The sequence below is a fragment of the Pseudomonas sp. PGPPP1 genome, assembly GCF_002255865.1.
Lineage (GTDB): Bacteria > Pseudomonadota > Gammaproteobacteria > Pseudomonadales > Pseudomonadaceae > Aquipseudomonas > Aquipseudomonas cremoris.
On record NZ_NKIG01000034.1, the window covers coordinates 1 to 57671 of the forward strand.

Here is a 57671-nt window from a genome sequence, read left to right on the forward strand (position 1 = left end):
CTCCACAAGCACCCACACGAATTGCTTGATTCAGTTGTTAAAGAGCGGTTGGTTAAGATCTTTCGTCTCAACCGAGGCGCGCATTCTACAGCAGCCTCATTTGCTGTCAAGTGATTATTTTCAGAAGTTTTCGAAGATTTCTTCAACAACTTCAACCACTTGCGCTTCCGATCACTCGTTAGCGGGAGGCGAATTCTACAGCGTTACACGCTGCTGTCAACACCTCTTTTTCAACTTCCTGCGAGCTTCGATGAACTGAAGCAACTGACTGCCAAAACCTACATAACTCATTGTTTACCAAGGAGTTTTCCGTTTCGACTGCGCCGGAAGTGGGGCGAATTATAGGCCTCCAGAATCTGCCGTCAACCTGTTTCTTCACATTTCTGTCATATAGGTCAGAAAAACCCCAAAAACACAAAAGCCGGCCCCAAGGGGCCGGCTTTCAGCTCAAGTTACAAGCTAGGGAACGCGAACTGCGAGGCTTCATGGCTGGCCCGCTGCGGCCAACGCTGAGTGATCGCCTTGCGACGGGTATAGAAACGCACGCCATCCGGCCCATAAGCGTGCAAGTCGCCAAACAGCGAGCGCTTCCAGCCGCCAAAGCTGTGATAGGCCACCGGAACCGGCAGTGGAACGTTCACGCCCACCATGCCCACTTCAATCTCGTCACAGAACAGACGCGCCGCTTCACCATCACGGGTAAAGATGCAGGTACCGTTGCCGTATTCATGATCGTTGATCAGCTGCATCGCCGCTTCCAGGCTATTCACCCGCACCACGCACAGCACTGGCCCGAAGATCTCTTCTTTATAGATGCGCATCTCAGGCGTTACGCGATCAAACAGGCTGCCACCCAGGAAGAAACCCTCTTCATGCCCGGCAATGCTCAAACCACGCCCATCAACCACTAACTCAGCACCCGCCGCCACACCGTCTTCGATATAGCCACTGACCTTGTCCCGCGCCTGCCCCGTCACCAACGGCCCCATATCCAGGCCGCAAGACGTTCCGGCGCCGATCTTCAGCGCCTTGACCTGCGGCACCAGCTTGGCGATCAACGCATCCGCTACCTGGTCGCCCACGCAGACGGCCACCGAGATCGCCATGCAACGCTCTCCGCACGAACCATAGGCTGCGCCCATCAAGGCACTGACCGCGTTATCGAGGTCTGCATCCGGCATCAACACCGCATGGTTCTTCGCACCGCCCAGGGCTTGCACGCGTTTGCCGCGCTTGGTGGCTTCGGAATAGATGTACTCGGCAATCGGTGTCGAGCCCACAAAACTCAGCGCCTTCACCTCCGGCGCTTCGATCAGCGCATCCACCGCGCCTTTGTCACCGTGCACCACGCTCAGCACACCCTTAGGCAGACCGGCTTCCTGCAACAGTTGTGCAATCAGCAGCGTCGAACTTGGATCGCGCTCCGAAGGTTTCAAGATGAAACAGTTACCGCAAACGATCGCCAGCGGGTACATCCACAGCGGCACCATCGCTGGGAAGTTGAACGGCGTAATACCGGCCACCACGCCCAGCGGCTGGAAATCCGACCACGCATCAATGTTCGGTCCTACGTTACGGCTGTATTCACCCTTCAGAATCTCCGGCGCCGAACACGCGTACTCAACGTTCTCGATCCCGCGCTTCAATTCACCCGCCGCGTCCTCCAGCGTCTTGCCGTGCTCTTCGCTGATCAACTGCGAGATACGCGCTTCGTTTTGCTCCAGCAATTGCTTGAAACGAAACATCACCTGGGCACGCTTGGCCGGCGGGGTATTACGCCACGCCGGAAACGCAGCCTTGGCCGAGTCGATAGCCTGCTGAATAGTTTCGCGACTGGCCAACGGCACCTGGTGAATCACTTGGCCGGTGGACGGGTTGTACACATCAGCACTACGGCCGCTGTCATTGACCAACTCACCGTTGATCAAATGCTGGATAAGGCTCATGCAGGGCTCCTGAAAAGTTGTTCTATATAGAAGGAGAAATCAGTCGATCTTGTTCAGCACTTCGCCGACCGCGTCGAACAGACGATCCAGGTCCTGCGGCTTGCTGTTGAAGGTTGGCCCAAACTGCAGCGTGTCGCCGCCAAAGCGCACGTAGAACCCGGCCTTCCACAAAGCCATGCCAGCCTCGAATGGACGCACGATGGCATCGCCGTCACGCGGGGCAATCTGGATCGCACCGGCCAGGCCATAGTTGCGAATGTCGATTACGTTCTTGCTGCCCTTCAAACCATGCAGCGCATTCTCAAAGTGCGGCGCGACTTCGGCTACGCTCTGCACCAGGTTTTCCTTCTGCAACAGGTCCAATGCCGCCAGGCCAGCCGCGCACGCTACCGGGTGCGCCGAGTAGGTGTAGCCGTGTGGGAATTCCACCGCGTACTCAGGCGTGGCTTGGTTCATGAAGGTCTGATAGATCTCGCTGCTGGCAATGACCGCGCCCATCGGGATTGCACCGTTGGTGACTTGCTTGGCGATGCACATCAGGTCTGGGGTTACACCAAAGCTGTCAGCACCGAACATCGAGCCGGTACGGCCGAAACCGGTGATCACCTCATCGAACACCAGCAAAATGTTGTGCTGGTCGCAGATCTCGCGCAGACGCTTGAGGTAACCCTGTGGCGGCACCAGCACGCCAGCGGAACCCGCCATCGGTTCGACAAACACCGCAGCAATATTCGAAGCGTCGTGCAACTCAATCAGCTTGAGCAATTCATCGGCCAAGGCAATACCACCCTGCTCCGGCATGCCACGAGAGAACGCATTGCTCGCCAGCAGGGTGTGGGGCAGATGGTCAACATCCATCATTGCCTGGCCAAAAATCTTACGGTTGCCGTTCACACCACCCAGGCTGGTACCGGCGATGTTTACACCGTGGTAGCCACGGGCGCGGCCGATCATCTTGGTCTTGGTGGCCTGGCCTTTTAGGCGCCAGTAGGCACGCACCATTTTCACCGCGGTATCAGCGCACTCGGAACCAGAGTCAGTGAAGAACACGTGATTCAGGTTGCCCGGGGTCAGGTCGGTAATCTTTTCTGCCAGTTGGAAGGACAGCGGATGACCGTATTGGAAGCCCGGCGAGTAATCCAGGGTGCCCAGTTGCTTGGCCACCGCCTCCTGGATTTCCTTACGGGTATGCCCGGCGCCGCAGGTCCAAAGGCCCGACAACGAGTCGTAGACCTTGCGCCCCTTATCATCCGTCAACCAGCTGCCTTCGGCGGCCACGATCAGGCGCGGGTCACGCTGGAAGTTACGGTTGGCGGTGTACGGCATCCAGTGCGCGTCCAACTTCAGTTGGCTGGCCAGGGACGATGGGGCGTTTTCGGGCATGTTCATCAGCAAAACCTCGCAAGGCAAAAGGCAGCGTCGGGATTGAAAAGCGTTGTTGCAGCTAAATTGCCACGGCGATAAAGTCGGTGAAATTCAACTCTTCTAACCTTCAGTCAGGCCTTCACTAAACTATGAGCAGCCGTCGACCCGATCCACTGGCCCAAGTCAGCGACTTCGACATACGCCTGTTGCGCATCTTTCGCAGCGTGGTGGAGTGCGGTGGTTTCTCGGCGGCAGAAACCGTGCTTGGCATCGGTCGTTCGGCGATCAGCCAGCAAATGAGTGATCTTGAGCAACGCCTCGGCTTAAGACTCTGCCAACGCGGGCGCGCTGGGTTTTCCCTGACCGAAGAAGGCCGCGAGGTCTACCAATCCGCCCTGCAGCTATTAAGCGCCCTGGAAAGTTTCCGCACCGAGGTCAACGGCCTGCACCAGCATTTGCGCGGCGAGTTGATCATCGGCCTCACGGACAACCTCGTCACCCTGCCCCACATGCGCATCACCCACGCGTTGGCACAGTTGAAGGAGCGCGGCCCGGACGTGCAAATCCAGATCCGCATGATCGCCCCCAACGAAGTGGAACAAGGTGTGCTCGACGGTCGACTGCACGTCGGCGTGGTGCCGCAAGCCAGCGCCCTGTCAGGATTGGAATATCAACCGCTGTACAGCGAACGCTCATTGCTCTACTGCGCGGTCGGCCACCCTCTGTTTTATGCCGACAACAAACAACTGGACGACACGCGTATCGACAGCCAGGACGCCATCGCCCCCACCTTCCGCTTGCCAGCCGACATCCAGGCGCACTACCAGGCCCTCAACTGCACCGCCAGTGCATCTGACCGCGAAGGCATGGCGTTCCTGATCCTCACTGGCCGCTACATCGGCTACCTGCCCGATCACTACGCCAGCCTATGGGTGCAACAAGGCCGACTGCGTGCGCTGAAACCGGCTACACGTTTTTACGATTTAAGCCTCGCATCGGTCACGCGCAAGGGCCGCCGCCCCCATTTGGTGCTGGAAAGTTTCCTGGAAAGCCTCGCGGCAACCCGCTAACGCGGCGTCGCGGCAAAAAGCTGAGCAGTTGGACAGTTTTTTGCAAGAGCACAAGGACATCGACCTTGAGCTTGCCCGCCATGCCACCAGAATCGTCCAGCAACAGCGACCTGATCTACGGACTCAACGACCGACCAAAACCCGCGCCTGCCTTATTGGCCGCACTGCAACATGTGCTGGCCGCTTTCGTGGGCATCATTACTCCGCCATTGATCATCGGCTCCACCTTGGGCCTGACCGCCCACTTGCCCTACTTGATCAGCATGGCGCTGATGGTCTCCGGCGTCGGCACCTTCATCCAGGCGCGTAGGCCGTTTGGCATCGGCGCCGGGATGATCTGCCTGCAAGGCACCAGCTTCGCGTTCCTCGGCGCAGTATTGTCGGCGGGCTTCCTGGTGAAGCAACGTGGCGGCAGCCCGGAAGACATCATGGCGATGATCTTCGGCGTGTGCTTTTTCGGCGCTTTGGTGCAGATCGTGTTGAGCCGCTTCATCGGCCAACTGCGCCGGGTGATCACACCGTTGGTGACCGGGATTGTGATTACCCTCATCGGCATCAGCCTGATCAAAGTGGGCATCACTGACCTGGGCGGCGGTTTCAACGCGCCCGACTTTGGCGCGCCCACCAACCTGGCATTGGGCGTGTTCGTGGTGTTGACGATCATCCTGCTCAACCGCTCCAACACCCCCTGGGTACGGCTCTCGGCGATCATCATCGGCCTGGCCCTTGGCAGCCTGGCGGCTTGGTTCAGCGGCAAGCTCGTACCCCAAGCCCTGCCCGACCTGCCGCTGGTCAGCCTGCCAATCCCCTTTCGCTTCGGATTCAACTTCGACTGGAGCGCTTTCCTACCGATCGCACTGATTTACCTGATCAGCAGTATCGAAACCGTCGGCGACCTCACCGCCAATTGCATGATCGCCCGCCAGCCCATCAGCGGCCCCTCTTATATAAGCCGGCTCAAGGGTGGCGTATTGGGTGATGGCGTCAGTTGCATGATCGCCGCCACATTCAGCGCCTTCCCAAACACCACATTTGCCCAGAACAACGGCGTGATCCAACTCACCGGCGTGGCCAGCCGTTACGTCGGCTTATACATCGGCGTGGTGCTGTTTTGCCTCGGCTTGTTTCCGTTGATTGGCGCAGTGCTGCAGCAAATCCCCAAGCCCGTTCTGGGCGGCGCAACCCTGGTGATGTTCGGCAGTGTGGCCGCTGCCGGTGTGCGTATCCTGGCCCAGGCGCCGTTGGACCGTCGCAGCATGTTGATCATCGCCACTTCCTTTGGCGTCGGCCTGGGCATCGCCGCCCAACCGAACCTGCTGCACCTGATGCCAACCCTGGTGCAGAACCTGTTCGATTCGGCCATCACCAGCGGCGGCCTGACGGCCATTGTGCTGTGCCTGTTATTACCGGAGGCCAAGGCCAGCCCCATTGCCGCAAACCACACACCGGAAAGCGACACACTCGAACCGCTTTGACGGTTTTATTGCATCGGGACTTGTCTGAGGCTTGAGGGTGGGTTATCTGTGCACACGTCGTCTCTATCGATCAGCACGGAAACCTCCATGAGCCTCGAAGTTCCTGCCCACAGCAACCCCACCGGAAAACCCGCCAGCCGTATTCGGCAAAAGAACGAACAAGCGATCCTCCAGGCTGCTGAAGACGAATTCGCGCGCCATGGCTACAAAGGCACCAGCATGAACACCATTGCTGCCAGTGCCGGGCTGCCAAAAGCCAACTTGCATTACTACTTCACCAATAAGTTGGGGCTGTATATCGCGGTGCTCAGCAATATCCTCGAACTGTGGGACAGCACCTTCAACGCGCTGACCGCCGAGGACGATCCCGCCATCGCCTTGAGTCGCTATATCCGCACCAAGATGGAGTTTTCGCGACGTCATCCCCAAGCCTCGCGGATCTTCGCCATGGAGATCATCAGCGGCGGCGAATGCCTGACCGAATATTTCAGCCAGGACTATCGTGCCTGGTTCAGCGGCCGTGCCGCGGTGTTCCAAGCCTGGATAGAAGCCGGCAAGATGGACCCCGTCGACCCGGTGCACCTGATCTTCCTGTTGTGGGGCAGCACCCAGCATTACGCCGACTTCGCCACCCAAATCTGCCGCGTCACTGGCCGTACCAAGCTGACCAAGCAGGATATGGAAGACGCCGGCAACAACCTGATCCACATCATTCTCAAAGGCTGTGGCGTCAAGCCGGCCCTATAAACGAAGCGCCTTATGTCTTTCACGCTGACCGGCCTTTGCGAATTTCGTGAAGAAATACGCAAAAGCCGCTTTATCACCCTTGCCGCCCCGATCACTAGCCCGCAAGACGCCCAGGCGTTTTTCGAGCAGCACAGTGACCCGAACGCCACGCACAACTGCTGGGCTTGGAAACTCGCGGACCAATACCGCAGCAATGACGATGGAGAGCCCGGTGGCACGGCGGGTCGACCAATCCTGGCGGCCATCGAGGCGCAAGGTTTTGACCAGGTCGCGGTACTGGTCATTCGCTGGTACGGCGGCATCCAACTCGGCACCGGTGGCCTGGCCCGCGCCTACGGGGGTGGCGCGAACAAATGCCTGCAAAACGCCGAACGTATCGAACTGATCAGCCGGGTGCCGTTGAGCTGCGCCTGCAGTTTCTCCGAATTGAATCTGGTAAAACTGCGTGTCGCCGAACTGGGTGGGCTGGTGGTGGAGGAAACCTTTACCGCCAATGGCGTCGAGCTGCAGCTTGCCTTGGGTGAAGCACAGATCGACACCTTGCAAACTCAACTCGCCGACCTCAGCCGTGGGCGTATCCTGTTACAACGCTGAAACTGCTTACATTGAACTCCCTGAACCGCGACTCCAAAGGAAGCTTTTCATGTCTACGCCAAAAACCGCACTGATCATCGGCGCCTCGCGCGGGCTGGGCCTTGGCCTGGTCAAGCAATTGCTCCAGGACGGCTGGGACGTGACCGCCACCGTACGAGACCCGAGTAAAGCCGATGCCCTGAAAGCCGTCGGGCCAGTGAAGATCGAGAAACTCGACATGGACGATCAGCAAGCCGTGATCGCCCTGAGCCAGCGCCTCAAGGACCGCACCTTCGACCTGTTGTTCGTCAACGCCGGCGTCAAAGGCCCCGCGAATCAGGAACCTGGCCACGCCACCCTGGCGGAAGTCGGCCAACTGTTTTTCACCAACGCAGTGGCACCGATCAACCTGGCCCAGCGTTTCGTCGGGCAGATCCGCAAAGACAGCGGCGTGCTGGCGTTCATGAGTTCGGTACTGGGCAGCGTGACCATCCCCGATGGCTCGGACTTGGCGCTGTATAAGGCCAGCAAGGCCGCACTCAACTCCATGACCAACAGTTTCATTACCCAATTGGGTGATCAAAAATTGACCGTATTGTCGCTGCATCCGGGCTGGGTGAAAACTGACATGGGCGGCGAAAACGCGCATATCGACGTGGACACCAGCGTGCGTGGCCTAGTAGATCAAGTGAATGCCTACACCGGTAAAGGCGGCCACCACTTCGTGGACTACAAGGGCGACACCATCGCCTGGTAACCACCTCCCACACTGATCTCGTCCATCCTCCTACAGATGGACGAGATCTCGAACTACACGTAATCTACTCCCTCGCCTTAACCGGCGACCCTGGATCAGCAGACAGGGCAACACTGAGCTGGCAAACCTGAACCCATCATTCAGAGGAGCCGGCCAATGCCTGCGACCCGTATCTGGTTAAAAAACCCCCTCGCGATTTTCACTGCCAATGGTCTCGATGCCCGTGGTGGATTGGTGCTGCAAGACGGTGTGATCACTGAAGTGCTCGGCTGGGGACAAGAACCCTCGGTGCCTTGCGGGCAAATTTTCGACGCCCGCGAACATGTGATCCTGCCGGGCCTGATCAACACCCACCACCACTTCTACCAAACCCTGACCCGCGCCTGGGCGCCGGTGGTCAATCAGCCGCTGTTCCCCTGGCTGAAAACCCTGTACCCGGTGTGGGCGCGCCTCACCCCGGAAAAACTCGCCCTCGCCACCAAAGTCGCGCTGGCTGAACTGCTGCTTTCGGGCTGCACCACGGCCGCCGACCACCATTACTTGTTTCCCGATGGTTTGGAAAATGCGATCGATGTTCAGGTGCAAAGCGTGCGTGAACTGGGCATGCGCGCCATGCTTACCCGCGGCTCCATGAGCCTGGGCGAAGCCGATGGTGGCCTGCCGCCGCAGCAAACCGTGCAGCAAGGCCAGGTGATCCTCGACGACAGCCAGCGCCTGATCCACGAATACCATCAACGTGGCAACGGCGCGCAAATCCAAATCGCGCTGGCGCCCTGCTCACCGTTTTCCGTCACCCCGGAAATCATGCGCGCCAGTGCCGAACTGGCCGAAAAACTCGATGTGCGCCTGCATACGCACCTGGCGGAAACCCTGGACGAAGAAGACTTCTGCCTGCAACGCTTCGGCCTGCGCACCGTCGACTACCTTGACAGCGTCGGCTGGCTCGGCCCACGCACTTGGCTGGCCCATGGCATTCACTTCAACCCGGACGAAATTGCGCGCCTGGGCGATGCCGGCACCGGTATCTGCCATTGCCCAAGTTCGAACATGCGCCTGGCCTCTGGCATCTGCCCGACCCTGGACCTGCTCGCCGCCGGTGCGCCTATCGGTCTGGGCGTGGACGGCTCAGCCTCCAACGATGCGTCGAACATGATCCTCGAAGCACGCCAGGCCCTGTATATCCAGCGCTTGCGCTACGGCGCAGAAAAGATCACCCCCGAAGGCGTGCTGGGCTGGGCGACGAAGGGCTCAGCGCAGTTACTGGGCCGTACGGACATCGGTGAGTTGGCTGTAGGAAAGCAAGCCGACTTGGCGCTGTTCAAGCTGGATGAGCTGCGCTTCTCGGGTAGCCATGATCCGATTTCCGCGCTGCTGCTGTGCGGTGCAGACCGGGCGGACCGGGTGATGGTGGCGGGTAAATGGCGGGTGATTGACGGCCAAGTCGAAGGACTGGACCTCAAAGGTTTGATTGCTGATCACACCCAAGCGGCAAGAGCCTTGATCGCAGGAACTTGAGCCTGACGCAGCTCTAAATGTGGGAGCAGTCTTTTGTGGAGGCCGGGCTTGCCCGCGATGCAGACACCTCGGTTTTTCAGCTAATCCCAGGTGATGCTATCGCAGGCAAGCCAGCTCCCACACAAGCCCTCCCACATTAAGATCTACGGCGTTTAGAGCCCCAGCAACGACAACATGATAAAGGTGGCAAACAACACAAAATGCGTCATCCCTTCGATGGCATTGGTCTCGCCATCATTGAGGTTGATCGCACTGACAATCAGCGTGATAAACACCATCACCGTCTGCACCGGCGTCATCGCCATCTGGAACGGCTGGCCGGTATAGAGCGCCATGGCCTCCATCACGGGCACCGTCAGAATTACCGTCGACAGCGACGCGCCCAAGGCAATATTCACCACCGACTGCATACGGTTGGCCAACGCCGCCCGCAATGCCGTCAGAATTTCCGGCGCCGCCGAAATGGCTGCCACCACAATCGCCGTGATCACCGGCGGCGCGCCCGTGCCTTCCAGGCCCAGGTCCAGGGTCTTGGACATCACCTCGGCCAGTGCACCAATCACAATCACGCCAAACACCAACGTGCCGATGGAAAACGCCAGGTTCACCGGCGGCGACTCCTCTTCCTCCGGCTGCTTCTTGCGACGCTTCTCCGGGTAGCTGTAGCTGAAGAAATAACTGTGGGGCCCCACCTGCATCCGCAGGAACAAGGTGTACAGCACCACCATCGCGCCGATGGTGAAGGCCGAGTAAATTTTCCAGTCGGCCTCGGGTATAAACTCCGGCACCACCATGGACACGCCCATGGCGGTGAGAATCATCACGCTGTAGCTGCGCGCCGAATCATCGTTGTAGGACTGTTCGCCATGCTTGATGCCGCCCATCAGCGCGGCCAGGCCGAGAATGCCGTTGATATCGAGCATCACCGCCGAGTAGATCGTGTCGCGCACCAACGTAGGCGACGGCTCGTTGCTCATCATGATCGCAAGGATCACCACTTCCACCAGCACGGCGGCCAAGGTGAGGATCATGGTGCCGTAGGGGTCGCCGACCTTTTCGGCCAATTGCTCGGCATGATGGGCGACACGCATCGACGCCACCACGATAAACGCGATCAGCACCACGCCACCGAGCAGCGCCACGCCCTGTCCGCTGTTGAGCATCCAGTGTTCCAGCGGGTACGCGGCAATGGCGGCAATCAGCGCCAGCAGCATGAATTTTTCTTGCTTGAGGGATGTGAGCATTCCGGGCCTTATCGAACAGCAAATCAGTCATTGATGGGGTACAGACTACGGCACGCTGCTAACGTTTCGTTACACCTTAGTTCACGCGGCCCTTGTGCGAACGCAACAAAAACGATCCTGCTGGTCAGGTTTTGCCAATTATTTCAGCCATGGCCTGTAGAATGCCGCCATTGCATCTGATGAGAACTTAGAAATGTACGATTGGCTCAACGCCCTGCCCAAGGCGGAACTGCACCTGCACCTGGAAGGCTCGCTGGAGCCTGAGTTGCTGTTCGCCCTGGCTGAGCGCAACAAAATTGCGCTGCCGTGGAACGACGTCGAAACCCTGCGCAAGGCTTACGCCTTCAACAATCTGCAAGAGTTTCTCGACCTGTACTACAAGGGTGCCGATGTGCTGCGCACCTCCCAGGACTTCTACGACCTGACCTGGGCCTACCTGCTGCGCTGCAAAGAACAGAACGTGATCCACACCGAACCGTTCTTCGACCCGCAGACCCACACCGACCGTGGCATCCCCTTCGAAGTGGTGCTCAATGGCATCGCCGCTGCGCTCAAAGATGGCGAGCAGCAACTGGGCATCACCAGTGGTTTGATCTTGAGCTTCCTGCGTCACTTGAGCGAAGCCGAAGCCGAGAAAACCCTCGACCAGGCGCTGCCGTTCCGTGATGCGTTCGTGGCCGTGGGCCTGGACAGTTCCGAAATGGGTCACCCGCCGAGCAAGTTCCAGCGCGTGTTCGACCGTGCCCGTCACGAAGGCTTCCTGACCGTGGCCCACGCCGGCGAAGAAGGCCCACCCGAGTACATCTGGGAGGCCATCGACCTGCTGAAAATCCAGCGAATCGACCATGGCGTACGCGCCATTGAAGACGAGCGTTTGATGCAGCGCATCATCGACGAGCAAATCCCGTTGACCGTGTGCCCACTGTCCAACACCAAGCTCTGCGTGTTCGACGACATGGCCCAGCACAACATTCTCGACATGCTTGAGCGTGGCGTGAAAGTCACGGTCAACTCGGACGACCCGGCGTACTTCGGCGGTTATGTCACCGAGAACTTCCACGCGCTGCACACTGCACTGGGCATGACCCAGGACCAGGCCAAACGCCTGGCGCAGAACAGTCTGGATGCGCGGTTGGTAAAGCCGTAACGGGATAAACACGGTCTAAAAATGTGGGAGCTGGCTTGCCTGCGATGACGATGCATCAGCCAGCCCTCTACTGCCTGACACACCGCCATCGCGGGCAAGCCCGGCTCCCACTTTGACCTCATTTGCTTCAAGCCTGGGTGAGCTCTTCCAACGTCTTGCCCTTCGTCTCCATCCCAAACACCCACACCACCAGCGCCGCGACCGCAAAACACAGCGCGCCCAGGGCAAACACGCCACCCTGCCCGGTAATCGGAAACACCAGCCCGGTCACCAACGGCCCAAGCAACGAACCGACCCGGCCAATCGCCGAGGCAAACCCGGACCCCGTCGCCCGCGCCGAGGTGGGATATAGCTCCGGCGTGTAGGTGTAGAGCACCGCCCACATGCCAAACAGAAAGAACTGCATCAACAGGCCTGACGTGATCAGAAGGCCCACGTTGCCGCCAAATACCGCACTCTGCCCGTACAAAAACGCCATCACCCCGCCACCCAGCAACGTTACGACGCACACCGGCTTACGCCCCCACCGCTCCACCAGCCAAGCCGCCATCAAGAAACCGGGAATCCCGCCCAGGGAAATGATCACCGTGTAATACACCGACTGGGTGACCGCGAAACCCGACTGCTGCAACAGCGCGCTCAACCAAGACGTCAGCCCGTAAAAACCCAGCAAGGCAAAAAACCACACACTCCAGATCATCATCGTGCGTTGCCGATACTGCGCCGACCACAGCTGCTGGAATGCCGAGAAGAATGTCCCGGGCGTACTCTCCACCCGCGGCAGGCGGATGGGCTCTGGTAGGTCGTGGCGACCTATCGAATCGCGGACTTTTTGCTCGATGCCCTGCAGTACCTTGTCTGCAGCCTCATGCCGCCCAGCCTGTTCCAGCCAGCGCGGCGACTCGGGGATAAAAAACCGGATCGCCAGTACAAACACCGCCGGCACCGCCAACACCAGGAAGATGTCGCGCCAGCCAATCACCGGCAGCAAAAAGTAAGACAGCACCCCCGCCGCCACAAAACCCAACGGCCAGAAGCCGTCCATCAGCGCGATATAGCGCCCACGCCCCTTGGCCGGAATCAGCTCGGACAGCATTGACTGCGCAATCGGAAACTCCATGCCCATGCCAATCCCCAGCAGGATGCGAAACAGCGTCAGCGTCTCCACCGTCTGCGCCGTGGAGCACAGGTAACTGGCGATGCCCCACAACACAATGCTCCACTGGAACACGGGTTTGCGGCCAAAGCGATCGGCGAGCATCCCGGACAACGATGCCCCTACCACCATGCCAAAAAAACTCGAACTGGCCAACAACCCAGCCTGGGCTGTGCTCAGCCCGAACTCGGTTTTGATCGACCCCAACAGGAAGGTCATCATCGCCAGGTCCATGGAGTCGAAGAAAAACGCCAGGGCGATGATGATGAAAATGATTCGGTGGTAGCCGCTGATGGGCAACCGTTCCAGCCGTTCCGCTGCGCTATAGCCTTGCATACCCATGCCGCACCCCCTGTGTGAAGAATCCCCTCGGCGAGTGTGCGGCATGGTTTTTCCGGGTTATTGCTGGATGCGACCTGATTGAAACTCTGAACGACGCGACCGCTACTACGACTGCTCCGGCGCTGCCAATCGCGCGATTTCCGTCAGGCCGATGTCACTTACCGTCAACGCTTGGGAGTCGTGGGCCACGCTGATCCAGTTCGACTGCAAGAAAAGTTGCAGCAACCCGGCGCCCAACGCACCTCCCAGGTGCGGATGCTGTTGACTCCAATCGCAGCAGTCACACACCAATGGCGTTGCCAGCGCTTGGGTGAAAATACCCAGGTGCGCCAAGTGCCGCGCTCCCTTTAGTGTGACCTCAGTCCGATGTTCATAGCGCTCGATCCATCGCCCCGCCAACATCTGTTGGTACAACTGCGCCGCCAACTCGCCACCGAGGTGGCCACGGCATAACCGGGCACGTCGCAGCGACAACGGCGCCGCCAATGCAGGCAGTGCAACCTCTGGCGCGTTGCGTGCCGCGCTGGCCACTGTTGTGCAGGCCAAGGCATCGATAGCGGCGCTGACGTCTGGCGCCGCCATGCGAAACAGGCGCTTGCCGCGCCCAACCTCGACCCGCAGCAACCCGCTACCGATCAACCGACCCAGATGGGCGTTGGCCGATGCCGCTGTCAGCCCGACAGACCTCGCCAGCTCCGAGGAGGATTTGGCCGAACCGTCCATCAAGGCCCAGAGCATCGCGGCACGTTTGGGATCGGCGAGCAAGCTGGCGATATGACTGATACAAGGTGATTCTTCCATCGGTTCACTCCCTGTTAAATCGTTTGACTGCTGCGGTTGGCGTCAAAGTATAGGGGCGCAAACGCACGGTTCCGCCGCGTCCTACAGCGCAGATAGGGACAGCACTTGAGTGAAATGTCTGGAGAACTCGAAGGCTACTGGCCGGTGATCAATCGCTCCGGCAACTGCGCGCTTAATGTCGCACAGCGAGACACAAGCATTTCCCGCAGCAAGTTGATGGGTTTGCTCAACTGGGCGCGATGTGCGCACAACAAATTGAGCGGCGTTCGTTCACCACGCAACTCCGGCAGGATCAAACGCAAGCGCCCAGCCAGCACATCGGTGCTGACATCCAACCAGGATTTATAAGCAATGCCCACACCGGCTACCGCCCAGCGGCGCACCACATCTGCATCGTCGCTGAAACGATCACCGCTGACCGTCAGACTGACTTCGCGCCTGCCATCGTGAAAGGTCCAATGATCGTGGACTCGGCTGCCGAGCATATAGAGCAGGCAATTGTGCTGAGCCAGTTGTTCCAAATGTGTCGGCTCACCATGGCGCGCAAGGTAACTGGGCGCAGCGCACAACACCCGCACATTTTCTGCTGCGACCGGGAGTGCGATGAGACTCGAATCCTCCGGTTCGCCGTAGCGCAGGGCGATGTCCACCGGTTGGCGAAACAAGTCGGCAATGCGATCCCCCAACAGCAGGCGTACGGTCAGTTGCGGGTACTCGCGCTGGAACTCATCCAGCCACGGCAGCAGTTGGTTGCGGCCGAAGTCCGAAGGCGCCGACAGCTGCAGCACGCCGCTGACATGGTCTTGGCCACTGGCCAATAGACGTCGCCCTTCGTCCAAAGAACTCAACGCGGCGCGGGCATATTCCAGGAAACCTTCACCTTCGGCAGTCAGGCGCAAGCTGCGGGTAGAGCGGGCCAGCAAGCGCGCGCCCAGTTGCTGTTCGATACGCTTGAGCGCCGCACTGGCCACAGCAGGCGACAAATCCATCACCCGCGCCGCCGCCGACAAACTGCCCAAGTCGGCGGCGCGCACAAACAACTGCAAATCATCAAAACGCAGCATGTATTTCCGCTCATTATCAATATTTTGTTGAAACAGACCTTTGTTTTAGCCGCTTTTATCTTCGTGGGAAATAGCCAATCATCTGTGCATCCCGTTTATCACGTGTCTGGAGTCGAATATGTCCACAGCCTTTAACGTCATCGCCACGCTGATCGCCAAACCCGGCCAACAGGCCGTCCTGGAACCCCTGCTACGCGGCCTGCTGGAACCTACCCGTCTTGAAGCCGGGTGCGAGCAGTACGACCTGCACCAGGACCTGCAACATCCAGAGACCTTCTACATGCTTGAACGCTGGAGCGACGAGGCCGCGCTGGCTGACCACGACCAAAGTGCCCACATTCAGAATTTCCGCGCCAAGGCTGCCGATGTGATTGAACACTTCGAACTCAAGCGCCTGAAGTTTCTTGCCTGATCACCGCCCATTTCCCGGAGCTCCCATGAAAGCCATTGCCTACTACACATCCCTGCCAATCAACGACCCAAACGCCCTGCAAGACATCGAATTGCCCGCGCCTGTTGCCGGCCCCCGTGACCTGCTGGTGGAAGTCAAAGCCATCTCCGTGAACCCGGTAGACACCAAGGTGCGCCAGAACGTCGCCCCGGAAAACGGCGCCGCCAAGGTGCTGGGCTGGGACGTGGCCGGTGTGGTCAAGGCTGTCGGCAGCGAAGTCACGCTGTTCAAGGCTGGTGACAAGGTGTTCTACGCAGGCTCCCTGGTACGCCCGGGCGGCAACAGCGAACTGCACACCGTGGACGAGCGTATCGTTGGCCACATGCCGAAAAGCCTCGGCTTCGCAGAGGCCGCCGCACTGCCGCTCACGGCTATCACCGCCTGGGAACTGCTGTTTGAGCGCCTGCAAGTACATGAAGGGAAACAGGATGAAGGCCAGAGCCTGCTCATCGTCGGCGCAGCCGGTGGTGTGGGTTCGATCCTCACCCAACTCGCCAGCCAACTCACCGCGTTGAAAGTGATCGGTACCGCCTCGCGCCCGGAAACCCAGGAATGGGCCAAGGCCTTGGGCGCCGACCTGGTGATCGACCACAGCCAACCGCTGAGCGAAGCGCTGAAAAATGCCGGCCAGGCACACGTTACCCACGTCGCCAGCCTGACCCAGACCGACCATCACTTGGACCAGCTTGTTGAAGCCCTGCAACCCCAAGGCAAGCTGGCGCTGATCGACGACCCAAAAGCGCTGGACGTGAGCAAGCTCAAGCGCAAGAGCCTGTCGCTGCATTGGGAGTTCATGTACACACGCTCGATGTTCGAGACACCGGACATGATCGAGCAGCACAACCTGCTCAATCGCGTGGCCGAGCTGATCGACGCCGGCACCTTGAAAACCACGGTGGGCGAGCACTTCGGCGTGATCAACGCGGCCAACCTGCGCCGTGCCCACACATTGCTGGAAAGCGGCAAGGCCAAGGGCAAGATTGTGTTGGAAGGGTTCTGAAAGGAGCGCTTGGGTGACGTCCGTTATTCACCAAGGTGATGGACGTCACCATTAGTCCGAAGGTTGACCTTTGTCATATTTGTGAGCGTATTCGGGTTTATATTGGCCGCCTTTGCCGCGTTTCTTTTACGTAAGGAGGTCAGCAATGAAGATCCTGATAAAAGCGTTAGCAAAATCCCCAGGCAACAAATGGCAGGTTCGTCTCGACGGCGACGCCTTCACTTTCCGCACCGAGGCCGAGGCCCGCGCCTTTGCCGACACCCTGCAAGCCCGTATCCAGGCGCCTCACCGCTTCCCACCCAGCCAGCAACGCTCCGCCGCTGGCTGATCGGTTTCCTAGACCTGCGCCTGCGCGGCCCTTGCCTGTTGCAGGCGCTGGGTCGACACCGCAATCGTCACGGCCAATACACCGCACAGGCTGATGACCATTGCCATCGGCATCGCGCTGCCATCGTGCAGGATCCCCACCAACGACGCCGCTCCCGCCGCTACGCCAAACTGAATGCACCCCAGCAGCGCCGATGCGCTACCGGCACGTGCACCCTGCCCGCTCATGGCACACGCTGAGGTGTTGGGCAAAATGCAGCCCAGGCTGGCGATGCAGAGAAACAACGGCACCAGCAATGGCCACAAAGCATCGGTGCGCAATGCCGCAACACCGAGCAACGTTACCGCCGCCAACAGATAGACCCACACGCTGCGTGACAGCAAAAACGCTGGGCCGCGCTTGGAAAGCAACCGCGCATTGAGCTGCGCCACCAGGATAAAGCCCGCTGCGTTGGAGCCGAACAGCCAGCCGTAATGCTCGGCGGGCACGCCGTAGAGTTGGATAAAGACGAAGGGGGAGCCGGCGATATAGGCAAACATCCCGGCAATCGAAATACCGCCGGTGAGGGCGTAGCCGAGGTAGACCCGGTCGGACAACAGCGCGCCGTAGCGACGCAGCGAGCCAGACAGCGGCTGGCGTGGCTGATGGGCTGGAAAGGTTTCCGGCAAACCCACCGCCACAGCGATGGCGGCCATCACGCTGAACACGGTCAGCGCGAGGAAGATCGACTGCCAGCCCCACAACCCGACCATCACCCCGCCCGCCAGCGGCGCCAGGATCGGCGCGAGGCCGGTCACCAGCATCAGTTGGGAAAACACCTTGGCCGAACCCACTGCGTCACATTTGTCGCTGACCACCGCACGGGAAATCACCATACCCGCGCAACCGCCAAGGGCCTGCACAAAACGCGCGCCCGTCAGCCATTCCAGGGACGGCGCATAGGCACAGGCAAAAGAAGCCAAGGTGAACAAGGTGACGCCACTGAGCAGCGGCACGCGCCGGCCAAAGCGGTCGGCCAATGGGCCATAGATCAATTGGCCGATCGCCAGGCCCGCGAAGTACACCGCCAGCGTTCGCTGGATATGTTTTTCGTCGGTGGCAAACGCGGCGGCCATCGCCGGGAAGCCCGGCAGGTAAAAATCGATCGCCAACGGCGCAAAGGCGCTCAAGGCACCCAGGATCAAAATTATGCGGAGGTTCATCAGGCACCCAAGTAGGACAGCAGCCCGACAGTCTAGCCGTGCTTGGGTGCCTTGAACATTACGATAGCTCGCTAACTATTAAAAATCAGGCGACGGTGTAGCCTTCTTCGCGGATCAAGCCGGCGATCACTTCCGGGCTCAGCTGGCTTTGCACGCTGACTTGCTTGGCCGCGAGGTCCACCTTCACTTCAGCGGCCGGGTCCTGGCTCTGCACCGCCTGGGTCACGGCCCGAACGCAATGGCCGCAGGTCATTCCTTCAACGTTGAATACTTGCATGACATGACTCCTTTGATGAGGTTGGGTGTACTGTCGACCTTGCCATCGTGGCAAGGTCAAGTTCTGTAATGTTCGGCCGGGCTGGTATTCGCAGGCGTGGTCGGCCAAGCTTCACCCATCTTGGATATGAACCATGGAGCATTCGCCATGCGCTGGTCGTTTTTTGCCCTTGCGGGCCTGATGAGTTTGTCTGCCGCTGCGCCCCTGGCCTATGCCGCAGAAGACTACGCGGTGCTGATCATTTCCCGCGAACGCCTGGAAGTGCCGACCAACTGCGAGATCGGCTTGTACCTCAATGACCAGTTGGCAGGCCGGCTGTTCCAGGAGCAAGCCACCTCGTTCAACTTGCCGGCGGGCAACCTGTCATTGCGCTTGAAACTGCTGCCGGGCCAATCCCCGGGCTGCCTGCCGGGCCTGTTAGCGCCGCCTGCACAGAACATCACGCTCAAGGCCGGTGACGTGCGCAAGTTGCGCATCGCCCAGGGCCCGGACGGTATGTACCTCAAAGCCGCCTCACTGGAATATTAAACGCGCTTGACCTTACCCATAGGTCAAGGTTGATGCTAGGGGCAACTTCTTCTGGAGGACTGCCCCATGAATGGATCGACCACGTTTGACCTCCCCATCAGCGGCATGACCTGTGCCAGCTGTGCCGGCCGTGTCGAACGCGCGCTGGGCAAGGTGCCGGGGGTGCAAAGCGTCACCGTCAACTTGGCCAATGAACGCGCCCACGTTGAAGTGCAGGGCCAGATGGACCCCGCCGTGTTGATCGCCGCCGTCGACAAGGCCGGCTATACCGCCAGCCTGCCCCAAAGTGAAACCACCACAGACGCAAACCAGGCACAACGCCTGCACCGCGAGCGCTGGTCGCTACTGCTGGCCATTGCGCTCGCGCTGCCGTTGGTGTTGCCGATGTTGGTAGAGCCCTTCGGCCTGCATTGGATGCTACCGGCCTGGGTGCAGTTCGCACTGGCCACGCCCGTGCAATTCATCTTTGGTGCGCGCTTCTATATAGCGGCCTGGAAAGCCGTGCGGGCCGGTGCAGGCAATATGGACCTGCTGGTGGCCATCGGCACCAGCGCCGGGTATGGCCTGAGTATCTATGAATGGCTTACCGCGCCAGCAGGCAGCATGCCGCACCTTTACTTCGAAGCCTCGGCGGTGGTGATCGCCTTGGTGCTGCTGGGCAAATACCTGGAAAGCCGCGCCAAACGCCAGACTGCCAGCGCCATTCGCGCCCTTGAAGCGCTGCGCCCGGAGCGGGCGATTCGGGTCATTGAAGGCCGCGAAGAAGAAGTGGCCATCAATGCGCTGAAATTGGGCGACCTGGTCTTGGTCAAGCCCGGCGAGCGTTTCCCGGTGGACGGCGAAGTGGTCGAGGGTCAGAGCCACGCCGACGAAGCCTTGATCAGCGGTGAAAGCCTGCCAGTACCGAAACAACCGGGGGACAAGGTTACCGGCGGCGCCATCAACGGCGAAGGCCGCTTGCTGGTGCGCACCCAGGCCTTGGGCGCGGAAAGCGTGCTGGCGCGAATCATCCGCCTGGTGGAAGACGCACAAGCCGCCAAGGCACCGATCCAGAAGTTGGTGGATAAAGTCAGTCAGGTCTTCGTTCCAGCAGTGTTGGTGCTGGCGCTGATCACCCTGGTGGGCTGGTGGCTGTACGGCGCGTCGATGGAGACCGCGATCATCAACGCCGTCGCCGTGCTGGTGATCGCCTGCCCTTGCGCCCTGGGCCTGGCCACACCCACCGCGATCATGGCCGGTACTGGCGTCGCCGCACGCTACGGCATCCTGATTAAAGACGCTGAGGCCCTGGAACGCGCCCATGAAGTAAGCGCCGTGGTGTTCGACAAGACCGGCACCCTTACCTCTGGCGCGCCGAAGATCGCCCATCTTGTGGCGGTGGATGGCAACGAAGCCCTGCTGTTGCAACAAGCCGGCGCATTGCAGCGCGGCAGTGAACACCCGTTGGCCAAGGCGGTGCTGGATGCCTGCAGCGAACAAGGGTTGAACGTGGCCGATGTAAGCGCCAGTCAATCCCTTACCGGTCGCGGCATTGCCGGCACACTCGACGGTCGGCCACTGGCCTTGGGCAATCGCCGGCTGTTGGAAGAAAACGGTTTGAGCACGGGCGACCTGGCCGAGTCGGCCAAGGCTTGGGAAGCCGAGGGACGCACGTTGTCCTGGCTGATTGAGCAAGGTGCACATCCGCGTGCGCTGGGCTTGTTCGCGTTTGGCGACACGCTCAAGCCCGGCGCACTGGAAGCGGTGGAGCAACTCAAGGCCCGGCACATCACCAGCCATTTGCTCACCGGCGACAATCGCGGCAGCGCCCGCGTGGTCGCCGAGGCGTTGGGCATCGATGATGTACACGCCGAAGTGCTGCCCGCCGACAAAGCGGCCACTGTCGCCGAGCTGAAAAAAACCGGCGTGGTGGCCATGGTCGGCGATGGCATCAACGACGCCCCGGCGCTGGCTGCCGCTGATATCGGCATCGCCATGGGCGGCGGCACCGACGTGGCCATGCACGCCGCCGGCATCACCTTGATGCGCGGCGACCCACGGCTGGTCCCGGCCGCCCTGGAGATCAGTCGCAAGACCTATGCGAAAATCCGCCAGAACCTATTCTGGGCGTTTGTGTATAACTTGATCGGCATTCCCCTGGCGGCATTCGGCCTGCTCAACCCGGTTTTGGCCGGTGCAGCGATGGCCTTGTCCAGCGTCAGCGTGGTGAGCAATGCGTTACTGTTGAAGACTTGGAAACCCAAGGACCTGGAGGATCAGCGCCCATGAACATCGGCCAAGCCGCCCGCCAGAGCGGGTTGAGCGCCAAGATGATTCGCTACTACGAATCCATCGGCCTGCTCAAAGCCGCCCACCGCACCGACAGCGGCTATCGGATCTATGGCGCGGACGATTTGCACACCCTGGCGTTTATCAAACGCTCGCGAGACTTGGGATTTTCATTGGAAGAGGTCGGCAAGCTGCTGACCCTGTGGCAGGACCGGCAGCGCGCCAGTGCCGATGTGAAAGCGTTGGCGCGCCAGCATATCGAAGCGTTGAACCAGAAGATCCTGGAGCTGGGGCAATTGCGCGATACGCTGCAGGACCTGGTGGAGCACTGCCAGGGCGATGATCGGCCGGATTGTCCGATACTCAAGGAACTGGCGTCGGGGAGTTGCTGCACCTGAAAGGGCATACACAAAACAACTGTGGGAGCTGGCTTGCCTGCGATGCAGACACCTCGGTGTGTCAGCCACACTGAGGTGATGCAACCGCAGGCAAGCCAGCTCCCACAGGGAACCGCGCCAGCCTCGGGTTAACGAATCATTGCATCCAAGGCGGTGGCGGTTCTTCCGCCGTCTTGCTCGGTGGCGCATCATCCGCCGCCCGAATCGCCTGCTTGCGCTCTTCATCCAGCCGCGCCGCTTCGATTTCGCGAATCACGCCGCCCACGTCCGCCAGTTCTTCCGGTTCGTCGAACTCGCCGGTCAATACACTGGCCGGGTGCAAGGTGCCGGCTTCGTACAATGCCCACATTTCCTTGGCGTACTTGGTCTTCTTCAACTCCGGGGCAAAGCGCCCGAAGTAGGAAGCCATGTTGCCAACATCCCGTTCGAGCATGCTGAACGCGTGGTTGTTGCCCGCCGCATCCACCGCCTGAGGCAGGTCGATGATCACCGGGCCGGTCGGCGTGAGCAGTACGTTGAACTCGGACAAGTCACCGTGCACCAGGCCGGTACACAGCATCAGCACAATCTGGGAGATCAGGAAAGCGTGGTATTCACGTGCCTGGTCCGGCTCCAGTACCACGTCGTTCAGACGCGGCGCCGCATCGCCGTACTCGTCAGCCACCAGTTCCATCAGCAGCACGCCTTCGAGGAAGTCGAACGGCTGGGGCACGCGAACGCCCGCGCCGGCCAGGCGGAACAACGCCGCCACTTCGGCGTTTTGCCAGGCATCTTCGGTTTCTTTCTTGCCGAACTTGGAGCCCTTGGCCATGGCCCGGGCCTGGCGGCTGTTGCGGACCTTACGGCCTTCCTGGTATTCGGACGCCTGACGAAAACTTCGTTTGTTCGCCTCCTTGTAAACCTTGGCGCAACGCAATTCATTGCCGCAGCGCACCACATAAACAGCTGCTTCTTTACCACTCATGAGTGGGCGCAGCACTTCGTCGACCAGACCGTCTTCGATCAGGGGTTCAATGCGTTTAGGAGTCTTCATCAGCTTTTATTGTGGGTCCTTTATTACCAAATACGCGTATGGCACTCGTTATACGGCAATCGGCTCGCCGGTGGGAGGGGCTACCGACCGTTGATCACTTAAGAATGCATCCAATATGCCAGTTTCAACGCTCAATGATCGCTGTAACCCCTTGCCCACCCGCCGCGCAGATGGAAATCAGACCACGCCCCTTACCTGCCGCATCCAGCAATTTGGCCAAGTTGGCGACGATACGCCCGCCGGTGGCGGCGAACGGGTGCCCGGCAGCCAGGGAGCTGCCCTTCACATTCAGGCGGCTGCGGTCGATAGACCCCAACGGCGCCTCCAGCCCCAGGCGCGTCTTGCAGTAGTCCGCATCCTCCCAGGCCTTGAGCGTGCACAACACCTGGGCGGCGAACGCCTCGTGAATCTCGTAGTAATCGAAGTCCTGCAGCGTCAGACCATTCCTCGCCAACAAACGCGGCACCGCGTACACCGGCGCCATCAACAGGCCTTCGGCACCGTTGACGAAATCCACCGCTGCCGCTTCGCCATCACGCAGGTAGGCAAGGATCGGCAGGCCACGCGCCTTGGCCCATTCTTCACTGCCCAGCAATACCAGCGATGCACCATCGGTGAGCGGCGTCGAATTGCCGGCGGTCAGCGTGCCCTTTTCGCTGCGTTCAAAGGCGGGTTTGAGGGCGGCAAGTTTTTCCAGGGTCAGGTCGGGGCGCAGGTTGTTGTCGCGGGTCAGGCCCAGGAAGGGCGTGAGCAAATCGTTGTGCCAGCCTTCGGCGTAGGCAGCGGCCATTTTCTGATGGCTTTCGAGGGCCAACTGGTCCTGCTCGGCGCGGGGGATCTGCCAGGTTTGCGCCATCAACTCGCAATGCTGGCCCATGGACAACCCCGTGCGCGGTTCGCCATTGCGTGGCAGCTCCGGCTTGAGGTGATGAGGGCGAAGTTGTAACAAGACTTTTAACTTATCCGCCATGGATTTGCTGCGGTTGGCTTGCAGCAGGATCTTGCGCAGCCCTTCATTCACGCCAATCGGCGCGTCCGAGGTCGTGTCCACCCCGCCGGCAATACCGCATTCGATCTGGCCGAGCGCAATCTTGTTGGCCACCAACAACGCCGCCTCCAGCCCGGTGCCGCATGCCTGTTGAATGTCATAAGCCGGGGTTTGCGGCGAGAGGCGCGAGCCCAGCACACATTCGCGGGTCAGGTTGAAGTCACGGGAATGCTTGAGCACCGCCCCCGCAGCCACCTCGCCAATGCGCAGGCCATGCAGGTTGTAGCGCTCGATCAGGCCTTCCAGCGCCGCCGTCAGCATCGCCTGGTTGCTTGCCGTGGCGTACGGGCCATTGGAGCGGGCGAAGGGAATGCGGTTACCGCCGATGATCGCTACGCGGCGCAATTGAGTCATGGAAAGCTTCCTTTCTGGTGTGGGCTTAATCTCTGAGCCTAGCCTAGGCTGATCGAACGACTACCGCCCCGGGGTGGTCAACCCTTTGAACCCCAGCCTTCGGAGAGCGTTCCATGTCTGACCGTTATATCGACTTCGCCAACTCAAGCCTCGGCCATCGCCTGGTCGCCGCCATTGGCCTGCCGTCACCGGTACGCCTGGAACGCTGGCAAGCTGGGCGCCTGCGACCGGTGGAAGGTGCACTGTTGTTGGGCGGGGGCGCGCTGGCGAGAGAGGTGCAAGCGTTCGCCCACAAACTCACCGACGCAACTTATACCTACGGCAACGAGGCCTCGACCTGGATTCCCGGCCACGGCCCCAAACTCAAGGCCGTGGTATTCGACGCCAGTGAGCTGCAACACACCGATCAGCTCAAGCAACTGCGCGAATTCTTCCAACCGCTGCTGAAAAACCTGGATAACAGCGCGCACCTGGTGATCCTCGGCCGTGCCCCGGAAAGTCTCGGCGACCCGTTCGCCGCCAGCGCTCAACGTGCGCTAGAGGGGTTCAGCCGTTCGCTGGCCAAGGAGTTGCGCAACGGCGGCGTGTTGCAATTGCTCTATGTGGGCGACGGCGCGGAGGATCAGTTGGAAGGCGCGTTGCGCTTTTTCCTCTCTCCGAAAAGTGCCTACATCAGCGGCCAGGTCATTCGCCTGCAAGCCTGCGCTACACCGGTCGAGGATTGGACACGCCCACTGGCCGGTCGCAAGGCGCTGGTCACCGGTGCCGCCCGAGGTATCGGAGCGTCCATTGCCGAAACCCTGGCCCGCGACGGCGCTGACGTCATCCTGCTGGATGTGCCCCAAGCCAAGGCTGATCTCGAAGCCCTCGCCGCACGCTTGGGTGCGCGCACCGTGGTGTTGGATATCTGCGCCGAAGACGCCGCCGGCCAATTGGTCGAACACCTGCCCGATGGGCTCGACATTCTGGTGCACAACGCCGGCATCACCCGCGATAAAACCCTGGCCAACATGACGCCGGAATATTGGGACGCAGTGCTGGCGGTGAACCTGAATGCACCCCAGGTGCTGACCAAGGCCCTGCTGGACAGCGGCACCCTGCACGACAACGCACGCGTGGTGCTGCTGGCTTCCATCAGCGGTATTGCCGGCAACCGTGGGCAAACCAACTATGCGGCGAGCAAGGCCGGGTTGATTGGGCTCGCGCAAGCCTGGGCACCCTTGCTCAAGGCGCGCGGCATCAGCATCAACGCGGTAGCACCGGGCTTTATCGAAACCCAGATGACCGCGCACATTCCGTTCGCCCTGCGTGAGGCCGGACGCCGCATGAGTTCCTTGGGCCAGGGCGGCTTGCCACAGGATGTCGCCGAAGCCGTGGCCTGGCTCGGCCAACCGGGCAGCGGCGCGGTCAGCGGGCAAGCGCTGCGGGTCTGTGGGCAAAGTCTTTTGGGAGCGTAAGCATGGAATGGCAAACGTTAGGCGCAGCTCCATTGTTGCTGCCGCTGTACTGGCGCGCGGCACTCAAGCGCAAGATCACCGGCACCACATTGCCCGAGCGAGGTTTACGCTGCCGGGTGCGCATCAACCCCAAGGATGTGGCGGCGTATCGCAAGGTGTGTGGGTTTGCCGACAGCCCGATCCTGCCGGCGACGTATCCCCATATCCTGGCGTTTGGCTTGCAGATGCAACTGCTCACCGACAAAACCTTTCCCTTCCCATTGCTGGGTTTGATCCACCTGAGCAACCGCATCCGCATTCATCGCCCACTCGGCGGTGTGAACGACCTGACCCTCGGCGTGCACGCGCAGAACCTCAAGCCCCACCCCAAGGGCGCGACGTTTGATTTGGTGACCACGGCCGAAGATTCCCTCGGGCTACTGTGGGAAGCCGAAAGCCGCATGCTGTGTCGTGGCGTGAAGCTGCCCGGTGACGCCACGGAAGACGCACAGCTCACGCCCACTCAGGTCAGCGAACTGACGCACTGGCCGGCCCCCGCCGATATCGGCCGGCGGTATGCACGGGTTTCTGGCGACTACAACCCGATCCACCTCAGTGCCCTCACCGCCAAACTGTTCGGCTTTCCCCAGGCCATCGCCCATGGACTGTGGAACAAAGCGCACACCCTCGCCGCCTTGGGCGAACACCTGCCCGCGGCCAATATCGAAATTGCCGTGGAGTTTCGCAAGCCAGTGCGCCTGCCCAGTGAAGTCAGGTTATGGGCCAGCGCGGCTGGCTCCAGTGGCGAGTTATTGCTCAAAGGCGCCGGCGATATTGATCACATGGTAGGTAAATGGCGGCCGATCGCATGAAATAAACTGATTAATTGTATATATACACCCTAAGTTATAGCGGACCTTTTCAGGTCCGCTATTTTATTCAAGCCATTGATTTACAATATATATACATCTTGATACATCCTCCCTTTATACCGTTGGTATTAGTCCCTAAGCCTTGACTGGCCGCCAGTATATAAATCGTTAATACCAAGTTGAGAATGGTGAGAAAGAGCGCCTGGGATTCTTATGACCTCACGGACAAACACATCGCTACCCCAAGAGAAGTAGGGAGTGTTTGAAGACAACCAAGGTTGTACAGGTGCAAGGAACTCACATCATGAAAACTCAAGTCGTGTTTTGGAAAGCAAGCAGCGTGCTGGCCCTGGCAATTGCATTGACGCTCGGCGGCTGCAGCAGCGGTGGTGGCGGACATCACAGTGGTGGCTCCTCTTCTTCCGATACAGCCGCAGGCGGCGGCACGGGTGGTGGCACTGGCGGAGGGACCGGTGGTGGCACTGGTGGCGGTACCGGCGGTGGCACAGGCGGTGGCACCACCACCCCACTGGTAACCGCAACCGTAGTCGACACCCTCGGCGACACCGTGACCGGCCTCGGCGGCACCGTCAGCAGCCTGGGCACTACGCTCGGCAGCCTGCCGATCGTTGGCGCAACCGCCGGCGGCCTGGTCACTGCCACCGGCAACGCGGTTGGCAGTATCGGCACTGGCCTGTCTGACGGCCTCGGCTCACTGGGTACCGACAGCAATGCCCTGGGCAAAACCGTCGCTGGCGTAGCTAACGGCGTGGCAGACCTGGGCACTGGCGTCACCACTACCGGCACTAACGTCGCCACGCTGCTGGGCCAAGTGCCTGTAGTGGGCACCGCCGCACCGGTCGTGGGCAACGTCGTCGGCAAGGTCGGCAATGTGGTGACCATGCTTGGCGACACCTTGAGCACCGCCAGCACCACCGGCCCACTGGGCTCGGTCACCAACACCGTTGGCGCGAAAGTCCTGGTGCCTGTGGTCTCGCTGGTAGAGAACACCACCGGTAAAGTCGGCAGCGCAACCGGCCTTGATGCACCTGTTGGCGGCCTGCTGCAAAAAGTCGGCGACACCGTTGACGGCCTGGGCGACAAAGTTGCCAGTGCAGGCGGCACCGGCAACCCTGTGACCGGCGCAGTGGGCAACGTACTCAATGGCGTCGGCACCGTAGTCGGCAAGGCCAGCGGTTACGTCGACCCGGCTTCGGACGGCAGCGGCAGCGGCGGTTCGGGTGGTAACACCAATCAACTGGGCCTGGCGGAACTGCTCGGCGGCATCATCGCCGGCGCCGGCAACGGCCTGGATGCAGGCAGCACCAATGGCGTGGTCAGCGCGACCGGTGTCACCGGTGGTAAAGCCGGCAGCACCGTGGCCTCCCTGGGCACTATCCTCGGCGGCAGCGGTGTGCCCAACACCGCAGCGGGTGCACCGGTTGGCCAAGTGACCAGCACCCTCGGCAACGCCCTCAACCCTGTCACCAGCGGCGTCGCCAGCCTGACCCAAAACGTCGGCAGCGCCACTGGCCTGGGCGGCCCGGTCAACGGTCTGGTGACTAACGTTGGCGGTGCCGTGAGCAACCTCGGCGGTGCCATCAGCGGCGCCAACGCCAACCCCGTCACCAATGCGTTGGGCGGTACCGTCAGCGCGGTCGGCGGCACCGTAGCCTCCATCGGCGGCCTGGTGACTGGCGGTACCAACACCGGTGGTGGCTTGCTCGGCGGCGGCCTGAACCTGGGGGGTAGCGCATCTGCCTCCGCAGGTGCCAGTGCCGGCGCCAGCGCCAGTGGCAACGGTGGTCTGCTGGGCGGCCTGCTTGGTGGCCTGACCGGCAAAAAATAGAATTGCACCTGGCCGATTAGACGGCCTCACCTACAGCGCCTACGCTTGGTTGAGACGAGAGACCTAATAAGCCTCTCGTCTTTTTTATGGGCGAATGAAACGCCTTGGAGAACACCCGAACCGCGCCCCCAGAGCCCGGCGGGAATCTGCGAAACGCTGCTGCAGTTTTGACCATGGAGTGTCCTATGCGCGCTTTGACGCCGTTGTTGTTGCTCACCCTCAGTACTTACGCTTGCGCCGATACCCTACCCAGCTTCCTTAATAGCAACGACACCATCCGCAACCTGCCGGTGCCCAACCTGCCGGCCGACGCTTACCGCCCGGTCGTCCCTCAAACCCAGTTACCGACGCCCGCTGCCACCGCGGCGCAACCCTTGTTGATGGACACCAAAGTCACCATCCGCAAACTGCAGATCGACGGCGGCACGGTGTACCCGCTCACCGAGCTGGCCCAGGTCTTCGAACCGCTGATTGGCCACGAGACCAACCTGGCGCAACTGATCGAGGCCACCCGCAGCATCACGCGACGCTATCAGCAGGACGGCTACCTGCTGTCCTATGCGTTCCTGCCGGAGCAACGCTTCGACGATGGCCTGGTGCATGTGGTGCTGGTGGAGGGCTACATCCGCGATTACCAACTACAAGGCGACATCGGTTCGGTCTCATCCTACGTCGACAAGCTGGCGGAAAAGCTCAAGGCCGAACGCCCGCTGACCCGCAAGACTTTCGAGCGCTACACCACGCTGATGAGCGCGATTCCCGGGGTGACCTTGCAGGCCCAAGTGCCTCCGCCGGGTACCACCGATGGCGGCGCCCATATGCAGATCACCGCCAGCCGCAAACCGTTCACCACCAGCATGAGCCTCACCGAAGCCAGTCGCGGCGGCACGCAGGCACTGCTCACCGCCACCAGTAACTCGTGGACGTCCATGGGCGAACAACTGAGCATCAGCGGTTTGTTCCCACCGGGAAATGACAAAGAACATTACTACCGCGCTGCCTACAGCCAGTTCATCAATGCCGAAGGCACACAAGTGGTGGTGTCGGGCGAACGTTATCGCGCCGATCCGCGTACCAGCCTGCAACTGGGCGATGGCCTGGAACTCACGCCGCACCAGGAGATCGACCGTTACTCCGTCGGCCTCAGCCACCCGTTTATCGCCTCGCCAAGCGAGTCGTTGAGCCTGGGTACACGCCTGTACGCGGTGGACCAAACCACCCGCTACAAACTGGAAGGCTTCCCGCAACGCTTCGACCTGGAAACCAACCTGCGCGCCCTCGCCGTCGAAGGAGACTGGCGCAAGGCCGACACCACGCAACTGCGCATTCTCAGTGCCGGTTTATACCAAGGCATCAACGGCATGGGCGCCAAGACCCGCACCGACTTCGGTGGCCTCAAGCCCGACCTGGATTTCTTCCGTGTGCGGCTGTCGGGTGTGCAAAGCAACAAGCTGTTCGATAACTGGCAGGGAGTGCTCTCTGGCGCGCTGTACTGGAGCAACGACAACCTGCCCGACAGCGAACGCGCCACCTTTGGCGGGCAGAACTTCGGCCGTGGCTACCCCGATGACCAGGGTTCGGGCGACAAAGGCTGGGGCGTGGCCTACGAGGTCAACTACAGCTACAACCGCGCCGGCGACTGGGTGAAGATCCTGCAACCGTACGTGGTCTTCGACCGTGCCAAGACCTGGTACAACGACCTGCCCGTCAAAGGCAACGACATGTCCTCGGCAGCGCTGGGGCTGCGCTTTGGCGATGCGAAGTACTACAACATTGCGCTGGAAGCGGCCAAGCCGATGTCGGACGTGGCGTTCGACAACTTTGACCGGCGGCCACGGTACTCGCTGAGCTTCAGCTATCAACTGTAACGAGGACGACACCCGTCCAATGTGGGAGCTGGCTTGCCTGCTCCCACGTTGATTTCAGGTGCACCTATGATCAGTAGCGGGATTTGGGGAGCGGGAAAAGGCTGTTGAGCGTATCGATCAAGCGCACCAAATAGATCGGCTTGCGAAACAGATCGAGCACCTGCAAGCGCAGCATGTCGCTCACATCATCCATTTCGGCATGACCCGACATCACGATCACCGGCAGGTGCGCGCGCTCGGTGTGTTCGCGCAAGCGCTTGATCAAGGAAATACCGCTTTCCTCGGGCATGCGCAGGTCGGTGATGATCAGGGCGATATCGGGGTTGAGTGTCAGTTCTTGTAATGCATCGGTTACAGAGGAGGCGGTGAAACACACGAATCCCTCATTTTCGAGGGATTCGGCGAGTTCGATCAGAGCGTCCTCTTCGTCGTCCACCAATAGAATTTGCTGGCGAGGAGAAGACGATTCGCTCATAGCCGTACCTGGAGAAAGTAGTCAGCCTAAATGGGAACAACACGTTGAGCGACGTCAGCTCGCTGTCGTCATTTTAGTAGCCATTGTGTTGAACACCGAGGCTACCTTAGTGCCCAGCCCAGAACCGGCCGCGACAATAACAAGTGCAACCAGCGCAACGATAATTGCGTACTCAATACCCGACGCACCGTCTTTGCGTTGGAAGAATGTTTGCGTTTGGACATAAACTTTCAACATCAGGTCAAGGAACATAAGACTTCTCCCTAAGAACGCCACTGAAAGCCGAAAGGGCTCTAGTACAAGATGATCGCGGCGTGCCACTAGAGCATTGTCAACAAATCCCAGCCTCACAACTGTAAGAACGGATTAACCACAAAGTATTAGTCGTAAAGTTGGCGCCAAAAAACCCGCCACTAAAAGGCTGCCTTTAAAGTTCAGATAAATTTTTTCTGCGTTAATGGCATTTCGTCCTAGCTGGGCTACCTTCAAATAGCCAAATCGTTAGATGTTCATCACAGCCAGGTTGCGAATTAACTCGTTTGGATTAAACGGGCCTGTAGTGCAACGGGAAAGGGAGAGCCGTCATGAACAGTCGCATCAGCATGATCCTGGCCGGCCTGTTGCTTATCGGGGCGCTGATCGCCGGTTACTGGGGACTGGTGTTGAGTCGCCAACCGGAACCTGTCGCAGCACCTGTCATTTCTGTCGAACGTGCCACCGCCGCGATCGACGATCAAAACCGTCAACCCGTGGTCGTCCTGGCACATGATGCCCCAGCCTTTGTTCCCCTTACTGCTGCCGACCTGGTGATAGAAAAACTGCGCACGGTGCCCGCCGGCAGCCTGACGCAACTGGATCAGGCCATCGGGCGGATGCCCCAGCGCACGCTGGGAGCCGGCACCTGGCTCACTGAAGAAAGCTTCAACGCCGGCGGCCCGCTGGCCCGCATGATCCGCCCGGACGAACGCGCGCTGGCCGTGTCAGTGGATGAAGTGATCGGTGCCGCCGGCCAGTTGAGCCCGGGCGATTACGTCGACGTCCTGCTGTTCCTGCGCCAAGACACAAGTAACGCCGAACAGTCAGCTCAGATCGTGATTCCGGCCATGCGCTTGCTGAGCGTCGGCGACCAGTTGGGCCTGGCCAATGATGGCAAACCCGCGGTACCACCGCCGGTCACACCCGAAGAGCGCGCCCAAGCCGCCCAACGACGTGCTTCCGCCCGTACGGTAGTGCTGGCGGTGCCAGAGCCTTTATTAAGCCGTCTGATGCTCGCATCTCAAGCCGGTACCCTACGCCTGGCCGTACGCAGCGCCGATGAGCAACTGCTCAGTCGCTACTGGGCCGGCGAAAGCGATGCCCCGGAAAAACTTGAGAACGCCAACCGCGACCTTTATCAATTCGCCCAACTGGCTCTGACCGGCCCACCCAAAAGAGTCGCACCGGCCGGCACCGCACCTGCCGCTCGCCGGGGCGTCGAGGTGATTCGCGGCGCACAGACCACTCAACAAACCCCGTGATTGAGCAAGGATGCCTTGAATGAGCCATCGCTACGCACTCATGTTCACTCAGCTGGCCTGGGCCTTGATGCTGTCGAGCTTGCCCGCAGGCGCGGCACTCGCGGCGTCGGGCAATTGCAGCGCCTTGGGCCAATTGCCCGCTGTGGTCGAAGTGGGAGAAGGCCTGCAACAAGAGCTGCAATCGCCGGTGGCAATCACACGCCTGGCCATTGGTGACCCCAAAATTGCCGACGTCCGGGTCAACGGCGACCGTAACTTCCTGCTGACGGGTGTCTCAAGCGGCGCCACCAGCCTCATGGTGTGGACGGCCTGCGCCAGCGCCCCGCGCCAAAGCATGGTGTTCGTCAAGGGCAAGGCGACTTCGGCGCTGACCAGCCTGTCGCTGTCGCCTTCGGAAGACCCAACGCTGCCCAGCCAGGTGCAAACCGATATCCGGTTTGTCGAAGTCAGCCGTACCAAGCTCAAGGAAGCCAGCACCAAATTCCTCGGCATGGGCACAAACTTTTTCCTCGGCAGCCCCAACCTGCTGTCTCCCTCGGAGAGCGTGTTCAAGCTGCCGGTGAGCACGAGCAATTTCAACGTTGGCTTCGGCGGTGGTCGTGTCAAAGCGATGATCAACGCGTTGGAACAAAGCGGTTTTGCCTACACCTTGGCGCGTCCGAGCCTGGTCGCCATGAGCGGTCAGAGCGCCACCTTCCTTGCCGGTGGTGAAGTACCGATCCCGGTGCCCAGCGCTGGTAGCGACACCATCTCCATCGAGTACAAGGAGTTCGGTATTCGCCTGACCCTCACGCCCACGGTGATCGATCGCAACCGCATCACCCTCAAGGTTGCGCCGGAGGTCAGCGAGCTCGACTACAGCAACGCGATCGCGATCCAAGGCATTCAGGTGCCGGCCCTGACCGTACGCCGCACCGACACCAGCGTGTCCCTGGCCGATGGCGAAAGCTTCGTGATCAGCGGCCTGATCAGCACCAATAACACCTCCACCTTCAACAAATTTCCAGGCCTGGGCGATATCCCCATCCTGGGTGCGTTTTTCCGCGACTCGACCATCAGCCGCGAAGAAAAAGAACTGCTGATGATCGTCACCCCTCACCTGGTGCAGCCGCTGGCCGCCAACGCTCAACTGCCTTCCTTACCCGGCGAAAAACTGCGCAGCTACGACCCGAACTGGTACCGCATGTTTTTCCTGGAAAACGGTAATTTCGACCGCCGCACAGGACTGTCCCAATGAGCGATAGCCTGAGCCAAACCTTCCTCGCGATTACCCGCAACACCACCGACCTTGAGTGGCTGCAGGGCGCGCTCGCGCCCCTTGGCCAGGTTGTCAGCGTGGGTACCGGCAGCCTGGACGAACTGCTGGCGCTGGCAGATGTAACCTTCGCCAACCTGGTGTTCGTCGGCCTGGACCGTGAAAACGTCGTCGCCCAAAGCGCATTGATCGAAGGCGCGCTGGAGGCAAAGCCGATGCTCGCCGTGGTCGCCCTGGGCGATGGCATGGACAACCAGCTCGTACTGAACGCCATGCGCGCCGGCGCCCGAGATTTCGTGGCCTATGGTTCGCGCTCCAGCGAAGTCGCGGGCCTGGTGCGGCGCTTAAGCAAGCGCCTTCCTCCCGTCACCTCGAACGCGCACCTGGGTGGCCTGACGGTGCTGTATTGCACCCAAAGCAACGCCGATGGCGCAATGTTGGCAACCCACCTGGCCATGGTGGTGCAAAAAAGCGGACAACAGACCCTGCTGCTGGACTTGGGTCTTCCGCGCAGCGACAGCCTTGCCCTGCTGGGCCTGGAGAGCACCTTCAATTTCGGCGATGCCCTGCGGCACTTGCGTCGCCTCGACACCACCCTGATCAACAGCGCCTTCACCACCGCCCAGGATGGCCTGCGTATCCTGGCGTACGCCACCGGTGACGAGCCACTCAAACTCACCAGTGCTGCCGAACTGTTCATGTTGCTCAGCGCCCTGCGCCAACACTTCCAGCACATCGTCGTCAACATCACCGGGCAACCGGACAGCGAGGCCCTGCGCACGTTTGTCAGCCACTGCGACAAGCTGCTGTGGTGCACCGACCAGAGCGTGCTGGACTGCCGCCGCAACCTGGCCGTGCTGAACCGCTGGCGTGACAAAGGCATGAAGCTTGAGCACGCCAAGCTGGTGGTGGATCGCTACATCAAGTCCTGTGCGCCCGATACCGAGGCGCTGGAAAAAAGCTACGGCCTTGAATGCGTCGCCGTGCTTCCCCTCGCCGCCGAGCTGCGCCTGAACGTGAAGAACCAGGGCCAGACCTTGTTTGCCCTGGCCCCCCGCGAGCCCTTGACCCAAGCCGTACGCACCTTGGGTGAGCGCCTGGCAAAACGCTCCGAAGGCATGGAGAAACCGTCCATGCGCTGGTTTGAACGCTTCCTGGGGTCAGGACGATGAACGGCGAAAAACTGTTTGGCGGCCCCGCCCGCACGGCTGGCGGCAATAGCGATCACGACGGCCTGAAGCTGGTGCTGCATCGCTACATCATCGACGCCATCGAGGAGTCGGGTAAAAACCTGCTGGAAGGCACGCGCCAATCCCTCGCGCAATTTGTCATCGACAAAGTGTCGGAGTACATCACGCGCATGCGCCTGGCGATCTCGCGCTATGAAATGGAACGCCTGGCCGAGGAGATCGTCGACGAACTCACCGGTTTCGGCCCCTTGGAAGTGCTGCTGCGCGACCCGTCGGTGACCGAGATCCTGGTCAACGGCCCGCACCGGGTCTTTATTGAGCGCGATGGCCTGCTGCATCAGAGCGACCTGCGCTTTATCGACGACCACCATGTGGAACGCGTGATGCAACGCATCCTCGCGCCGCTGGGCCGACGCCTGGACGAGTCGTCGCCCATGGTGGATGCGCGCTTGCCCGACGGTAGCCGGGTCAACGCGATCATCCCGCCCATTGCCCTGGATGGGCCCTGCCTGTCGATCCGAAAGTTCCGCAAGGACATGCTCAAAAGCAGTGACCTGGTGGCCATGCAGACCATCGACCACAGCATTTTCGAATTCTTCCAGGAGGCTGTGGGCAAGCGCTGCAACATCCTGATCAGCGGCGGCACCGGCACTGGCAAGACCACCTTGCTCAATATCCTCAGCCAGTTGATCAACCCCCATGAGCGCCTGGTGACCATCGAAGACGTTGCCGAACTGCAACTGGGCCACCCCCACGTGGTACGCCTGGAAACTCGCCCGCCAAATGCCGAGGGTCACGGTGAAGTAAGGTCCAGCGACCTGATCCGCAACGCCCTGCGGATGCGCCCCGACCGCATCATTCTCGGCGAGATCCGGGGCGTGGAAGTGCTCGACGTGATGACCGCCATGAACACCGGCCACGATGGTTCTATGAGCACCGTGCACGCCAACAATGCCCAAGACGCGCTGCTGCGCCTGGAAACCCTGGTGGGCCTGACCGGCCGAGTGATCGCGGAAAAAACCCTGCGCCAGATGATCTGCGCCGCACTGGACGTGGTGATCCAGCTGACACGCATGCCCGATGGCCGCCGTTGCGTCAGCGAAGTGGTGGAAGTGGTGGGCGTGCGTGACGACGTGTATGTCACCAACACCCTGTTCCGCCTGGACCGGCGTACCGGCTTCGGTTTCCTGCGGGAAGCGCTCAACCCGGCCGGCGACAAACTGCGCCGCGAATCGGCCTTGCAGTCATAGGGAGCGCCAGATGAAGGGACCGGTGCTGTTGCTCATCTGCCTGCTGCTGATCGGCCTGTCGTTCTGGCTGTTCCAGAATGGTCTGCGCAAGGCCCAGACCAACCGCGTGCTGGAGCGCCTGGGTGACGGTCAACCCGAAGCACATGAGCAGCAAACCACCTGGAACGGCCTCGAGCGTATGTTCCTGCGTGCCGGGCTGGGTAAACCCACCGAGCGCCTGGGCTTGTGGATCAGTGGTTGGGTGGTCGGTGCCCTGTTCGGCTACCTGTTCGCTGACGGGCTGGGCCTGGTGGTGATGATCGTGTCGCCGCCTGTGGCCGTGCGCATGTACGTTGCCTGGCGTTACCAGCGCCGCGTGCAGCGCATGATTGAACAACTGCCGCAGTTGCTGGACCACAGCGTACGCAGCCTCAAGTCCGGCAGGACCCTGGCCGACGCGGTGCTGGGCGGTATCGAAAGTGTTGAAAACCCCCTCAAGGAAGCCATGGGCCGGGTGCAGCGCAACGTGCGCATGGGGGTGAGCCTGCCGGATTCGGTCAGCGACTTCGCCGAGTTCTATGAGCGCGACGAATTCCGTCTGTTTGCCCTGGGCCTGAAGGTCAACCACCGCTACGGCGGCAACGCCAGCGAGCTGCTGGAAAACCTGATCAAGATGATTCGCGAGCGCGAACAAGGCGCCCGCCAACTCAAAGCCATGACCGGTGAAACGCGTATGACGGCCTACGTACTGGGCGGGCTGCCGATTCTGATTGTGGGGTACTTCATTGTCGTCAACCCGGGCTACCTGATGACCATGTGGAACGACGGCACGGGGCGCAATCTGTTGTTCGGCGCGCTGGCAATGGACGTGACAGGCACCGTGGCCATGTGGCGCATGCTGAGGAGTGTCTGAGATGGCCATTCTCGTCGCAGCCCTGTGCTTGCTTGCCGCTGCGGTGTTGGTAGCCGGCCAGTTGCTCGAACAGCGCCGTCGCGGGCGGCGCATCGCTGATCGCTTGCAAGGACAGATGGCCGGCACCGACAAATTCGGTTCGCTCATACGCCAACTGGGCAGCAGCAGCCTGGCACAGCGCTCAGTCAGCCTGGACAACGAGACCCAGATCCTGCTCAACCGGGTCGGTTGGCGCAAGGCCAGCCAGCGCTCGTTATTTGCCGCATTCCAGGTCGGCGTGCCCGTTGTGCTGATGGGGCTTACAGTCCTTGGCCAGCGAGTATTTTTCCCCGAGGTTGACCCTGCCTGGATCGCCCCGATCGCTGCGCTCGGCATCGGTTACCTGCTGCCCAAGCGCGTGCTTGCCGCCGCGGCCAAACATCGCCAACAGAGCATTGCCAAGGAAATTTCTACCTTCATTCCACTGCTGCGCATCCTGTTTGAATCAGGCATGGCAGTGGAGCAATCACTGCGTGTATTGGGCAACGAAGCGCAACGCTTGCTGCCCCACCTGACCCACGAGTTGCGCCTGATCCTGGCACGCGTCGACTCCGGGCTGGAGTTGGGCGAAGAGTTGGGCAAGACCGCCCGTTTGCTCGAAGTGGACGAACTGACCGACACCTGCGTCATCCTCCAACAACTGATCCTGCAAGGGGGCGGCGCGATGAAATCGTTGCTGGCCCTCAAGCAATTGCTCGATGACCGCCGCCTGACCCGCTTGCAGGAATACATCTCGAAGATGTCGGCAAAAATGTCGGTGGTGATGATGGTGTTCCTGTTTCCAGCGTTGCTGATTGTGCTGGGTGGCCCGGCCTTTATCGGCATCGCCCGCGCGTTGAACCACTTTTAAGGAGATGTCGATGAAAGCATTGATTGCCGGCCTCGCCCTGCTGATGCTCGGCGGTTGCGCCACCAACGGCCAATCACCCTGGGCAGCCTTTGGCTCACCCGGCAGTTGCAGCAAGCCGAGCTCAGACCAGGATCTGGCACTGAACCTGGCCGACGACATGGCCAACGAAGGCAAGCTGCACGCCAGCCTGGCCAACCTGGAAAGCCTGCCGGACGCGTTGCCTCAGGTGCGTCAGCGCAAGGCGCGCGCCTATCGATTGCTGGGCCGCAGCGAGGCCGAGCCGTTGTACCGCAGCCTGTTGGGCACCTGCATGACCGCCGAGGGCGAGCATGGCCTGGGGCAACTGGCGGCCGCCAGGGGCGACAACGTCCAAGCCATGACCCATATGCAACGTGCGGCGCAGCTGGCCCCCACCGATGAAAAAATCCGCAATGACCTGGGGGTGGTGTACCTCAATCAACTGCGCCTGGAAGACGCACGCTTCGAATTCATGACCGCCATCGAGCTCAAGCAGGACGACCCGCTGGCCGCCATCAACCTGGTCACTCTGCTGATCTATCAGAATGATTGGGGGCAGGCGGCAAAAGTGGTCAGCCAAGTGGGCCTGAGCCCGGCGCAAGTCACCGATGCCCAGTCACGCGCGGCGCAACTCAGGGGCACTCGTACTGCAACGCGCAAAGTGGCGGCGGTCAGCGATGCGCTGCCAGCGATGATCAAGTAAGGAGTCGATGATGAAAGCCCATTACCTTGTTTGCCTGGCGCTGTTGCCACTGTCGGCTTCGGCCATCGAGCCGGGGCCCTCGTCCCCGCAGCAAGCTCAAACGGAAAAATGGCTCACGCTGCAGATCAAAGGAGGTGCCGCCTCGCCAATCCCACAAAAAACCACTCCCGCAGAGCGGGAGCAGGCATTGCAACGCTGGCTGAACAGCAATAAGTACCCTATCCCACAGTACTTTGAGCAGAAGGTCGGCGGAAACGCCTCAAGCGGTGGCAGTAGCAGCAGTAATTAATGCGCCGTCACCCGCTGGCGCATCGCCGAGTTGCTGGGCGACAGCGCCAGCGCCAACTGGGTGCGGTTATGCATATGGGTCAGGCGCAGCACTTGGGACACATACAACTTGACCGTGTTCTCGGTGATCCCCAACTCACAGGCGATCTGATAGTTGGTCTGGCCCTTGCCCACCAAGCGCGCGACGTCGAGCTGGCGTGGTGACAATTGATTGAAAATCGACGGTATTTCCAACGGCCCCGCATCGTCTGCCGATATGTCTGCGTCACTGTCCTGCAAAGGGCTGCGACGGACTTTGTCGAGGTCCTGGTACAAGTCGTTGATGGATTCGGAAAGGTACTGCAATTTCTGGTTCAAATGCCCCAGTTGCAGCTCTTTTTGCCGTTCTTCGAGTGCCGCTTCCTGGCGTTGCAGGCCTTCGAGCAATTCGTCGAGGTTGATGGGCTTCTGGTAGTAGTCCGAAATCCCTGCACGCAGCGCCTTGATCACGTCCTGTTTGTCGGCACGGCCAGTCAGCATGATCGCTTCGAAAGCGCGCTGCTTGCCCGCGACCTTCTGCATGGCCTGGACCAACTCGATACCGTCCATGTCCGGCATGTGCAGGTCACACAGCACCAGGCCGATCTCAGTGTCTTCACTGAAACGCTGCAAGGCGTGCCGGCTGGACTCACAAGGGACACAGCGGTAACCGCTGCCTTCGAGAAACTCACAGAGCTCTTCCACGATCAGGGGTTGATCGTCGACCACGAGCACTTTTACCGCCGATGTAAGCTTGTTCACTCGCTACTCCATGCCTGGCTAGCCAAAGATTTGACCGATCCTTTTTGACGAAGAATCCTATACATCTACTCAATAAACGTAGACCTACTTTCCGACTATGTACATAGCGATAGAGGCCTTGTGCGACTAATGGATCCAAAGCCAGGACGCGGTGAAACCCGTCAATAAATACGGCGCAAATGGCTGCTTTATTGACGCCTGATCGGGTTGATGTGCAACACGTGCGCTAAGCCCTTGACGCATAACAATCCACACGCACATCGCCACTGCGGATCCGATCAACGACCACAGCAAATACTCGGTATGAGTGGCCAACCCCAATGCGGCCAACAGCTTCACATCACCCGCGCCAAAGCGGCCCAGCGCATAGCCCGGCAAACCCAGCAGCAAGGCCAGGGCAAACGCCCAGCCGCCGTCGCTGGCAGGCGCGCCGATCCAGGTAACGCCCACCCACAACAGGTAGATCAAGGCGAGCAGGCCTCCACCGAGGGTGAGTACATTGGCGATTTGCCGCTGACGCATATCCTGCAACGCGCAGAGCGCCAGCCAGAACACGATTACCAAGCCTTGGGTCACGTAAAAAACATCCCTTTTCGCCGAATGATTCTATGCTGATATCAAGTAGTAGCCGTCAGGGTAGACGCAGTCATGAAAACAGGCCTCCCTAGAAAGCAGAAAGGTGCTGCGGCGATTGAATTCGCCCTGGTCTTCGGGATTTTTTTCGCCGTGTTCTATGGCCTGGTCAGCTATAGCCTGCCGCTGCTGCTGATGCAGTCGTTCAACCAGGCAGCGGCAGAGGCCGTGCGTCAGGCCATGTCGGTCGACCCGGTTACCGCGGGCACCGCGTACCCTACACAACTCACTGCGCGGGCGAAAAACACGGCAATCACTCAGTTGAGTTGGATTCCCACCAGCTTCCAGTTTTCTCCGGACTTCATCACCGCGACCTACGTTGGCACCACGTTGACCGTGGCCATCACCTACCCCTCCAGCAACCTCTACTCGGTGTTTCCGGCGCTGGTGATTCCCGGCGTAGGCACTGTACCGAACCTGCCAACCAACCTCGCCGCCCGTTCGAGTGTGCAATTTTGACCGCTGGGGATAACCTCTTCGGACGCCTGCTGGGTCGCACCAGTGCCATGCCCGCCGATACGCCCGTGGCGAACCTCACTGGCCTGCAACTACAACTGGATCATCTGGGCCGGGTCGTGACTATCAACGGTACCCTGCGCTCGCAACTTGCCTCGCACCTGGCGGGTGACGCCCGGCCTTTATTGCGTGAGTTGTTGTGCGCCAGCAGCGCCCTGAGCGTCGAAGGGTCGCCCGCCGACTGGCAGCGCCAAGGCCTGGACCTGGACTTTCGTGGCGCTGCTGATCAGGTGCTGCACACCCGTGGCTGGGTCGAGCCCGACGGCGACCACTGGACACTGCGCCTGGTGGATGTCAGCGACCTGCTGGCGGGTCGGCAATTGGCGGGGCACCGCGAGCAGAACCATCAGCTGTCCAGCCAGATGAGCGAACAACTGCGCGTTTGCACCCTCAGCCGCCTGCCAGACGTTCTCAACGAACATCTCGCCAGCCTGGCCCAACGCTGGCGCATCCCCTGTGTGGCCATGGCGTTGCTCGATGAGGATGACCAGGGTTGGCGGATCTACGGCCAATACACCGCCCACGACGCTCCGGCATTGTGGCAAACCGGCCAACGCCTGGGGACAGGCCTGGACAGCGTCAATGGAAACGCACCGCTGAGCCTCGCCCAAGGTCGCAGCGACAACCCGCGCCTGCAAAGCGTGTTCGGCAATGCCGACGGTTTTTTGGTGCCCTACCGCGACGGCCAAGGCATCGCGGCCTGGCTGCTATGCGGCGTCTACAGCACGCAATCACAGACCAGTGAGCGCGACTGGCTTAACCTCACCGCCGCCCTCGCCGCTCCGCTGCTGGGCCGCCTGCGCGAGCAACGCCATCATCAGCAACTGGAGCGGGTCGAGGCCTTGCAGGGCTTGCTCGGCACAGGGTGGTGGGAGTTGCTGCCGGCCACCCAGGAAATCCAGCTCGCACCGCAACTGCAGCGCAGCTTGAGCCAGGACGACGGCGCCACCCGCCAATCGCTGAGCCTTTGGCTGGAGTTGATCCACCCCGCCGACCGCCAGGAACTCAACAGCCGCCTGCAAGACCTTCAAGCCCTGGGCAAACCCTTGCTGACCAGCGTGCGCCTGCAACGCAGCGACGCCGACCACAACCCCATTTGGTACCGCGTGCAAGGCCAGGTACTGGGCGTTGGCGACAGCCGCCGTTGGATCGGCTTCATGCTCGACATCAGCGACATCAAGAACCAGCAACTGCAAGCTGCCGCCGCCCATGCCCGCCTGGATAACCTGATCGCCAGCTCCCCGGCGGTTATCTATGTGCAGCGCTACGTCAGCGGCGCCCTGCACCCGGCTTTTTTCAGCGACAGCCTGCTGCCGTTATTGGGCTGGACCCTGGCCGATTGCGACCACGCCGGCCTGGCCTCACTGATCCACTCCGACGACCGCGACCTCTATTTTGAACGCACCCGCCAACTGCTGCGCGAAGGCAGCGTGCGCAGCCGCTACCGCGTGCGCGACAAACAAGGCAATTACCATTGGTTGCTGGACGAAGCCAAATTGCTGCGTGACGACCTCGGCTTGCCAGTGGAAGCCGTGGGGCTGTGGCTGGACGTCACCGACGCAACTCTTGCCGCCGAGCAGGTCAAGCAGAGCGAAGAGCGCTACCGCATCCTGGTAGAGGACTCGCCGGCGATGATCTGCCGTTACCAACCCGACCTCACGCTGACCTTTGGCAACACGCCGCTGGCCAATTACCTGGAATGCCTGCCCGCCCAACTTCCCGGCCTGAACCTGGGCCACTGGCTGTCGGACGAACAACGCCAGGCCTTTGTACAGCGCATCAGCCAACTAAGCGTGGAGTTTCCCGTCAGCACTGCCGAAATCAGCCTGCAGCTGCCCGGTCGCGAACATGCCTGGTGGGTGTGGTCGGATCGCGGCGTGTTCGACGAACACGGCGCGTTGGTGGAAGTGCAAGCCGTGGGCCGCGACAACACCGAAGTGCGTCGTTCCCAGCAGCAACTGACCCAAAGCGCCAAGATGGCCACCCTCGGCGAAATGGCCACCGGCCTCGCCCATGAGATCAACCAACCGCTGAACGTGATGCGCATGGCCATCGTCAATGTGCTCAAGCGCCTGAGCAACGGTGACGCGCAGATCGACTACCTCACCGAAAAGCTCCAACGCATCGATGCGCAGGTCCAGCGCGCCGCACGGGTGGTGGACCATATGCGCGTGTTTGGCCGCCGCTCGGAAATCGAACGACACCCCTTCGACCCGGCCCAGGCAGTGGAGGGCACGCTGTCGCTGCTCAGCGAGGGCCTAAAGGGTAAAGGCGTGGAGGTGCGCCTGACGCCGGCGGACTTTTCGGTGCAGGTCATCGGTTACGCCGACCAGTTGGAACAAGTGCTGATCAACCTGATGGTCAACGCCCGCGATGCGCTGCTCAGCCAACGGGAAAAACAACCGGATTTGCGCCCGTGGATCGCCGTCCACACCGAACACGACAGCCGCCACGTGCGCATCTGGGTCGAGGACAACGGTGGCGGCATCGACCCGCGCTTGCTGGAGCGGATATTCGAGCCGTTCTTCACCACCAAGCCGATTGGCGTGGGCACCGGGCTGGGGTTGTCGGTGAGCTACGGCATTGTGGAAAACATGGGCGGACGCCTGAGTGTCAGCAATGGAGAGGACGGCGCGCAGTTTTGTGTAGAGCTGCCCGTTAGCTAGATCACCAGATAAGCGCGCCCGGCTTGGCAACTGAGATTGGCACCAACGTCCACCTTATTCAGGTCAATTCCCAGCCCCAGTAAGATGTTATTGATTAGCGTATCAAGCAAGGGGGAAAGCGTGCTGTTTATCGCATTAAGCAAAAGAGTTGTCACGGCACTCAAGATAGTGCCAAGCCCACCGATGATGTTACCCAACAAATTTGAATTACCCGGGGTGGGCCCATACATGTCGAGATTGATACCCGATACCAATCCCTTCGCAGGGTCCGTCAAACTGCTGACAATATTGGTGGTGGTGTAAGCGTAGTAAAACGGTTGCTGGGTAATAGCCGGCAAATCAGGGGAGTAATACGTGTGAGGAAGGTTGGTTTTCGCCGCTACCGCAATGTTGGCGGACAATCCGAGCCCGCCACCTACGGAAGGGATCGGCGCATCGCATAAGATGATCAACACGCAGTGCCGAGTTCCGATATCGACGACTTTCAGCGGGTTTACTACGACCGTTGGGGGAGCCGTATTAGATCCGAAAACACTATTATAGGGAATTTTACCCATTCTAAGATTGACCAGCGACGTATTGGTCGACGTCGTCAGGCTTTTATCGGTTGGGCTGGCGCAACTGTAGCCGGTGACCCAACTACTGGCACTGGCAGCGTCTAGCTCAATATCAATACCGACAGGAGGAGGAAGCACTTGCAAATATGGCGCAGTACATGAAACCGCACACGTTAGCTGATTGACCACGCCGACAAGATTGAGATGAACCAATGCATCCACCGCACCGACAAGAGGTCCCGCCAACCCTGCCACACCATTGACTAGATTGATGACTGTATTGAGCACCGGCAGGTTGACCGACGCCCGAGTGCGCAGTTGGGCGGTCTGAACGTATATTCGATTCGGCCCTGCCTGAGGATCCTGACCAGGAGCTATAGCATGAGCAGGATTGCCGATAGCTGACAGTTGAGGCGGCTGTAGCACTTGAACGCTCAAATCAATCGACGCTATACCCGGCAAGTTAATGGGCACACTAGCAACTAAGCCGTTTTTCTTGTTCGCTAATTGCACGAACCCTTGAATCAGATCGAACACTCGCATATTCACTGCAAGGCCAGCGATATTTGTCCCGCTTTCGATTTGAAGCGCCGTTCCCAAGACAACTGTGGTTGTGCCGGAGGCTACTTTCAAAGCGTTAAGACTGACGATTGTCGCCGAGGCACTTAACGTACCGTTCGGGTCCATGACATTGATTGCACTTTGAATCAATTGGCTGACATTTATGCTGTTGCTCAGAACTTCTGAATAACCGACTGCCGTAAGACCAAGATCAAGCTTCAAACGGTCAAGATAACTCAGCAGTGAGATGTTGGAGGTGAGCAAGCCATTCCACCCAGCCACCGAAACATTCAAGCTGCCGCCCAACAATCCGCCAAACAAACTACTCAGAATAGAAGCCTTATTGTCCGTATCTACCACTACGGCAGTGCTGCGAATAGTTAGCGCGGCCAGCGGTGGCGCAGAGGCGGCGACGGCGGTAGCCGTGAGGGTCGTCTGCACCGGTATCGGCGAGCCCGTGAACATGTTCCAGATGCCGCTGGCGATACCAGTTGCCACGTTGCTCGTCACGACCACACGTACGGCATCGTTTTTGGTCGCGTTAGCGGTAAACACACGAATATTGTTGGCGTTGGTCACTAAAGTGCCACAGGTCACGACTAAGCCACGGGTATTGTCTCCAGCAACCACGGTAAAGCCATTGCGCGTGGCGTTTTGCGTGGCGTAGTCGCTGGCAGTGGTCGTGGGCGTGCACACACCGCCACGACCGGCAGCCTCCAGGGCCGCGGTATCGGCGATGGCCTGGACTTTGCGCTTTTCGAGGTACAGGCGCCCGCTATCAACGGCCAGCAACATGAACACCAAGGCCACCGCCATGGTTCCCGCCGCCATCAGGCCAATCGCACCACGCTGCCTGGAACGAAGTCGGGGAGACATCGAGCACTCCTTTAGCGCTTACTCTCCGTAGATGAGTTGGAGTGTAGACAAGGCTTGGGAGGTGCGCTGGCCAGTCGCCACATTAACGACTGACGGAGAAACCCCTTTGGGAGCAGGCTTGCCCGCTCCCACAGGGGGTTTGTGGTGTTTTTTAATGAGGTGGGTAGGTAGAGAGGATTCGGCTTACCGTGGTGCGAATGGCATTACTGCGATCCTGCGGGTTCGGCGTGCTGCTCATCATCTGCTCGTCACTGCCACGCCACACCAGCTTGCCGTCTTTGCCGTCGAGCAGGTCGATCTGGATGGTCGCCACTTTGTAGGTGATGTTGCGCGTTTCGTTGTACATCGGCGCGCCCCAGTAACCATTCCATGGGCCGCCCCAGGCGCCGCCGTAGTTGGTGGTGACTTGTTGCTGGCGGTCCTCGACGATCAGGTAGGCCTGCACGTTCAAGTCAGCCTTGGTACCCGCCGCTGCCGGGCGCAGGCCACGCTGGTCGAGCTGTTCGCCCACCGCCTGGCGGATGCGTTGTTCGGTAAGGTCACTCTTGATGCGCGGATCATCCGGGCGGTACTGCAGCGCCGGGTCTTTCCAGGCCCAACTGCGGTAAGCGCCGAAATCTCGGCTGGCATCAAAATCGTGATTGACCTGGCTGGTCTGGCAACCGCCCAGCAGCATTACAAAAGCGAGGGTCGCGATACGACGAAACATGGTTTTTCTCCAAAGAGCGAACGGCGCTAGCGATGAGAATAGCGGTTAACTGGGCGGATAGGCGGTCATGGCCTTTTGCACGGCCTGGCGCAAGGCATCGGCGCGTTGACTGAGGCTGCCTTGGCTGGCGGTTTCGGCACTGGTGCTCCATACCGGCTGGCCACTGCGCGCGTCGAACAGGTTGACGCGCACCACCGCCACCGTGACTTCATAGGTGCGCACCACCGGTACCGAGTTGTACATGCCATAGCCGTTGCCATACCGGTTGTAGCCGCCGTAACCGTAGCCGTAGTCATCCTGGACTTGCTTGAGACGCTTCTCCAGGCGCACATCGGCGCTCACCAACAAGTCCGGTGGACGGTTGTCATGCAATGGACGCAGGCCGCGCTGGTCGAGGGCGCCGCTGACAGCTTCGGCAATTTGCGCCGAATCGGCCCATGCCGAACCTGCAGGCAGTTGACCGTTGCGCCAGGCCCAATTGCGGTAAGCACCGTAATCGCGCACCGGCGCAGGATAAGCGCTGGCATCGAAGGTGTTAGCCGCCTGAACAGGCGCGGGTGGGATTGGCGCCGAGGCGGCCACATAGGGGTTGGGGCTGGAGCACGCCCCCAAACCGAGAGACAACAGGATCAAACAGAGACGACGCATTTCGACCTCCGCAGACTGGGCCGCTTAAACCGGACGGCAGATCCAGTGCAAATAACGCCCAAGTCCGGCAAAGCTTGGGTGACGACGGTGAGCGAGCTCCATCTCCAAAAGGTCCTGCAAATCTGCACGGGCCTGGAATTCCACCGGCATATAGTCGTGGAACACCCGCACACCACTTTGGCTTTCGACCTGCCAAAGGCCTTCGAGTTGCGCCGCCAATTCCCGTGGGTCGAGGGGTTGCTGCGGCGTGAGGCTCTGTTTCTCGCCAGCCATGTCGTTCTTGCGCATTTTGCGGAAGTGGCCTTTGAGCAAATTACGGTAGATCAACGCATCCCGGTTGTAGAACGCCAGGGACAGCCAGCCACCGGGCACCGTGAGCTGATGCAACACGGGCAGGATCGCATGGGGCTCAGCCAGCCACTCCAGCACGGCGTGGCACAACACCAGGTCGTACGGCTCGGTGAGTTGGCCAAGCAGGTCCTGCCACGGGGCATGAATAAAAGTCGCCGTCTGCCCAGCGTCGGCGAAACGTTGGCGGGCGCCTTCAAGCATCGGTTCGGCAGGCTCAGCCAGGGTGACTTGATGGCCTTGCTCGGCCAGCCACAGCGACATATGGCCCAGCCCCGCCCCGATATCCAACACGCGCAATGGGCGCTTCGGCAGCGCTTCGGTCAGGTCGGCCTGCAGCACCGCCAGGCGAATCGCACCCTTGGCCCCGCCATAGATTTTTTCGGCAAAACGCGTGGCCAACTGGTCGAAATGACGATCACTCATGGGCAAACCGCCGCTCGCTGTCGGCCAACTTGGCGCGCACCACTTCGTTCATGTCCAGGCCCAACTCACTGCACAACAACAGCAGGTACAACACGATATCGCCCACTTCCTGCCCGGCATGGGCGAGTTTGTCGGCGGGCAACTGACGGGATTGGTCTTCGGTGAGCCATTGGAAGATCTCCACCAACTCGGACATTTCCACGCTGGCGGCCATGGCCAGGTTTTTTGGGCTGTGGAACTGCTTCCAGTCGTTGGTATCGCGGATGCGGTGCAGGCGTTCGGTGAGGTGTTCGAGGTTCATGCGGGGGCTCCTGAAGGTGTATAGCTTCGGGGGGATCTGCCTTGAAGGCAAGTGAACCTTTAGACCGCTATCGCAGGCAAGCCAGCTCCCACAGGTGAGCGCATTCCCCTGTGGGAGCTGGCTTGCCTGCGATAGCGATTCAATCAACGACACTGAACTCAAGCCTGGCCGTCTGCCCGGCCTCATCGAGCACACTCAACTGATACCGGCCCAACTGCTCGAAACTGGCATTGATAAAGTCCTGGCTGGCGCTATCCCCCAGCGGCGCGCCATTGAGAAACCACCAACGCCTTCCACTGCCGCCGAGCGCAGACAGTTTCAGGCGCAGGGCTTGCTGGCTACCCGCCGGCAACCGCAGTTGATCGCCCTCACGCACGCCGACAATCGACAGTGGCGAGGACGCCGCCAGCGCCGGTGGCGGGCAATCGGGGTCAGAGGCCGGAATGCGTGCTTCGCGACGTTCGATCCTGGGCAACCACGGTTCCAACGGCGCAGGCCACAGGGCGATGTTTTTGAGCGCTGCGCCCGGGCAATGGGCATCGACTCGCAGGCCCTTGGCGTTGACCCACACGCTCTCCATCAACCCCACGCTCAACGGTTGATCCAACGCCTGCAACGTCGGTGGCGTAGTGTTATCCAGCGTCCAGGCAAAGCGTTGGCGACGGCAATTGGGATCAGTGCGGCTCATGGGCTGGCCCAGCGGCCAACAGATCGCCGCCACGCCGACATTCGCTGGAACCGGTTTGACGGGGGCACTGAAGCCGCGCTGGCTGTCGCGGTTGGTCAGCACATCGTGCACTTGCAGCATCAAGGGGGCCGCCGAGGCGAGGCCGAATTGCCCCGGCACCGGTGTGCCGTCCGGTCGGCCGATCCACACGCCAATCAAGTACCGCGGCCCCACGCCAATCGCCCAGGCATCGCGAAAGCCATAGCTGGTGCCGGTTTTCCACGCCAGCACTGGGCGCTGTACCAGCTCAGCACGCGGGTCACGGTCGGGCCGCGCCTGGCCACTGAGGATCCGCCGCACAATCCAGGCGGCACCTGGCGACAACATCGGACGCTCCCTGAGTTCGTCGTCCGGCTGCAAGCGAATCGTCGCACTCTTGCCGTCGCGCGCGAAGGCGCTGTAGCCGCTTACCAAGTCTTCCAGGCGGCTGCCCGCACCGCCCAGGATCAACGCCAGGTTGGGCTCGGCCAAGGCAGGCAATGCCAACGGCACGCCGCCGATACGCATCTGCGCGGCAAAGCGTTTGGGCCCGTAGGCTTCCAGCAGTTGCACCGCCGGCAGGTTCAGCGAACTGGACAGCGCCGTACTCGCCGGCACAGCACCGGTAAAACCCATGGAGAAATTGCCCGGCCGGTAATCGCCATACCGCCGGGGTACGTCCTGTAGCAGGGATTCGGAGTGGATCAACCCATCGTCCAGGGCCATGCCATAGAGGAAGGGTTTCAAGGTGGAGCCCGGAGAACGCAGCGCGCTGACCATGTCCACATGGCCAAAGCGCTTGGCATCGTTGATGTCCACCGACCCGAGGTAGGCGCGCACGGCCATGGTTTCTTCTTCTACCACCAAAATAGCGGCAGAGGTGTGCTCCGGCAGGCGCGCGCGCCAACCCAGCAGCAGGTCTTCAAGACGGCGCTGCAGGGTGGCATCCAAGGTGGTGCGGATCAGCGGCGGGCTATCGGGACGGTTCAGACGGCGGGCAAGCAAAGGGGCTAGGCTCGGTTCCAGGCGCGGGGCGAGCAGCAGCGGCTCCTCCAGGGCTTCATCGACAGCAGCTTGCGGCCACACCTGGAATTCGGCCAGGCGGCGCAGCACTTTGTCGCGGGCTTCCTGCGCACGTTGCGGGTGGCGGTCGGGGCGCAGGCGGCTCGGCGCTTGGGGTAGTACCGCGAGCAAGGCGGCTTCGGCATGGGTCAACTGGGCCGGGGACTTGCCCAGGTAGGCCCAACTGGCTGCGGCAACGCCCTGCAAGGTACCGCCAAAAGGCGCGCGGTTCAGGTACAGGTTCAGGATTTGCTCCTTGGACAAGTGCCATTCCAACTGCGCAGTACGCCACAACTGGCGCAACTTGCCGTGGAAGGTGCGCGAATGCGGGTCCAGCAGGCGCGCCACCTGCATCGACAAGGTACTGCCGCCGGACACCACTCGTGCGCCGGTCAGGTTCTGCCAGGTCGCACGTACCAGCGCCAACGGATTTACGCCAGGGTGCTGATAGAACCAGCGGTCTTCGTAGGTGAGCAGTGCGTCGAGGTAATAGGGCGAGACCTCATTGGTTTGTACCGGGTAGCGCCACACGCCGTTGGCATCGGCGAAACGCCACAATGGGGTGCCATCCTCGGCGAGGACTACGCGTGCCAGGTCGTCCTGGGGCAAGGGCAAAGGCCAGATGCGGTCGGCCAGCCACAGCAGCGCGATGACCAACACCACGGTTCCCACGACCCAGCGCAGTAAATGTGGGAGCTGGCTTGCCTGCGATCGCGGTGGGTCAGTGGGTAGATGTGTCACCAAGCCACCGCTTTCGCAGGCAAGCCAGCTCCCACATTGAATCGAGTACAACCGTGATAAAGGAAACCCATGTTTAAACCTGCAAACCTCTATGCTTGTAGGGAACTAGCCTGTCGCAATAACAACCAAAGGCACAGATACGCCCACCTTCTCATCAGGACACACATATGCAGGTAGAAAGCTTTTTCGAATGGTTGGGCCAGGCACTTGGTTCCATCATCCGTTTTATCGTCGACGGGCTCAGCGGGTTGTTCGGTGCCTTGACCCATGCCGGCGGCAATTTCGTCGAAGGCTTGTCGCGTACGTTGGGCATGGATACTTCGATCATCAGCATCATTACCCTGATCGTTGGCCTGCTGTTCCTGTATTCGGCGGTGCGCGCCTTTATGCGGGCGTCGATCATCATTGGGGTTATCTGGTTGATGTTGGGCCTGTGGCTGCTGAGCTGGGTGGTGCACTGATCCCCTGTGGGAGCGGGCTTGCCCGCGATAGCGGTATATCAGTCAAAGACTCATCAACTGACAGATAGCTATCGCAGGCAAGCCCGCTCCCACATTTGGCCTGCATTTCAAATTGAGATATCAGCGCCCCTTGATCACCAGGTCCGCCGGGGTTTCGCCCACCGCCTGCCAGTTCGGCCGATACATCGACTCCACCTGCGGCGGCGGCACACGGTACGTGCCCGGTGTCACCGCACGCGCCAGGTACAGCAAGTGCGTGGTGCCATACCCATCCAGGTTCAGCGCCGCCACGTAACGATCATCCCGGAACTCCTGGTGCTTGAGCGAGGCGTTCTGCATCGATTCGCGCCATTCCTTCACCTGGCTGCTGGCGTTTTCCAGGCTGGCCGCGCTTTGGGCCAGGTTCTGGTTCTCCAGTTCCAGGCCGGCCGGCAACAGGTCGACTACCAACGCATCCGGCACACGCTGCTTGGCGCTCACCGCCAGGTGCACCAGCACCAGGTCGCCGCTATTGAGGTTGCGCAGGTTCAGCGGCTGGCCGTTCATGCCCAGGTAGTCGCGGCGGATGCTCAAGTTATCCCCACCCGCCGTCGGCGGCACTTGTGGATAACCCGAAACGGTCAGTTGCTGATACACCGGCGTCTCGCTTTGATTGGTCAGGCTCAAGTTGCCAGACAGCAGCTTGCCCTCCAGCTCCAGCGTCGACTGCTGGTTGTTCAGTTCATGCACGCCGCCACTGCCATCGAGCAGTACTTTCCAGTCTGCCTCAGGCTTGGCGAACCCCAAGCGCCCGGCCAGGAACAGCGAATTACGCTCCTGGGTCGACAGGTACGGACTGGCCGCCAACTGGTCCGACAGCGTGAACAAACGCTCCTCGCGCTTGCCCTTGGCCAGGTCGTTCTCTTCCAGCAAGGCCAGGATCATCGCCTGATCGCGTAATGGACTGCCGTAGTCGGCCAGCCATTCATTGGCGTTACGTTGCGTCGCCAGACCGGCCTGCAACGCCTGATCCGCACGCGGTTGATCGCCCATCTTTTGCAGCGCGATAGCCAACTGCACCAGCGGCAAACCGGAGCGTGCATCGGTGCGTCGTTCGAACAGGCTGCGCAACGCGCCCAGCGGCGCTTGCTGGCTGCGCGCCAACACCATGCCGGCGTAGGCCTGCACGGCAAAGCGGGTGTGGTCGGCGTTATCGCTGTAATCGACCTCGATCAGGTTGCGCTCCTGCACATAGCGCAGCAGGCGCTCGCTGGCCTTTTTCAGGGCCTCAGGCGGCACGGCAAAACCCTGGTCGCGGGCGCGCAGCAGGAAGTCAGTGACGTAAGCCGTCAGCCAATATTCTTCTTCGCCATCGGCGCCCCACAAGCCAAAGCTGCCGTTGTAGCGCTGCATGCCCAGCAGGCGCTCGATGCCGATTTCGATCTTGCGCTTGCGCTCGGCATCCGACTCACCCTTGATCGACAGGCGCTTGAGCAACGCGTCGTCGGCATACAGCGACGGATACAAGCCGCTGGCCGTCTGTTCCAGGCAACCGTAGGGATACGCCTTGAGCGCACTGATCTGCGCACCAAGGTTCAACGGTGGCCGGCTCGACAGGCTCAGCAATGCCTCACGTCCCGAGGCGTCGAATTGATCCAGCGCGCCCGGCGGCAGGTTCCACGGCTGATCCTTGAGCACCGCGCGGTAATGCTTGAGCAATGCCGGATACGCTGGGCGCACGCCCAGGGTCCACTCACGGCTGAACGGCGGCAGGTTCTCGCCCGGCAGGTCCAGGCCATTCACCGTGACCTTGACCTTACCCTGCCCCAAGCCGCCCCAGGCTTTCACCGGGATACGCAGCGTGGTGCGCTGGCCTTGTTTCAGTTCGACGCGCTGTCCACCTTCATCGACTGGTTCGAGCTGCCCTTCGACACTCACGCGCACATCGAGCGTCTGCGCCTTGCCCGACAGGTTGGACAGGTCCAGCGCCAACGTGGTCTGGTCGCCACCGGCAAGGAAGCGCGGTGCCGACAGTTCGGCAATCAACGGTGCAGCAATCACCGTCTTGGCTTCGGCCATGCCGTAGCGATCATCGCTCCAGGCCTGGGCCATCAAGCGCAGTTCGCCGTTGAAATCGGGAATGTTGACGCTGACTTCGCCCTCGCCTTGCTCATTCAAGGTCACCGGCGCGCTTTGCAGGGCGACGATGGTCACGCTGGTGTCCGGGCGTTTGCCACCCTTGGCCAGCGCCGCATCGCCACCAAACGCCAGGCTGGCCAAACGGCCCTGCCCGGCTTCGATCAACTGGCCGTAGACGTCGAACTGGTCCACACCGTAGGCCTTACGGCCAAACAGGCTGGAGTACGGGTCGGGCGTCGGGTATTCGGTGATATTGAGGATGCCCACGTCCACCGCCGCCACCAGTACATGCACCTGTTTCGGCACGCTGCCGTCGGCATTCTTGGCGGCGATCTTCACCGTCAGTGGTTGTTTGGGGCGCATCTTCTCCGGTGCGGTGAGGGTCAGCCCAAGTTTGCGCTGGGTGCGATCCAGCGGCAGATGCAGCAGGCCGACCGCACGTTTGGGCGTGATATTGGCTTTGCGCTCACCGGGACGAATCACCAGGGCGCTCAGGTACAAATCATGACGCGACCATTTCGGGTCGAGCTTCACGGCGAAGGTCTTGCCCTCTGCCGGCACATCGATTTCCTGCCACCACAACGGGCCTTCGGCGGACTCCACCAGCAGGTAGCCTTTGCCGGCAGCGGGTGGGGTGACGGTGACGTTGGCAGTATCGCCATCGCCATACGCCGGTTTGTCCAGCGCCAGCTTGACCTGGTCGGGGCGCACGGCGCCGCCTTCGGTGTTGTCCTGGGCCTGGTAGCCAGCCCAGAAGCGCAGGCTGCTGACCAACCCGGTCTGCGGGTCTTCAACCTCGACACGGTACGGGCCCCACTCCACCTGGAAGCTGACCTTGGCGGTGTCGCCAGCCTTGATGTTCAGGGTCTGCTCATCGAGGTTGAGGAATTTTTCGTTGAAGTGGTAACTCCAGCCATCGCTCTCGGAGTAGTTCCAGTAGTAGTCACGACGCTCGCGTACCAGGCGCACCTTGAGGTTTTGTGCGGCGAGCTTCTGCCCATCCTGGTTGGCCAGCAACACTTCGAATTCCGCCGGGCCATCGCCATTGGTTTCCTTGCCGTCAAACAAGCCACGCAAGCCCGGCAGTTGTTTGGCCGGCCAGATCGGTTGCACCAGACGGCGAGTGATCGGCCGCCCGCCCGACTCTTGCAGGCTGGCCTGCACGATCAGTTGCAGGGGCGACTTGGCGTCGGCCCATTTGCTTTCCAGGGTCAGTGCTTCCTGGCCCTTGGCGTCGAGGACGCTTTCGTCCAGTTCAAAATCCTGGCTCAGTTCTTCTTCCGTGACAGAGCCGAACTGATAACCCGGCAGGGACTTGACCGCCTCGCGCAACGGCCGCACATACACTTGGCCGCTGACCCGGTTGCCGGACGCCGGTGCGCCGTAGAGGTAGCGACCGTTGACCTGAATCACCGGGTTATCCGCCGGACTCAATGGCGTATCGCTGCCCTTGAGCTCCAATGCGAGCCGCTCGGGCAGGAAGTCTTCGACGAGGAACTCATACAATTGCGGCTTGCCGTCACCCAGGTTGAACACCAACTGCCAGCGCCCGGTCGGCGCCTCGCCGGCCAGTTGCAGCGGATACTGATAGAGACCGGAGGCGTCGGCCTCCCACACAAACTTGCGACTCACCTGTTCATCCGGGCGACGCACTTCGACGCTCACCGGTTGCGGTTTGACGGCGTTGCCATCCTTGTCCCGCAGCAGCGCATTGAGCAGCACGGTTTCGCCAGGGCGATACAGGTCACGCGGGCCGAACACAAAGAACTGCAAGGGATGGGACGGTTGACCACCGATATCGAACTCCGCCAGGTCCAATGCGGCACTGTCCAGGCGCAGCATGCTGGTCTGTTCACCTTGCTTGGCCAGCAGCACCTGGGCATTTTTCGGCAACGGCAACTCGGCATGGCCGCCTTTTTCGGTTTTGCCTTGGCCGACCACTCGGCCATTGGCATCGAGCACTTCAAGGTCAACGCCATCCAGCGCCTTGCCGCCCTCCAGTGCCTGGGTGAAGACATCCAGGCGATGGGCATAGCGGTGCACCGACAGGCCGATATCACTCAAGGTGAACAACGTGGCCGGTTGTGAATAGTTGTAGGTGCCAGAGGCGCGCATCACTGCCAGGTACACGCCTGGCTGCTGCAATTGCTTGAGGCCGGCGATAGGCAGCAACAGGGTCTCGCGGGTGTTGCGCGCCGGGTTCAAATCGAAACGGCCACCGTAGACCAGATCCGCCATGGGCAGCAGTTCGCGGGACTCATAACTTTGCAGGCTGGTAGTGCGCCCCCACCGCGCCAGGAACGACGGCAGGGAGTCGGGCTTGATGCGGAAGAACTCGACGTCGATCTTGTCGACGTTCAACGCGATCACCGGCAGGCCTTCGGCCAGGCGCGTCGGCAGCAAGGTGCCACGGCTGGCGAAGCCGACGGTGGCTTGCAGATCACGGGTTTCCAGGCGGGCGATGTACTCGGCGGCGAGTGCGTTGCCATTGACGGCCTTCACACCAGCGTCCACCGTCAGCACCAGCTTGCGCTGCGGCTCCAGATGTCGCAGACGCAATTCCATGAGGTTGTCGGAGATTTCCCAGGCGCCATCGACCTTGCCCGACTTGCTGTCCACCAAGTGGAGCTTGTCGGCAAACTTCTGATCGGGGTCCAACGGAATGGAAAAGCTCACCGACAGGGTACTGGCCCCGTCGAGTTGCACTTCGGACACATCCACCACACTCAACTCACGCCCGGCATAACGCTGCTTCAGCGCCGCCACATCCACCGCCGCTTTCGCAGGTTTGGGCGCAACCGTCGCCGCTGGAGCAGCCGGGGCAGCCGGTTTATCGGAAGAGTCGCAGGCGCTCAGCAGGGCCAGCGCGCAGGCCAGGAACAATCCTTTGTTAAGCATGGGGCACTCGTAGTGAGAGGGGTCCGAGGGGTGAACTATATATCAGCCTGGGTGGGGCCGATGGGATGCTGGTCACATTGACCGACGGAGGGTGGATTGGTTCGGGGAAGGCATCAAGCCAAGCCAAATCCCACACACAAGCCAGCCCCCACATTGGTCCTGCTGTGTTGTTGAGGGACGGTTACAATGCCACTCCCCCTAGGAGCCTGCATGTCCACCCTACTCACCGACTGGCGTCACCGCCCCACCCACCGCAACGTATGGGCCCTGGCCGCGCCGATGATTCTGTCGAACATCTCGGTGCCCTTGGTGGCGTTGGTCGACAGCATGGTCATCGGCCATCTGCCCCATGCCCATCAGTTGGGCGCCGTTGCTGTCGGCGCCAGCTTGTACACATTTCTGGCCTGGGCCATGGGTTTCCTGCGCATGGGCTCCACCGGTTTTGCCGCCCAAGCGGCCGGGCGCAACGACGGCGCCGCGCTGCGGCAAATTCTGCTGCAAGGTCTGCTGTTGGCGCTGGGGCTGGCGATGCTGCTGGGTACCGTGGGCATTCCGCTGAGCCATCTGGCCCTGGAATGGATGCAGCCCTCCCCCGAACTCAATCAACTGACGCAGGACTTTTTCCACACCCGCCTGTTCGGCCTGCCTGCGGCCCTGGCAAGTTACGCGCTGGTGGGCTGGTTCCTCGGTACGCAAAACGCGCGCGCGCCGCTGGCGATTCTGCTGACCACCAACCTGGTCAACATCGCCCTGAACCTGTGGTTTGTACTCGGCCTGGATTGGGGGGTGGTGGGTTCGGCGCGGGCGTCCGTCGTGGCTGAATGGACCGGCGCCCTGCTCGGTCTTGCGCTCACGCAAAAAGCCCTGCGCGCCTACCCCGGGCATATCGCCTGGGCTGCATTGAAACGGTGGCAGAGCTGGCGCCCATTGTTGGCAGTGAACCGCGACATTTTCATCCGCAGCCTGGCGCTGCAATCGGTGTTTTTCATGATCACGGTGCAAGGCGCACGCCTGGGCGATGCCACCGTGGCCGCCAATGCGCTGTTGCTCAACGGCCTGCTGCTGACGGCACACGCCCTGGACGGTTTGGCCCACGCCGTCGAAGCACTGTGTGGCCACGCCATCGGCGCTCATGACCGCCAAGCTTTGCGCCGCTCACTGGTGGTGGCCGGCGGTTGGTCACTGATCGCCAGCGTCGGTTTTGCCTTGCTGTTCACCGTTGGCGGGCACCTGTTTATCGCCATGCAAACCGATATCCCCAGCGTGCGCGAAACCGCTGATATCTACCTGCCCTATCTGGCTGTGCTGCCGTTGATTGCGGTGTGGAGTTACCTGCTGGACGGCCTGTTCATCGGCGCCACCCGCGCGCGGGAAATGCGCAATGGCATGCTGCTGACGGTGCTGCTGACGCTGCCCTTCGCCTGGGCGCTGCAAAGCGTGGGCAACCACGGCCTGTGGATAACCTTCCTGCTGTTCATGGCCCTGCGCAGCCTTACTCTGTGGGCGATTGCCTGGCGCTTGAATCGGCAGAACCAGTGGCTTGGATAAACCCAGTCACCCTATCCAAGACCGGCGCCAGCCAACGTAGCGGCCTGGAGATCGAGGCCACCAGCGTCGCATGGCTGGTTTTGCTGAAGTAGAACACCTCAACCGGTACACCGGCTGCCCGCAACTTATTGGCCAAGCCACCGGTATTGCGCGTCGGGTTGACCAGATCGTCATCCGTCGAGGCGATCAACAGCGTGGGCGGTGCACCGGCGCTGACGTGATTGATTGGCTGGGACTCGGGCGGCGAATCCGGATAGAAAAACACCGGCCGAACGTCGCGGTTTTCAATCGGCAGGAAGTCATACGGCCCGGCCAGGCCGATCCAGCCCTTGAAGAGTGAGGGCGACAAGCCCACCGCATTCAGCCAGCGTGCATCCAGTGCCAACATCGAGGCGTTGTAGGCGCCTGAGCTATGGCCCATCACGTAGAGCTGCTTGGGGTCGGCACCGAAGTCGGCGATATGTTGATGTGTCCAGGCCACCGCCTGGGCGCCGTCCTGGAGAAAGGCGGGGTAACGCACCTGCG

General features: G+C 60.9%; 51 protein-coding genes (1 of these 51 running past the window's edge). 29 read left to right on the top strand and 22 right to left on the bottom strand.

From position 1 onward, the window contains the following. Positions 1-452 precede the first annotated feature (452 nt). Together CFE47_RS26775 and aptA are read right to left on the bottom strand one after the other, a co-directional pair. Positions 453-1946, bottom strand: coding sequence for a CoA-acylating methylmalonate-semialdehyde dehydrogenase (locus CFE47_RS26775; RefSeq protein ID WP_124528143.1), 1494 nt, complete (start codon positions 1944-1946; stop codon positions 453-455). 39 nt (positions 1947-1985) lie between these two features. Then, positions 1986-3335 (bottom strand): omega-aminotransferase AptA, encoded by a 1350-nt coding sequence (gene aptA / locus CFE47_RS26780; protein WP_016977052.1) that lies wholly within the window; start codon positions 3333-3335, stop codon positions 1986-1988. A 125-nt stretch (positions 3336-3460) separates the two neighbouring features. Here aptA and CFE47_RS26785 point away from each other — a divergent pair, with 125 nt between their 5' ends. From CFE47_RS26785 to CFE47_RS26810, 6 genes are all read left to right on the top strand, one after another. Continuing rightward, complete coding sequence (locus tag CFE47_RS26785) at positions 3461-4381, top strand: LysR family transcriptional regulator (protein ID WP_185705349.1); 921 nt, start codon at positions 3461-3463, stop codon at positions 4379-4381. Positions 4382-4461: 80 nt separating this feature from the next. Further along, positions 4462-5856 carry a uracil-xanthine permease family protein gene (locus CFE47_RS26790; RefSeq protein ID WP_286841726.1) on the top strand — a complete coding sequence of 465 codons (1395 nt, stop codon included), beginning with the start codon at positions 4462-4464 and terminating at the stop codon, positions 5854-5856. A gap of 87 nt (positions 5857-5943) precedes the next feature. Then, positions 5944-6603 (top strand): TetR/AcrR family transcriptional regulator, encoded by a 660-nt coding sequence (locus CFE47_RS26795; protein ID WP_185705347.1) that lies wholly within the window; start codon positions 5944-5946, stop codon positions 6601-6603. A 12-nt stretch (positions 6604-6615) separates the two neighbouring features. Continuing rightward, a complete protein-coding gene (locus CFE47_RS26800) occupies positions 6616-7197 on the top strand; it encodes an IMPACT family protein (RefSeq protein ID WP_286841655.1) in 582 nt (193 codons plus the stop codon). A gap of 49 nt (positions 7198-7246) precedes the next feature. After that, on the top strand, positions 7247-7933 hold the full coding sequence (locus CFE47_RS26805; protein WP_185705343.1) for an SDR family oxidoreductase: 687 nt from the start codon (positions 7247-7249) through the stop codon (positions 7931-7933). 156 nt (positions 7934-8089) lie between these two features. Next, on the top strand, positions 8090-9448 hold the full coding sequence (locus CFE47_RS26810) for an 8-oxoguanine deaminase (protein ID WP_286841657.1): 1359 nt from the start codon (positions 8090-8092) through the stop codon (positions 9446-9448). A gap of 152 nt (positions 9449-9600) precedes the next feature. On the opposite strand, the gene CFE47_RS26815 is transcribed toward CFE47_RS26810, so the two are convergent. After that, a complete protein-coding gene (locus CFE47_RS26815) occupies positions 9601-10692 on the bottom strand; it encodes a calcium:cation antiporter (RefSeq protein WP_185705338.1) in 1092 nt (363 codons plus the stop codon). A 193-nt stretch (positions 10693-10885) separates the two neighbouring features. On the opposite strand from CFE47_RS26815, the gene CFE47_RS26820 reads away from it, so the two are divergent. Next, positions 10886-11839 carry an adenosine deaminase gene (locus tag CFE47_RS26820; protein WP_021493192.1) on the top strand — a complete coding sequence of 318 codons (954 nt, stop codon included), beginning with the start codon at positions 10886-10888 and terminating at the stop codon, positions 11837-11839. Between the two features lie 127 nt (positions 11840-11966). Here CFE47_RS26820 and CFE47_RS26825 read toward each other — a convergent pair whose 3' ends face one another. The 3 genes from CFE47_RS26825 to vimR all read right to left on the bottom strand — a co-directional run bounded on the left by CFE47_RS26825 (position 11967) and on the right by vimR (position 15202). Beyond that, complete coding sequence (locus tag CFE47_RS26825; protein WP_286841661.1) at positions 11967-13337, bottom strand: MFS transporter; 1371 nt, start codon at positions 13335-13337, stop codon at positions 11967-11969. Between the two features lie 105 nt (positions 13338-13442). Then, positions 13443-14138 (bottom strand): ArsR/SmtB family transcription factor, encoded by a 696-nt coding sequence (locus CFE47_RS26830; RefSeq protein ID WP_286841663.1) that lies wholly within the window; start codon positions 14136-14138, stop codon positions 13443-13445. 134 nt (positions 14139-14272) lie between these two features. After that, positions 14273-15202, bottom strand: a complete 930-nt coding sequence (gene vimR / locus CFE47_RS26835) for a transcription regulator VimR (protein WP_286841665.1) — start codon at positions 15200-15202, stop codon at positions 14273-14275. A 118-nt stretch (positions 15203-15320) separates the two neighbouring features. Between vimR and CFE47_RS26840 the strand changes: the two genes are divergently transcribed. The 3 genes from CFE47_RS26840 to CFE47_RS26850 all read left to right on the top strand — a co-directional run bounded on the left by CFE47_RS26840 (position 15321) and on the right by CFE47_RS26850 (position 16981). Further along, positions 15321-15614, top strand: coding sequence for a putative quinol monooxygenase (locus tag CFE47_RS26840; protein ID WP_286841666.1), 294 nt, complete (start codon positions 15321-15323; stop codon positions 15612-15614). Between the two features lie 25 nt (positions 15615-15639). Further along, positions 15640-16653 carry a zinc-binding alcohol dehydrogenase family protein gene (locus tag CFE47_RS26845; RefSeq protein WP_286841667.1) on the top strand — a complete coding sequence of 338 codons (1014 nt, stop codon included), beginning with the start codon at positions 15640-15642 and terminating at the stop codon, positions 16651-16653. Between the two features lie 145 nt (positions 16654-16798). Beyond that, positions 16799-16981, top strand: a complete 183-nt coding sequence (locus tag CFE47_RS26850; RefSeq protein ID WP_185705325.1) for a hypothetical protein — start codon at positions 16799-16801, stop codon at positions 16979-16981. A gap of 8 nt (positions 16982-16989) precedes the next feature. Here CFE47_RS26850 and CFE47_RS26855 read toward each other — a convergent pair whose 3' ends face one another. After that, entirely contained in the window at positions 16990-18183 is a 1194-nt protein-coding gene (locus CFE47_RS26855) for a Bcr/CflA family multidrug efflux MFS transporter (RefSeq protein WP_286841668.1), read from the bottom strand. 85 nt (positions 18184-18268) lie between these two features. Further along, the gene (locus CFE47_RS26860; protein ID WP_286841670.1) at positions 18269-18460 is read right to left on the bottom strand and encodes a heavy-metal-associated domain-containing protein; all 192 of its coding nucleotides are present in this window, start codon (positions 18458-18460) and stop codon (positions 18269-18271) included. Positions 18461-18607: 147 nt separating this feature from the next. Here CFE47_RS26860 and CFE47_RS26865 point away from each other — a divergent pair, with 147 nt between their 5' ends. From CFE47_RS26865 to cueR, 3 genes are all read left to right on the top strand, one after another. Continuing rightward, positions 18608-18988 carry a hypothetical protein gene (locus CFE47_RS26865; protein WP_286841671.1) on the top strand — a complete coding sequence of 127 codons (381 nt, stop codon included), beginning with the start codon at positions 18608-18610 and terminating at the stop codon, positions 18986-18988. A gap of 66 nt (positions 18989-19054) precedes the next feature. Beyond that, the gene (locus CFE47_RS26870) at positions 19055-21256 is read left to right on the top strand and encodes a heavy metal translocating P-type ATPase (RefSeq protein WP_286841673.1); all 2202 of its coding nucleotides are present in this window, start codon (positions 19055-19057) and stop codon (positions 21254-21256) included. Continuing rightward, entirely contained in the window at positions 21253-21654 is a 402-nt protein-coding gene (gene cueR, locus CFE47_RS26875; protein ID WP_286841674.1) for a Cu(I)-responsive transcriptional regulator, read from the top strand. The genes CFE47_RS26870 and cueR overlap by 4 nt, the downstream gene beginning before the upstream one ends. 136 nt (positions 21655-21790) lie before the next feature. On the opposite strand, the gene CFE47_RS26880 is transcribed toward cueR, so the two are convergent. Then, complete coding sequence (locus CFE47_RS26880) at positions 21791-22687, bottom strand: PA4780 family RIO1-like protein kinase (protein ID WP_185705312.1); 897 nt, start codon at positions 22685-22687, stop codon at positions 21791-21793. Between the two features lie 124 nt (positions 22688-22811). Next, complete coding sequence (locus CFE47_RS26885) at positions 22812-24089, bottom strand: acetyl-CoA C-acetyltransferase (RefSeq protein WP_286841676.1); 1278 nt, start codon at positions 24087-24089, stop codon at positions 22812-22814. 113 nt (positions 24090-24202) lie between these two features. Between CFE47_RS26885 and CFE47_RS26890 the strand changes: the two genes are divergently transcribed. The 4 genes from CFE47_RS26890 (at position 24203) to CFE47_RS26905 (ending at position 30114) form a co-directional block, all read left to right on the top strand. Beyond that, on the top strand, positions 24203-25546 hold the full coding sequence (locus CFE47_RS26890) for a 3-oxoacyl-ACP reductase (RefSeq protein ID WP_286841678.1): 1344 nt from the start codon (positions 24203-24205) through the stop codon (positions 25544-25546). A 2-nt stretch (positions 25547-25548) separates the two neighbouring features. Beyond that, entirely contained in the window at positions 25549-26397 is an 849-nt protein-coding gene (locus CFE47_RS26895) for a MaoC family dehydratase (RefSeq protein ID WP_286841680.1), read from the top strand. A gap of 304 nt (positions 26398-26701) precedes the next feature. Beyond that, entirely contained in the window at positions 26702-28246 is a 1545-nt protein-coding gene (locus CFE47_RS26900; protein ID WP_286841682.1) for a collagen-like triple helix repeat-containing protein, read from the top strand. 185 nt (positions 28247-28431) lie between these two features. After that, entirely contained in the window at positions 28432-30114 is a 1683-nt protein-coding gene (locus CFE47_RS26905) for a ShlB/FhaC/HecB family hemolysin secretion/activation protein (RefSeq protein WP_286841684.1), read from the top strand. 70 nt (positions 30115-30184) lie between these two features. Here the strand turns inward: CFE47_RS26905 and CFE47_RS26910 are convergent, their stop codons facing one another. Together CFE47_RS26910 and CFE47_RS26915 are read right to left on the bottom strand one after the other, a co-directional pair. Then, the gene (locus CFE47_RS26910) at positions 30185-30589 is read right to left on the bottom strand and encodes a response regulator (RefSeq protein ID WP_185705300.1); all 405 of its coding nucleotides are present in this window, start codon (positions 30587-30589) and stop codon (positions 30185-30187) included. Between the two features lie 54 nt (positions 30590-30643). Next, on the bottom strand, positions 30644-30841 hold the full coding sequence (locus CFE47_RS26915; RefSeq protein WP_286841686.1) for a Flp family type IVb pilin: 198 nt from the start codon (positions 30839-30841) through the stop codon (positions 30644-30646). A gap of 332 nt (positions 30842-31173) precedes the next feature. Here CFE47_RS26915 and cpaB point away from each other — a divergent pair, with 332 nt between their 5' ends. Genes cpaB through CFE47_RS26955 form a run of 8 tightly spaced genes read left to right on the top strand, consistent with a single transcriptional unit; the run spans position 31174 to position 38592 of the window. Further along, a complete protein-coding gene (gene cpaB / locus CFE47_RS26920; protein WP_286841688.1) occupies positions 31174-32106 on the top strand; it encodes a Flp pilus assembly protein CpaB in 933 nt (310 codons plus the stop codon). Between the two features lie 19 nt (positions 32107-32125). Further along, positions 32126-33343, top strand: a complete 1218-nt coding sequence (locus CFE47_RS26925) for a type II and III secretion system protein family protein (RefSeq protein ID WP_286841689.1) — start codon at positions 32126-32128, stop codon at positions 33341-33343. Beyond that, the gene (locus CFE47_RS26930) at positions 33340-34533 is read left to right on the top strand and encodes a CpaE/TadZ family protein (RefSeq protein ID WP_185705291.1); all 1194 of its coding nucleotides are present in this window, start codon (positions 33340-33342) and stop codon (positions 34531-34533) included. The genes CFE47_RS26925 and CFE47_RS26930 overlap by 4 nt, the downstream gene beginning before the upstream one ends. Further along, a complete protein-coding gene (locus tag CFE47_RS26935) occupies positions 34530-35801 on the top strand; it encodes a TadA family conjugal transfer-associated ATPase (protein WP_185705289.1) in 1272 nt (423 codons plus the stop codon). Before CFE47_RS26930 ends, CFE47_RS26935 begins: the two co-directional genes overlap by 4 nt. 10 nt (positions 35802-35811) lie before the next feature. Beyond that, a complete protein-coding gene (locus tag CFE47_RS26940; protein ID WP_286841692.1) occupies positions 35812-36693 on the top strand; it encodes a type II secretion system F family protein in 882 nt (293 codons plus the stop codon). 1 nt (position 36694) lies between these two features. After that, the gene (locus tag CFE47_RS26945) at positions 36695-37582 is read left to right on the top strand and encodes a type II secretion system F family protein (RefSeq protein ID WP_286841694.1); all 888 of its coding nucleotides are present in this window, start codon (positions 36695-36697) and stop codon (positions 37580-37582) included. A 10-nt stretch (positions 37583-37592) separates the two neighbouring features. Continuing rightward, entirely contained in the window at positions 37593-38303 is a 711-nt protein-coding gene (locus tag CFE47_RS26950; protein ID WP_286841696.1) for a tetratricopeptide repeat protein, read from the top strand. Between the two features lie 10 nt (positions 38304-38313). Further along, a complete protein-coding gene (locus tag CFE47_RS26955; RefSeq protein WP_286841698.1) occupies positions 38314-38592 on the top strand; it encodes a DUF3613 domain-containing protein in 279 nt (92 codons plus the stop codon). Here CFE47_RS26955 and CFE47_RS26960 read toward each other — a convergent pair. Next, entirely contained in the window at positions 38589-39371 is a 783-nt protein-coding gene (locus CFE47_RS26960; protein WP_286841700.1) for a response regulator transcription factor, read from the bottom strand. The genes CFE47_RS26955 and CFE47_RS26960 overlap by 4 nt on opposite strands. A 126-nt stretch (positions 39372-39497) precedes the next feature. Beyond that, positions 39498-39947, bottom strand: a complete 450-nt coding sequence (locus CFE47_RS26965; RefSeq protein ID WP_286841702.1) for a prepilin peptidase — start codon at positions 39945-39947, stop codon at positions 39498-39500. Positions 39948-40019: 72 nt separating this feature from the next. Here CFE47_RS26965 and CFE47_RS26970 point away from each other — a divergent pair, with 72 nt between their 5' ends. Both CFE47_RS26970 and CFE47_RS26975 read left to right on the top strand, forming a co-directional pair. Then, positions 40020-40463, top strand: coding sequence for a TadE/TadG family type IV pilus assembly protein (locus CFE47_RS26970; protein ID WP_185705274.1), 444 nt, complete (start codon positions 40020-40022; stop codon positions 40461-40463). Beyond that, positions 40460-43186, top strand: coding sequence for a PAS domain-containing sensor histidine kinase (locus tag CFE47_RS26975; protein ID WP_286841704.1), 2727 nt, complete (start codon positions 40460-40462; stop codon positions 43184-43186). The genes CFE47_RS26970 and CFE47_RS26975 overlap by 4 nt, the downstream gene beginning before the upstream one ends. On the opposite strand, the gene CFE47_RS26980 is transcribed toward CFE47_RS26975, so the two are convergent. From CFE47_RS26980 to pbpC, 6 genes are all read right to left on the bottom strand, one after another. Beyond that, positions 43183-45180 (bottom strand): pilus assembly protein TadG-related protein, encoded by a 1998-nt coding sequence (locus CFE47_RS26980; protein WP_286841706.1) that lies wholly within the window; start codon positions 45178-45180, stop codon positions 43183-43185. The genes CFE47_RS26975 and CFE47_RS26980 overlap by 4 nt on opposite strands. 151 nt (positions 45181-45331) lie before the next feature. Then, the gene (locus tag CFE47_RS26985) at positions 45332-45889 is read right to left on the bottom strand and encodes a DUF4136 domain-containing protein (protein WP_286841708.1); all 558 of its coding nucleotides are present in this window, start codon (positions 45887-45889) and stop codon (positions 45332-45334) included. Between the two features lie 45 nt (positions 45890-45934). Continuing rightward, the gene (locus CFE47_RS26990; protein WP_185705266.1) at positions 45935-46537 is read right to left on the bottom strand and encodes a DUF4136 domain-containing protein; all 603 of its coding nucleotides are present in this window, start codon (positions 46535-46537) and stop codon (positions 45935-45937) included. Positions 46538-46561: 24 nt separating this feature from the next. Next, complete coding sequence (locus CFE47_RS26995; protein WP_286841710.1) at positions 46562-47311, bottom strand: methyltransferase; 750 nt, start codon at positions 47309-47311, stop codon at positions 46562-46564. Further along, positions 47304-47612, bottom strand: a complete 309-nt coding sequence (locus CFE47_RS27000; RefSeq protein WP_071486172.1) for a MazG-like family protein — start codon at positions 47610-47612, stop codon at positions 47304-47306. The genes CFE47_RS26995 and CFE47_RS27000 overlap by 8 nt, the downstream gene beginning before the upstream one ends. 139 nt (positions 47613-47751) lie before the next feature. Further along, a complete protein-coding gene (gene pbpC / locus CFE47_RS27005) occupies positions 47752-50064 on the bottom strand; it encodes a peptidoglycan glycosyltransferase PbpC (RefSeq protein WP_286841728.1) in 2313 nt (770 codons plus the stop codon). Between the two features lie 224 nt (positions 50065-50288). Here pbpC and CFE47_RS27010 point away from each other — a divergent pair, with 224 nt between their 5' ends. Further along, on the top strand, positions 50289-50582 hold the full coding sequence (locus CFE47_RS27010) for a hypothetical protein (protein WP_185705262.1): 294 nt from the start codon (positions 50289-50291) through the stop codon (positions 50580-50582). Between the two features lie 120 nt (positions 50583-50702). Here CFE47_RS27010 and CFE47_RS27015 read toward each other — a convergent pair whose 3' ends face one another. Then, a complete protein-coding gene (locus CFE47_RS27015) occupies positions 50703-55598 on the bottom strand; it encodes an alpha-2-macroglobulin family protein (RefSeq protein WP_286841715.1) in 4896 nt (1631 codons plus the stop codon). 210 nt (positions 55599-55808) lie between these two features. On the opposite strand from CFE47_RS27015, the gene CFE47_RS27020 reads away from it, so the two are divergent. After that, positions 55809-57146: an MATE family efflux transporter gene (locus CFE47_RS27020; RefSeq protein ID WP_286841717.1), complete on the top strand. Its 1338-nt coding sequence runs from the start codon at positions 55809-55811 to the stop codon at positions 57144-57146. Here CFE47_RS27020 and CFE47_RS27025 read toward each other — a convergent pair. Beyond that, on the bottom strand, positions 57091-57671 hold the 3' portion of the coding sequence (locus CFE47_RS27025; RefSeq protein ID WP_286841730.1) for an alpha/beta hydrolase. 313 nt of this gene lie beyond the right edge of the window; 581 of the gene's 894 nt are visible here — the last part of the coding sequence; the start codon falls outside the window, past its right edge; its stop codon occupies positions 57091-57093. The two genes, CFE47_RS27020 and CFE47_RS27025, sit on opposite strands and share 56 nt — an antisense overlap.

Bases quoted from the DNA above. Each gene is read 5' to 3' on its own strand.
- CFE47_RS26775 (WP_124528143.1), bottom strand. From the start codon at position 1,946: ATGAGCCTTATCCAGCATTTGATCAACGGTGAGTTGGTCAATGACAGC.
- aptA (WP_016977052.1), bottom strand. From the start codon at position 3,335: ATGAACATGCCCGAAAACGCCCCATCGTCCCTGGCCAGCCAACTGAAG.
- CFE47_RS26785 (WP_185705349.1), top strand. From the start codon at position 3,461: ATGAGCAGCCGTCGACCCGATCCACTGGCCCAAGTCAGCGACTTCGAC.
- CFE47_RS26790 (WP_286841726.1), top strand. From the start codon at position 4,462: ATGCCACCAGAATCGTCCAGCAACAGCGACCTGATCTACGGACTCAAC.
- CFE47_RS26795 (WP_185705347.1), top strand. From the start codon at position 5,944: ATGAGCCTCGAAGTTCCTGCCCACAGCAACCCCACCGGAAAACCCGCC.
- CFE47_RS26800 (WP_286841655.1), top strand. From the start codon at position 6,616: ATGTCTTTCACGCTGACCGGCCTTTGCGAATTTCGTGAAGAAATACGC.
- CFE47_RS26805 (WP_185705343.1), top strand. From the start codon at position 7,247: ATGTCTACGCCAAAAACCGCACTGATCATCGGCGCCTCGCGCGGGCTG.
- CFE47_RS26810 (WP_286841657.1), top strand. From the start codon at position 8,090: ATGCCTGCGACCCGTATCTGGTTAAAAAACCCCCTCGCGATTTTCACT.
- CFE47_RS26815 (WP_185705338.1), bottom strand. From the start codon at position 10,692: ATGCTCACATCCCTCAAGCAAGAAAAATTCATGCTGCTGGCGCTGATT.
- CFE47_RS26820 (WP_021493192.1), top strand. From the start codon at position 10,886: ATGTACGATTGGCTCAACGCCCTGCCCAAGGCGGAACTGCACCTGCAC.
- CFE47_RS26825 (WP_286841661.1), bottom strand. From the start codon at position 13,337: ATGGGTATGCAAGGCTATAGCGCAGCGGAACGGCTGGAACGGTTGCCC.
- CFE47_RS26830 (WP_286841663.1), bottom strand. From the start codon at position 14,138: ATGGAAGAATCACCTTGTATCAGTCATATCGCCAGCTTGCTCGCCGAT.
- vimR (WP_286841665.1), bottom strand. From the start codon at position 15,202: ATGCTGCGTTTTGATGATTTGCAGTTGTTTGTGCGCGCCGCCGACTTG.
- CFE47_RS26840 (WP_286841666.1), top strand. From the start codon at position 15,321: ATGTCCACAGCCTTTAACGTCATCGCCACGCTGATCGCCAAACCCGGC.
- CFE47_RS26845 (WP_286841667.1), top strand. From the start codon at position 15,640: ATGAAAGCCATTGCCTACTACACATCCCTGCCAATCAACGACCCAAAC.
- CFE47_RS26850 (WP_185705325.1), top strand. From the start codon at position 16,799: ATGAAGATCCTGATAAAAGCGTTAGCAAAATCCCCAGGCAACAAATGG.
- CFE47_RS26855 (WP_286841668.1), bottom strand. From the start codon at position 18,183: ATGAACCTCCGCATAATTTTGATCCTGGGTGCCTTGAGCGCCTTTGCG.
- CFE47_RS26860 (WP_286841670.1), bottom strand. From the start codon at position 18,460: ATGCAAGTATTCAACGTTGAAGGAATGACCTGCGGCCATTGCGTTCGG.
- CFE47_RS26865 (WP_286841671.1), top strand. From the start codon at position 18,608: ATGCGCTGGTCGTTTTTTGCCCTTGCGGGCCTGATGAGTTTGTCTGCC.
- CFE47_RS26870 (WP_286841673.1), top strand. From the start codon at position 19,055: ATGAATGGATCGACCACGTTTGACCTCCCCATCAGCGGCATGACCTGT.
- cueR (WP_286841674.1), top strand. From the start codon at position 21,253: ATGAACATCGGCCAAGCCGCCCGCCAGAGCGGGTTGAGCGCCAAGATG.
- CFE47_RS26880 (WP_185705312.1), bottom strand. From the start codon at position 22,687: ATGAAGACTCCTAAACGCATTGAACCCCTGATCGAAGACGGTCTGGTC.
- CFE47_RS26885 (WP_286841676.1), bottom strand. From the start codon at position 24,089: ATGACTCAATTGCGCCGCGTAGCGATCATCGGCGGTAACCGCATTCCC.
- CFE47_RS26890 (WP_286841678.1), top strand. From the start codon at position 24,203: ATGTCTGACCGTTATATCGACTTCGCCAACTCAAGCCTCGGCCATCGC.
- CFE47_RS26895 (WP_286841680.1), top strand. From the start codon at position 25,549: ATGGAATGGCAAACGTTAGGCGCAGCTCCATTGTTGCTGCCGCTGTAC.
- CFE47_RS26900 (WP_286841682.1), top strand. From the start codon at position 26,702: ATGAAAACTCAAGTCGTGTTTTGGAAAGCAAGCAGCGTGCTGGCCCTG.
- CFE47_RS26905 (WP_286841684.1), top strand. From the start codon at position 28,432: ATGCGCGCTTTGACGCCGTTGTTGTTGCTCACCCTCAGTACTTACGCT.
- CFE47_RS26910 (WP_185705300.1), bottom strand. From the start codon at position 30,589: ATGAGCGAATCGTCTTCTCCTCGCCAGCAAATTCTATTGGTGGACGAC.
- CFE47_RS26915 (WP_286841686.1), bottom strand. From the start codon at position 30,841: ATGTTCCTTGACCTGATGTTGAAAGTTTATGTCCAAACGCAAACATTC.
- cpaB (WP_286841688.1), top strand. From the start codon at position 31,174: ATGAACAGTCGCATCAGCATGATCCTGGCCGGCCTGTTGCTTATCGGG.
- CFE47_RS26925 (WP_286841689.1), top strand. From the start codon at position 32,126: ATGAGCCATCGCTACGCACTCATGTTCACTCAGCTGGCCTGGGCCTTG.
- CFE47_RS26930 (WP_185705291.1), top strand. From the start codon at position 33,340: ATGAGCGATAGCCTGAGCCAAACCTTCCTCGCGATTACCCGCAACACC.
- CFE47_RS26935 (WP_185705289.1), top strand. From the start codon at position 34,530: ATGAACGGCGAAAAACTGTTTGGCGGCCCCGCCCGCACGGCTGGCGGC.
- CFE47_RS26940 (WP_286841692.1), top strand. From the start codon at position 35,812: ATGAAGGGACCGGTGCTGTTGCTCATCTGCCTGCTGCTGATCGGCCTG.
- CFE47_RS26945 (WP_286841694.1), top strand. From the start codon at position 36,695: ATGGCCATTCTCGTCGCAGCCCTGTGCTTGCTTGCCGCTGCGGTGTTG.
- CFE47_RS26950 (WP_286841696.1), top strand. From the start codon at position 37,593: ATGAAAGCATTGATTGCCGGCCTCGCCCTGCTGATGCTCGGCGGTTGC.
- CFE47_RS26955 (WP_286841698.1), top strand. From the start codon at position 38,314: ATGAAAGCCCATTACCTTGTTTGCCTGGCGCTGTTGCCACTGTCGGCT.
- CFE47_RS26970 (WP_185705274.1), top strand. From the start codon at position 40,020: ATGAAAACAGGCCTCCCTAGAAAGCAGAAAGGTGCTGCGGCGATTGAA.
- CFE47_RS26980 (WP_286841706.1), bottom strand. From the start codon at position 45,180: ATGTCTCCCCGACTTCGTTCCAGGCAGCGTGGTGCGATTGGCCTGATG.
- CFE47_RS26985 (WP_286841708.1), bottom strand. From the start codon at position 45,889: ATGTTTCGTCGTATCGCGACCCTCGCTTTTGTAATGCTGCTGGGCGGT.
- CFE47_RS26990 (WP_185705266.1), bottom strand. From the start codon at position 46,537: ATGCGTCGTCTCTGTTTGATCCTGTTGTCTCTCGGTTTGGGGGCGTGC.
- CFE47_RS26995 (WP_286841710.1), bottom strand. From the start codon at position 47,311: ATGAGTGATCGTCATTTCGACCAGTTGGCCACGCGTTTTGCCGAAAAA.
- CFE47_RS27000 (WP_071486172.1), bottom strand. From the start codon at position 47,612: ATGAACCTCGAACACCTCACCGAACGCCTGCACCGCATCCGCGATACC.
- CFE47_RS27010 (WP_185705262.1), top strand. From the start codon at position 50,289: ATGCAGGTAGAAAGCTTTTTCGAATGGTTGGGCCAGGCACTTGGTTCC.
- CFE47_RS27015 (WP_286841715.1), bottom strand. From the start codon at position 55,598: ATGCTTAACAAAGGATTGTTCCTGGCCTGCGCGCTGGCCCTGCTGAGC.
- CFE47_RS27020 (WP_286841717.1), top strand. From the start codon at position 55,809: ATGTCCACCCTACTCACCGACTGGCGTCACCGCCCCACCCACCGCAAC.